The organism is Pseudarthrobacter sp. 1C304, from assembly GCF_052245515.1.
Taxonomy (GTDB): Bacteria; Actinomycetota; Actinomycetes; order Actinomycetales; family Micrococcaceae; genus Arthrobacter.
In genome coordinates this window covers 1-57671 of sequence record NZ_JBQQCH010000012.1, presented here as the reverse complement: position 1 = coordinate 57671, position 57671 = coordinate 1, and the positions used below count along the sequence as shown (strand labels likewise).

36 protein-coding genes and 2 pseudogenes (1 of these 38 running past the window's edge) are annotated in these 57671 nt (G+C 64.1%); 19 read left to right on the top strand and 19 right to left on the bottom strand.

What is annotated here, in order from left to right; translation table 11 throughout:
• The 4 genes from uca to ACTWQD_RS17495 form a co-directional block, all read right to left on the bottom strand.
• Nucleotides 1-1238: the start of an urea carboxylase gene (gene uca, locus ACTWQD_RS17510; protein ID WP_443197399.1), read on the bottom strand. It extends 2527 nt beyond the left edge of the window; the window shows 1238 of its 3765 coding nt (coding positions 1-1238); its start codon is at nucleotides 1236-1238; its stop codon lies beyond the left edge, outside the window.
• A complete protein-coding gene (locus tag ACTWQD_RS17505; RefSeq protein WP_443197398.1) occupies nucleotides 1235-1939 on the bottom strand; it encodes an urea amidolyase associated protein UAAP2 in 705 nt (234 codons plus the stop codon). Before ACTWQD_RS17505 ends, uca begins: the two co-directional genes overlap by 4 nt.
• Nucleotides 1936-2811: an urea amidolyase associated protein UAAP1 gene (locus ACTWQD_RS17500; RefSeq protein ID WP_443197397.1), complete on the bottom strand. Its 876-nt coding sequence runs from the start codon at nucleotides 2809-2811 to the stop codon at nucleotides 1936-1938. Before ACTWQD_RS17500 ends, ACTWQD_RS17505 begins: the two co-directional genes overlap by 4 nt.
• A gap of 85 nt (nucleotides 2812-2896) precedes the next feature.
• A complete protein-coding gene (locus ACTWQD_RS17495) occupies nucleotides 2897-4414 on the bottom strand; it encodes an amino acid permease (protein WP_443197396.1) in 1518 nt (505 codons plus the stop codon).
• A gap of 227 nt (nucleotides 4415-4641) precedes the next feature.
• On the opposite strand from ACTWQD_RS17495, the gene ACTWQD_RS17490 reads away from it, so the two are divergent.
• On the top strand, nucleotides 4642-5307 hold the full coding sequence (locus tag ACTWQD_RS17490; RefSeq protein WP_443197395.1) for a TetR/AcrR family transcriptional regulator: 666 nt from the start codon (nucleotides 4642-4644) through the stop codon (nucleotides 5305-5307).
• A 61-nt stretch (nucleotides 5308-5368) separates the two neighbouring features.
• Nucleotides 5369-5551, top strand: a complete 183-nt coding sequence (locus tag ACTWQD_RS17485) for a PspC domain-containing protein (RefSeq protein ID WP_443197394.1) — start codon at nucleotides 5369-5371, stop codon at nucleotides 5549-5551.
• A 61-nt stretch (nucleotides 5552-5612) separates the two neighbouring features.
• Here ACTWQD_RS17485 and ACTWQD_RS17480 read toward each other — a convergent pair whose 3' ends face one another.
• Together ACTWQD_RS17480 and ACTWQD_RS17475 are read right to left on the bottom strand one after the other, a co-directional pair.
• Complete coding sequence (locus ACTWQD_RS17480) at nucleotides 5613-6368, bottom strand: ZIP family metal transporter (protein WP_443197393.1); 756 nt, start codon at nucleotides 6366-6368, stop codon at nucleotides 5613-5615.
• Between the two features lie 137 nt (nucleotides 6369-6505).
• On the bottom strand, nucleotides 6506-6700 hold the full coding sequence (locus ACTWQD_RS17475) for a hypothetical protein (protein WP_443197392.1): 195 nt from the start codon (nucleotides 6698-6700) through the stop codon (nucleotides 6506-6508).
• Between the two features lie 142 nt (nucleotides 6701-6842).
• On the opposite strand from ACTWQD_RS17475, the gene ACTWQD_RS17470 reads away from it, so the two are divergent.
• Complete coding sequence (locus ACTWQD_RS17470) at nucleotides 6843-8663, top strand: tetratricopeptide repeat protein (RefSeq protein ID WP_443197391.1); 1821 nt, start codon at nucleotides 6843-6845, stop codon at nucleotides 8661-8663.
• Nucleotides 8664-8702: 39 nt separating this feature from the next.
• Nucleotides 8703-9119 (top strand): DUF1905 domain-containing protein, encoded by a 417-nt coding sequence (locus tag ACTWQD_RS17465; RefSeq protein WP_443197390.1) that lies wholly within the window; start codon nucleotides 8703-8705, stop codon nucleotides 9117-9119.
• Here the strand turns inward: ACTWQD_RS17465 and ACTWQD_RS17460 are convergent.
• The gene (locus ACTWQD_RS17460) at nucleotides 9116-9319 is read right to left on the bottom strand and encodes a cold-shock protein (RefSeq protein ID WP_056738746.1); all 204 of its coding nucleotides are present in this window, start codon (nucleotides 9317-9319) and stop codon (nucleotides 9116-9118) included. The two genes, ACTWQD_RS17465 and ACTWQD_RS17460, sit on opposite strands and share 4 nt — an antisense overlap.
• A gap of 247 nt (nucleotides 9320-9566) precedes the next feature.
• Between ACTWQD_RS17460 and ACTWQD_RS17455 the strand changes: the two genes are divergently transcribed.
• The 3 genes from ACTWQD_RS17455 (at nucleotide 9567) to ACTWQD_RS17445 (ending at nucleotide 11594) form a co-directional block, all read left to right on the top strand.
• Complete coding sequence (locus ACTWQD_RS17455) at nucleotides 9567-9989, top strand: helix-turn-helix transcriptional regulator (RefSeq protein ID WP_443197389.1); 423 nt, start codon at nucleotides 9567-9569, stop codon at nucleotides 9987-9989.
• Nucleotides 9990-10027: 38 nt separating this feature from the next.
• Nucleotides 10028-10432, top strand: coding sequence for a VOC family protein (locus tag ACTWQD_RS17450; protein WP_443197388.1), 405 nt, complete (start codon nucleotides 10028-10030; stop codon nucleotides 10430-10432).
• Nucleotides 10433-10601: 169 nt separating this feature from the next.
• A complete protein-coding gene (locus ACTWQD_RS17445) occupies nucleotides 10602-11594 on the top strand; it encodes a M14 family zinc carboxypeptidase (RefSeq protein WP_443197387.1) in 993 nt (330 codons plus the stop codon).
• Between the two features lie 30 nt (nucleotides 11595-11624).
• Here the strand turns inward: ACTWQD_RS17445 and ACTWQD_RS17440 are convergent, their stop codons facing one another.
• Nucleotides 11625-12851 (bottom strand): acyltransferase family protein, encoded by a 1227-nt coding sequence (locus ACTWQD_RS17440; protein WP_443197386.1) that lies wholly within the window; start codon nucleotides 12849-12851, stop codon nucleotides 11625-11627.
• 222 nt (nucleotides 12852-13073) lie between these two features.
• On the opposite strand from ACTWQD_RS17440, the gene ACTWQD_RS17435 reads away from it, so the two are divergent.
• From ACTWQD_RS17435 to ACTWQD_RS17425, 3 genes and pseudogenes are all read left to right on the top strand, one after another.
• Nucleotides 13074-14663 carry an alkaline phosphatase D family protein gene (locus ACTWQD_RS17435; protein ID WP_443197385.1) on the top strand — a complete coding sequence of 530 codons (1590 nt, stop codon included), beginning with the start codon at nucleotides 13074-13076 and terminating at the stop codon, nucleotides 14661-14663.
• An 85-nt stretch (nucleotides 14664-14748) separates the two neighbouring features.
• A pseudogene (locus tag ACTWQD_RS17430) lies at nucleotides 14749-15154 on the top strand (TfoX/Sxy family protein).
• A 2-nt stretch (nucleotides 15155-15156) separates the two neighbouring features.
• A complete protein-coding gene (locus ACTWQD_RS17425; RefSeq protein WP_443197384.1) occupies nucleotides 15157-15300 on the top strand; it encodes a hypothetical protein in 144 nt (47 codons plus the stop codon).
• Here ACTWQD_RS17425 and ACTWQD_RS17420 read toward each other — a convergent pair.
• The gene (locus tag ACTWQD_RS17420) at nucleotides 15279-16127 is read right to left on the bottom strand and encodes an alpha/beta fold hydrolase (protein WP_443197383.1); all 849 of its coding nucleotides are present in this window, start codon (nucleotides 16125-16127) and stop codon (nucleotides 15279-15281) included. The genes ACTWQD_RS17425 and ACTWQD_RS17420 overlap by 22 nt on opposite strands.
• A gap of 453 nt (nucleotides 16128-16580) precedes the next feature.
• Between ACTWQD_RS17420 and ACTWQD_RS17415 the strand changes: the two genes are divergently transcribed.
• Together ACTWQD_RS17415 and ACTWQD_RS17410 are read left to right on the top strand one after the other, a co-directional pair.
• Nucleotides 16581-17714, top strand: coding sequence for a hypothetical protein (locus ACTWQD_RS17415; protein ID WP_443197382.1), 1134 nt, complete (start codon nucleotides 16581-16583; stop codon nucleotides 17712-17714).
• 105 nt (nucleotides 17715-17819) lie between these two features.
• The gene (locus tag ACTWQD_RS17410) at nucleotides 17820-18146 is read left to right on the top strand and encodes a hypothetical protein (RefSeq protein ID WP_443197381.1); all 327 of its coding nucleotides are present in this window, start codon (nucleotides 17820-17822) and stop codon (nucleotides 18144-18146) included.
• Here the strand turns inward: ACTWQD_RS17410 and ACTWQD_RS17405 are convergent.
• Nucleotides 18143-18268: a hypothetical protein gene (locus tag ACTWQD_RS17405; RefSeq protein WP_443197405.1), complete on the bottom strand. Its 126-nt coding sequence runs from the start codon at nucleotides 18266-18268 to the stop codon at nucleotides 18143-18145. The two genes, ACTWQD_RS17410 and ACTWQD_RS17405, sit on opposite strands and share 4 nt — an antisense overlap.
• Between ACTWQD_RS17405 and ACTWQD_RS17400 the strand changes: the two are divergent.
• Nucleotides 18268-19125, top strand: a pseudogene (locus ACTWQD_RS17400) (SLC13 family permease); the annotation flags it as partial. The gene ACTWQD_RS17405 and the pseudogene ACTWQD_RS17400 sit on opposite strands and share 1 nt — an antisense overlap.
• A 305-nt stretch (nucleotides 19126-19430) precedes the next feature.
• Here ACTWQD_RS17400 and ACTWQD_RS17395 read toward each other — a convergent pair.
• Together ACTWQD_RS17395 and ACTWQD_RS17390 are read right to left on the bottom strand one after the other, a co-directional pair.
• The gene (locus tag ACTWQD_RS17395) at nucleotides 19431-20042 is read right to left on the bottom strand and encodes a DUF4230 domain-containing protein (RefSeq protein ID WP_443197380.1); all 612 of its coding nucleotides are present in this window, start codon (nucleotides 20040-20042) and stop codon (nucleotides 19431-19433) included.
• Nucleotides 20043-20468: 426 nt separating this feature from the next.
• Entirely contained in the window at nucleotides 20469-21221 is a 753-nt protein-coding gene (locus ACTWQD_RS17390) for an EcsC family protein (RefSeq protein ID WP_443197379.1), read from the bottom strand.
• Nucleotides 21222-21562: 341 nt separating this feature from the next.
• Between ACTWQD_RS17390 and ACTWQD_RS17385 the strand changes: the two genes are divergently transcribed.
• The 5 genes from ACTWQD_RS17385 to drmB all read left to right on the top strand — a co-directional run bounded on the left by ACTWQD_RS17385 (nucleotide 21563) and on the right by drmB (nucleotide 34790).
• On the top strand, nucleotides 21563-22801 hold the full coding sequence (locus ACTWQD_RS17385) for a DNA cytosine methyltransferase (protein ID WP_443197378.1): 1239 nt from the start codon (nucleotides 21563-21565) through the stop codon (nucleotides 22799-22801).
• Between the two features lie 237 nt (nucleotides 22802-23038).
• Complete coding sequence (locus ACTWQD_RS17380) at nucleotides 23039-27688, top strand: DEAD/DEAH box helicase (protein ID WP_443197377.1); 4650 nt, start codon at nucleotides 23039-23041, stop codon at nucleotides 27686-27688.
• On the top strand, nucleotides 27688-29493 hold the full coding sequence (locus tag ACTWQD_RS17375; protein ID WP_443197376.1) for a UvrD-helicase domain-containing protein: 1806 nt from the start codon (nucleotides 27688-27690) through the stop codon (nucleotides 29491-29493). Before ACTWQD_RS17380 ends, ACTWQD_RS17375 begins: the two co-directional genes overlap by 1 nt.
• A gap of 4 nt (nucleotides 29494-29497) precedes the next feature.
• Nucleotides 29498-32704 carry a helicase-related protein gene (locus ACTWQD_RS17370; RefSeq protein WP_443197375.1) on the top strand — a complete coding sequence of 1069 codons (3207 nt, stop codon included), beginning with the start codon at nucleotides 29498-29500 and terminating at the stop codon, nucleotides 32702-32704.
• Nucleotides 32697-34790 carry a DrmB family protein gene (gene drmB / locus ACTWQD_RS17365; RefSeq protein ID WP_443197374.1) on the top strand — a complete coding sequence of 698 codons (2094 nt, stop codon included), beginning with the start codon at nucleotides 32697-32699 and terminating at the stop codon, nucleotides 34788-34790. Before ACTWQD_RS17370 ends, drmB begins: the two co-directional genes overlap by 8 nt.
• A gap of 46 nt (nucleotides 34791-34836) precedes the next feature.
• Here drmB and ACTWQD_RS17360 read toward each other — a convergent pair whose 3' ends face one another.
• The 6 genes from ACTWQD_RS17360 to ACTWQD_RS17335 all read right to left on the bottom strand — a co-directional run bounded on the left by ACTWQD_RS17360 (nucleotide 34837) and on the right by ACTWQD_RS17335 (nucleotide 54353).
• Nucleotides 34837-35832 (bottom strand): protein NO VEIN domain-containing protein, encoded by a 996-nt coding sequence (locus ACTWQD_RS17360; RefSeq protein ID WP_443197373.1) that lies wholly within the window; start codon nucleotides 35830-35832, stop codon nucleotides 34837-34839.
• 43 nt (nucleotides 35833-35875) lie between these two features.
• The gene (locus tag ACTWQD_RS17355; RefSeq protein ID WP_443197372.1) at nucleotides 35876-38161 is read right to left on the bottom strand and encodes a 3'-5' exonuclease; all 2286 of its coding nucleotides are present in this window, start codon (nucleotides 38159-38161) and stop codon (nucleotides 35876-35878) included.
• A gap of 1 nt (nucleotide 38162) precedes the next feature.
• Complete coding sequence (locus ACTWQD_RS17350; RefSeq protein ID WP_443197371.1) at nucleotides 38163-44561, bottom strand: DEAD/DEAH box helicase; 6399 nt, start codon at nucleotides 44559-44561, stop codon at nucleotides 38163-38165.
• Nucleotides 44561-48928 (bottom strand): Eco57I restriction-modification methylase domain-containing protein, encoded by a 4368-nt coding sequence (locus ACTWQD_RS17345; protein WP_443197370.1) that lies wholly within the window; start codon nucleotides 48926-48928, stop codon nucleotides 44561-44563. Before ACTWQD_RS17345 ends, ACTWQD_RS17350 begins: the two co-directional genes overlap by 1 nt.
• Nucleotides 48929-49170: 242 nt before the next feature.
• Complete coding sequence (locus ACTWQD_RS17340) at nucleotides 49171-52032, bottom strand: helicase-related protein (RefSeq protein ID WP_443197369.1); 2862 nt, start codon at nucleotides 52030-52032, stop codon at nucleotides 49171-49173.
• 173 nt (nucleotides 52033-52205) lie between these two features.
• Nucleotides 52206-54353, bottom strand: coding sequence for a GmrSD restriction endonuclease domain-containing protein (locus tag ACTWQD_RS17335; protein WP_443197368.1), 2148 nt, complete (start codon nucleotides 54351-54353; stop codon nucleotides 52206-52208).
• A 234-nt stretch (nucleotides 54354-54587) separates the two neighbouring features.
• On the opposite strand from ACTWQD_RS17335, the gene ACTWQD_RS17330 reads away from it, so the two are divergent.
• Nucleotides 54588-56480 (top strand): YqaJ viral recombinase family protein, encoded by a 1893-nt coding sequence (locus tag ACTWQD_RS17330; protein ID WP_443197367.1) that lies wholly within the window; start codon nucleotides 54588-54590, stop codon nucleotides 56478-56480.
• 80 nt (nucleotides 56481-56560) lie between these two features.
• On the opposite strand, the gene ACTWQD_RS17325 is transcribed toward ACTWQD_RS17330, so the two are convergent.
• Complete coding sequence (locus ACTWQD_RS17325) at nucleotides 56561-57220, bottom strand: DUF6308 family protein (RefSeq protein WP_443197366.1); 660 nt, start codon at nucleotides 57218-57220, stop codon at nucleotides 56561-56563.
• Nucleotides 57221-57671 lie beyond the last annotated feature (451 nt).

Below are 57671 nucleotides of genomic sequence, written 5' to 3'. Positions count from 1 at the left end.
CGGTCCGCGCCGGTGGTGATGATCTTGGCCAGGAGCGGATCGTAGTTGGTGGACACCTCGCTGCCGGTCTCCACCCAGGCGTCCACGCGCACACCCTCCGCCCCGGGGAAACCAGCGCCAGGATAGGCGGCGTTGGTCACGGTCCCGGAGCTGGGCTGGAAGTTGCGGGCCGGGTCTTCGGCATAGAGCCGGGCCTCGACGGCGGACCCGGAGACCGGAAGCCCGTCCGGCAGCCCGGCCAGCACGCCGGCCGCCTCGGTGCCGCCCTGGGCCAGCCGGAGCATCCACTCCACCAGGTCGACGCCGGTGACTGCTTCGGTGACGGGGTGCTCCACCTGCAGGCGGGCGTTGACCTCCAGGAAGGAGGCTTCCTGCCGGACCGGGTCGTAGACGAACTCCACGGTCCCGGCGGACCGGTAGTCCAGCGACGCGCACAGCGCCCGGGAGCTGCGGTGCAGCTCCTCCCGGAGTGCCGCGGGCAGGTCCGGGGCGGGGGCTTCCTCCAGTACTTTCTGGTGGCGGCGCTGCAGCGAGCAGTCGCGGTCCCCCAGGCTCACCACCCGGCCGGCGCCGTCGCCGAAGATCTGCACCTCCACGTGCCGGGCGTGCTCCACGTAGCGCTCGGCGAAGACGCCGGCGGTGCTGAAGCTCGCGCCGGCCAGGCGGGCCACCCGGGGGTAGCTCTCCGTGAGCTCGTCCTCGGTGCGGCACACGGTCATCCCGATGCCGCCGCCGCCGCCCGTGGCTTTGAGCATGATCGGGAAGCCGATGTCCCGGGCGGCGAGTACGGCGGCGTCGATGTCCGGGAGCAGGCCCGACCCGGCGATCATGGGCACGCCGGCGGCGCGGGCGGCGTCGCGGGCGGTGTGCTTGGTGCCGAAGATCCGGAGCTGTTCCGGCGTCGGGCCCACAAAGACCAGGCCCGCGGCCTCCACGGCTTCCGCGAAGCCGGCGTCCTCCGAGAGGAACCCGTAACCGGGGTGGATGGCGCCGGCGCCCGTGGCGGCGGCGGCGGCGAGCAGGGCCTCCACCTTGAGGTAGGAGTCCTTGGCCGGGGCCGGGCCCAGGAGCACGGCCTCGTCGGCCAGCCGGACGTGGCGGGCGCCGCGGTCCGCCTCGGAGAACACTGCCACGGTGCGCAGCCCGAGGGCGCGGGCGGAGTCGATGATGCGGCAGGCGATCTCGCCGCGGTTGGCGACGAGCAGGGTGTCGAACAGTGGGGTGTCGAAGCGGTTCACAGGGCGGCCTCCGGGCGGGTGACGATCATGCGGACAGGCGTGGGGTTGAAGCCGTTGCACGGGTTGTTGACCTGCGGGCAGTTGGAGACCAGCACCAGGGTGTCGGTCTCCGCCCGCAGGGCCACCCGTTTGCCGGGCGCGGAGAGGCCGTCGACGATGCCGAGGGCCCCGTCCGGGTCCACCGGGACATTCATGAACCAGTTGATGTTGGAGACCAGGTCGCGTTTGCCCAGCCCCCAGCGGGATCCCTCGATCAGGAAGTTCTCCACGCAGGCGTGCTGGTCGCGGGTGTGCTGCCCGTAGCGCAGCGTGTTGGATTCCTGCGAGCAGGCCCCGCCGATGGTGTCGTGCACTCCCACCTCGTCGGCCACCACTGTCATCAGCGGCACGCCGGCGTCGGAGCGGAGCACGGAGCCGGTGGTCAGCACAATGGAGCGCTGTGCGGCGAGGGTGACGGCCGCGGAGTAGCGGATCTCCGTGTCGTTCGCGGCGTAAAGCAGGCAGTCCACGGCCTGGTTGCCGTCCAGGTCCACGATGGTCAGGACATCCCCGGCGGCCACCACGGCGGACCAAGGCCCGCGGGCTTCCACGTACTCGTCGAGGACGACGGCGCCGTCCGCGAGCGCTGTCTGGCGGGCTCCGGGACGGGTGCCGGTCGCGGGGGTCAGGGATTCGGTCACGGGGTGGGTCACGGTGTTCATCGGGCGGTCCTTGCGGTGAGGTCGTGGTCGGTGTTGTGGAGCGCCTGGCGGTGTTCGGCAGCCAGCGGTCCGGTCAGGAGGCCGTCCTCCAGCAGCCTGAGGTCTTCCGGGGCGTGCCAGGCGACGACGTCGACGGCGGTCCCGGTGAACTCCGGGCGGGGGTCCAGGGGGTGGGCGGTGTTGGCGAGGAGCACCACGGTGTCCATCTGCAGGAGGATCTCGACGGCGGCTCCGGCGCCGGCTGCCCCGGTGAAGCGGATGCTGCCGTCCGGGTCCACCCGGATGCCTTTGAACAGGGAGAGCGACGGCGCCACGTCCCGGGCGGCCAGCCCCTGTTTCAGCGCGGCGAGGGTCAGCAGTTCCCGCCCGGCGGGCGAGGGGCTGTGGGCTGTTCCGGCGCCGTACCGGGCCGCGTTCCCGGCCAGCGTGGTGGTTCCGGTGAGGGCGTCGTGGCGGGCAGACGTGTCGGCCACGATCGTGCCCATGAGCCGGCCGGCGTCGGACAGCAGCGGGTGACCGGCTGTGGGGTACGCCTGCCACGGGACCTTGACCGTGTCCGCCACGTTGAGCCGTTCGTGCAGTGCCCCGGCCCGGTAGAGCAGGACGTGGACGCAGGCGTCCCCGTCCGTGTCGGTGAGCCGGAGCCGGGTGCCGCGGGCCAGCGGCAGCGCGGTGTAGCGGCCGAAGGCCACGGATTCGGCCCAGGACAGGCGGGCGACGGCGGCCTCGGTCAACCCTGCGGTGAGCCGGGCCGGGGCGGTTCCTGCCGGGACGTGCCGCATGGTGTCCGTGGTGCGCCCGTGCTGTTCCCGAGCGTGGGCGCGGGCCCCTGCTGTGGTGGATGTGCTGGGTGTTTCGATGGTCTGTGTCATGTCAGTCCTGGGGTCTGGTTCCGCGGTGGCGGCGGGTGCCGGGGCGGGCGGATCTGGGGTTTGAGGGGGTGAAGGGTGGCGGAAGTCAGGCTGCAACGCGGGAGCTGGCGCGGGAGCTGGAGCGGCGGATCCAGACGCCGAGCAGGAGCACAATGCCCACCATCAGCGGCGCCGAATAGAGCAGGATGCCGTTTTCGCCGGAGGGGTCGTAGACCTCGGGCCGGGGCCAGGCGAGGTTGGCCACCATCACGGCGCCGTAGAGCACGGCGAGGATGTTGACGGGCAGTCCCCACCGTCCCAGCGAAAACAGCCCGGCCGGCATGGTCTGGCCCACCCGGTCCCAGTCGCCGCGGAGGCGGTTGAGGAGCTGCGGCACGGTGACCAGGAGGTATGCGATGTACACCATGACGATGCAGACGCTGCAGAGCGTGGTGAAGAGGGCGGCATTGCCGACGTTGATGGCGAGGACACCCACGGCCAGGGCGCCGATGGCGATGGACGGCCACATCGGGGTGCCGCGGGTGGGGTGGACGGAGGCGAGCAGGGCCGAGGCCGGCAGTTTGCCGTCGCGGGCCATGGAGAAGACCAGGCGCGAGCCTGCGGTCTGGATGGCCAGGGTGCAGACGAAGATGGCGACGGCCACGTCCACCAGGAGCACCTTGCCCCAGAAGGTGCCCAGTACGGCGGTCAGCACGTAGGGCAGGCCCTCGGCGGCGAGCCGGCCGTCGTCGAGGCTGGGGGCGGCCATCAGCGCCGTCACGATCATCAGCGCCCCGCCGATCCCGGAGATGACCAGGGCGGACAGGATGGTCCGGGGTGCGGTGCGCCGCGGGGACTTGGTCTCCTCGGAGAGCTCGCCGGCGGAGTTGAAGCCCACCATCACGTAGGCGGCCATCAGGCCCGAGACCATAAACGCGCCCACCGCGCCGAGGTCGGAGCCGGCCAGGACGGTGGTGTCCATCACGACGTCGGGTCCGCGCTGGGCGGCGGTGATCAGCGCCAGGATCACGGCGATGACGCCCACAATCTCGCACGTTACGCCCACCGAGTTCACGTGGGCCATCAGCTTCACACCCAAGGAGTTGATCACGGTGGTGACCACCAGCAGGATGGCGCCGAGGACGACGGCGTTCGCGGCGCCGGTGGTGGTGTTGAGGGCGGGGTCGCCGCCCACCAGCTGGAATCCGTCCCAGAGCTGGGGCAGCACCACCTGCATGGCGATGGCGGCCGCGGCGGCGGTGACCACCTGCGCCAGGGCCATGAACCAGCCGGCGAACCAGCCCACCGTTTCACCGCCCACGCGCCGGGCCCACTGGTACACCGCGCCGGAGAGCGGGTAGCGGGCCGCGAGCTCCGCGAAGTTCAGGGCCACCAGCAGCTGGCCGATCAGCACCACCGGCCAGGTCCAGAAGAAGGCCGGGCCGGCAAAGGAATAGCCGAACGCGAAGAGCTGGAAGATGGTGGTCAGGATGGAAACAAAGGAGAAGCCTGCCGCGAAGGAGGCGTAGCGGCCCAGTTTGCGGTGCAGGGACGGCTCGTAGCCAAGCGACGTGAGGTCTGCATCATCCGTCTGCGCGGATGAGGGAAGAACTGTGGTGGTCATCGGAATCTCCGGGGCTGGACGGCGTGGGGATTGAGGTGTTCCGGCAACTGCAGCGCTGGGCCCAACCCTGCGGAATACCGGTCAATTGATAGTTTTCCAGCCGGACATCCCGAACTCGTTTCCCCCGTGTAAAAGGTGGATAGACAGAATATTTCCGCCGTGTTTCCGCGGCCTCACCGTCCTGCAGGGGGCACCGGAAGGTCCCGTTGGGGTGCAAGAATGATGCCGTGACCAGTACCGGCCCGGGGCGCCCCCGCAAGCAGCAACCCTCCCGACCGGGGGCCACCGCCCGCGAGGAAATCCTCGACGCCGCCGCCGAGCTCTTCACCACCCAGGGGTACGCCACCACCTCCACCCGGTCCATCGCGGACGCCGTCGGGATCCGCCAGTCATCGCTCTACCACCACTTCGGCACCAAGGACGACATCCTTGAGGTCCTGCTGGCCGGCACCGTGGCCGGCGGCCTCGCCTTCGCCCGGGCGGTGTGCGCCGGCAGCGGTGATGGCAGCAGCCCGGCGGCGCGGCTGCACGCCGTCGCCCTCTATGACGGCACCCAGCTGTGCAACGCCCGCTGGAACCTTGGGGTGCTTTACAACCTGCCGGAGGCGCGCAGCGCCCGGTTCGGCAGCTTCATGGCCGACCGCCGGGAACTGCGTGGCCTGTACCGGCAGCTGGGGGCTGACCTTCCGGGCAACGGCTGGGCCGGCCCGGAACAGAACGGGGATCTGGCCTTCCGGCTGGTGGAGTCCTTGGTGAGCCTTCGCGCCGACGGGCTGGCCACCCCGGAATCCCCGCTGCAGGCGGCGGACGCGGGCATCGTGCTCAGCGGGCTGGCGGACAGTCTGCCCGCGGTCCGGACGGAAAGCGCGGCGCTCATCCGTCAGGCCGGCTGAGCGGCCGAATCAGGGACCCGGCGCTGTTCTCACGGGCCGGCCGCACTGCTACGTTGGCTGGATGGAACGATCACTGGTTAGGCCCCCGAGGGGCAGGGTCATCGCCGGCGTGTGCGCAGGCCTCGCCGACCGCTTCGGCATCTCCCGCACGCTGGTCCGCGTCGGGTTCGTGTTCTTCGGCCTGTTCGGCGTGGGCGAGCTCGCCTACATCGTGCTGTGGATCCTCATCCCCAAGGCCAAGTAGAACGCACGCCCGACGGCGGCGCTCGGCCGCCGCACGAAGACCGGCCGCGCGAATCCGCCCGCTACCCGCCCACGTGGTGGATGGTGAACGCGCTGAGGAACCCGACGGCGGCCACCAGGCCGGTGAGGTTGTGGTGTTCCTCGAACGCCTCGGGAATCATGGTGTCGGCCAGCATGGCCAGGATCCCGCCGGCGGCCACGGCGGTGATAAACGCGACCGCTTCCTCAGGAGCGCTCTCCAGCGCGGTGTAGCCCAGGAGCGACGCAGCGCCGCAGAGCAGGGCGATCCCGCCCCAGACGCCAAAAACGTACCCGGCGCTGCGGCCGGCTTTTTTCATGCCGGCCGTGCTGGAGAGCCCTTCGGGGACGTTGGAGATGAAGACGGCCGCGAGCATGGCGGGGCTGACGGCCCCGGCCGTGATCAGCCCCAGTCCCAAAACCACCGATTCCGGGATGCCGTCCAAAAGGGCGCCGACGGCGATGGCCGTGCCGCTGCCGGGGCTGTCCTTTTCGGAGGGCTGCTTTCCCCCGGACCGCTTCCGGTGTTTGGCCCCGGAGCGCGCCAGCAGGGCGTTCGCGCTGACGTAGACCACGGCGCCGGCCAGGAACCCTGCCACGGTGGGCCACAGCCCGCCGCCCTGGACTGCCTCGTCCACCAGTTCGAAGGCGAGGGCGGAGATGAGCACACCGGCGCCGAAGGCCATGATCGAGGAGACCAGCTTCGCGGGGATGGCCCACTTCCAGGCCAGCGCGGCGCCGAGGACCAGAGCCCCGCCCGCCAGCGTTCCCCAGAACATGGCCTGCGCCCACATCGGCATGCGTTGTACCTTCCGCGGCCGCGAAGCCTGCTAGCTGAAATGTGAGAAGGCGCCCGGCGCTGAGCCGCCGGCCACCCTCAAGAAGTCTTGCAGATCCGGGCGCTGAAGTGACGAAGCACCGCGGCGGCGGACCCGCCCTACTGCACGCGCGAGCCCGGCAGGTACCAGGCCAGCGACGACGTGAAAGGCTCGCTGGGCAGGCTGCCGGCGGACCACGACTCCGTGGACCGCACCACCGGCGTGTGGCCGTGGCCGTCCCGGAGCACCGCGCGGACCGTGGCGGTGCCGGCGGCAACAATCAGTCCGAACAGCAGGACTACAAACAGTTCCATTTTCATTTCCTAGCGGGGGTAGTGCGGATGGGATGTCTCCAGTGTCGGCAGGGGCCGTGTGAGCAACCGTGTGAGTTCCCCAACCCCAGGACGGGCACCGAAACAGGCGCCCGCACAGCCCTCCGGGCGTAAAATTAACCCCATGGCCGAGACATGGATCCGGCTCCTCGGTCCGCCCAGGATCGAGTCCCCAGGCGCCGCTCCCCCACAGCCCAAAGGCCGCAAAGCCTGGGCTGTGCTGGCCTACCTCGCCCTCCAACCGGACGGCGCCAGCCGCGGCCGCACCGCCACCCTGCTGTTCCCGGACGCCGCGGACCCGCTGGGCGCCCTGCGCTGGAACCTGTCCGAGCTGCGCCGCACCCTCCCAGGCATCTCCCTCACCGGCGACCCGCTGCGGCTGGCCGTCCTGCCGCCCTGGCACTGCGACGCGCTGGAGCTGGTGGGCGCCACCCCCGGCGGCGGTGCGGATCCGCGGCGGTTCGAGGGCCAGCTGATGGAGGGCCTCTCCTTCGCGGACAGCCCCGTCTTTGATTCCTGGCTGGCGGACCAGCGGTACCGGCTGGAGAACTGCGTCCAGTCGCTGCTGTACGAGGGGTCGCTGGCCGCCCTCGCCGCGGGTGCCCCGGCCGACGCCGTCGAGCTCGCTTCCCGGGCCCTGCGCCGGGATCCGTTCCACGCCGACTGCACCGCCGTCCTGGTGAAGGCGCTGGTGGCCCTCGGCGAGCACCGGCGGGCGCGGGAGGAGGTCACTAAATGCGCGGACCTGTACCACCGCGAGCTGGGCCTGCCGCTGCCGGCGGAGGTCCGGCGCGCCCTGTCCGATTCCGAGCCGGTGGCGGACCCCGAGCTGCACGCCACCGCGGCCACCGTCCGGTCCTACCTTGACGCCGGCAGCGCCTCCCTGTCCGCGGGCGCCGTCGACCGGGGGCTGGACCAGCTGCGGCTCGCCGTCGTCCTGGCCCAGCGCGCCGGGCAGCCCGCCCCGGACCGGCACCTGGTGGCCGAGTCGCTGGTGACGCTGGCCGGGGCACTGATCCACCAGGCGGGCGGCCGCGGCGCCGAGGTGGCCGACTTCCTGCACCGGGCGCTGTCCGCGGAAGCGCCCGACGGCGTCTCCCGGACGGCCGCCGCGGCCCTCCGGGAGCTGGGGTACCTGTCGGTCCAGCGCGGGGTGCCGGACCGGGCGGCCGGCTGGCTGGAGCGGGCCATGCAGGCGGCGCAGGGCATCCCGGAGGAGCAGGCCCGGATCCTGGCGATCCAGGGCATGCTGGCCTCGGACACCGCACACTACGGGGATGCGGTGGGCGCGTTCGCCGAGTCGGGCCGTTTGGCGCGGGAGGTGGGGAACCGCAGGCAGCAGGCGTTCAGCGACGCCCTGCTGGGGCGGGTCCACCTGCTGCGCGGGGACCTGGAGCTGGCGGCGGCCGCCCTGGACCGGGCGCTGGCCGGGGTCGCGGCGGAACACTGGACGGCGTTCGAACCGTTCGTCGCCGGGGTGCGGGGCGAGGTCCATCTCGCGGCGGGCCGGCTGGAGGAAGCGGCCGCCCTGATCGACCGGGCCTGGGTGATGGCCGAGCTGGCCGGGGACCACTGCTACCTGGCCCTGGCCGCGGGTGCCGAGGCCCGGCTGTTCCTGGCGCACGGCGACCTAGCGGCCGCGGAGCACTGGATCGACCGGGGGCTGGAACCCAAGCCGTGGTACCTCTGGTACACAGCCCGGCTGCTGGACGCCGCGGCGGAGGTCTTCCTCGCCATGGGGTCCCCGCGGGCTCCGGGGTTCGTGGACCGGCTGGCGGCGCTGGCCAGCCGGAGCGGAATGCGGGAGTTCGCGGTGCGGGCGCTGTCACACCGGGCGGCGCTCGGGGACGAGGCCGCGGCGCAGGCGGTGCCGTGGCTGGCAAAGGAGATCGACAACCCGGCGCTGGACGCGTACCTGGCCACGCGGCACGGTGCCGCGTTGTAAGAGGCTGCCGCGGCAGCCGCCGCCTGCGATACTCAAGCCATGACGACGTCGTACGCGTTCCGCGCCGAGCTGTGGCTCTACCCCGGGGAAGCTGGGTGGCACTTCATCACGCTGCCGCGGGAGGTGGCGGAGGAACTGCGGGAGGACGCGGCCCCGTTCGCCAAGGCGTTCGGCTCGATCAAGGTGACCGCGTGCATCGCCGGGCAGCGGTGGTCCACGTCGGTGTTCCCGGACGCCGCGAGCGGCTCGTACCTGCTGCCGGTGAAGAAGGCGGTCAGGACGGCGGCGGGCCTGGCCGCGGGGGACACGGCCGACGTCGAACTGGTCCTGGAAGACGGCGGTGAAACGCCGGGCCTGTCACACCCGGCGAAGCACGCCCGGGTTAACAAAAAGCAGGGCCCGTCCGAAGACGGGCCCTGCTCGAAACCTAACGGTCCCGGATCTCTAGGAAATTAGAGAGCCTGGATGTTGGTAGCCTGGGGACCCTTGGGGCCCTGCTCGGTTTCGAAGGAGACCTTCTGGTTCTCTTCGAGGGAGCGGAAGCCGGAGGAGTTGATCGCGGAGTAGTGCGCGAAAACGTCCTGCGAGGAGTCATCGGGGGAAATGAAGCCGAAGCCCTTTTCAGCGTTAAACCATTTGACGGTACCAGTAGCCATTATTTTTGTCCTTCGTGAAGGTGGAGGAAAAGTCCCGACTTTCGGGTCCTCCGGTGTGGGGTGCTCAAAACCGCTGCTTCAGAAGAACACGGGCTTTCGACCGTGCGTACTGCCTGAACTACGAACTGCATAAACACAACAACAGGTTCCACACTACAGCAGATTTGCGGGGCGCATTACCAAGCGGCCTCGGGGACGCCGCCCGCAGTCCGCTGACCGGCGGCGCGGGCGGACCTACAATGGCCGCATGACACCGCAGGAGCTGGCCAACCTGGCGCACCTTCGCCGGGCCCGCGACCTGATCGACCGCGACTACGCCCTGCCGCTGGACGTGCCCACCATGGCCGCCGGCGCCCTCATGTCTCCGGCGCATTTCTCCCGCCAGTTCAAGGCGGCCTACGGCGAGACCCCGTACAACTACCTCATGACCCGGCGGATCGAACGCGCCATGGCGCTGCTCCGGGCCGGGGCCAGCGTGACGGAGGCGTGCATGGAGGTGGGGTGTACGTCGCTGGGCTCGTTCAGTTCCCGGTTCACCGAGATCGTCGGCATGCCGCCCAGTGAGTACCGGTCCCTGGAGCACCATGCCGCGCAGGCCATGCCGCCGTGCATCGCCCGGCTGCGCACCCGGCCGCCCCGGACGCAGCGCGTCCAATCCGAGCAGGATTGAAGAAGCGCCCCTCACGCCGCGGTAATAGCGTGAAGGGCATGAACATTTCACTGCAGTACGCACAAATCACCGTCAACAACCTCGACGAGTCGCTCGCGTTCTATCGGGATGTGCTGGGCCTGGAGGTGAGGAACGACGTCGGCTCCGACGGCCAGCGCTGGGTCACCCTGGGCAGCGACGCCCAGCCGGACCTGGAGCTGGTGCTCTCCGAGCCGCACGCCGGCCGCTCCAAGGACGACGGCGACGCCCTCCAGCAGCTGCTGGTCAAGGGCGCGCTCCCCGTCCTGGTGTTCCGCACCGACAATCTGGACGCCACGTTCGAGTCGGTCCGGGCCTCAGGCGCGGAGGTGCTCCAGGAGCCCATCGTCCAGCCGTGGGGCCCGCGGGACTGCGCGTTCCGCGACCCGTCCGGCAACATGGTCCGCTTCAACGAGGCCGCGTAGCCCGGGGGCGCGGAGCCGGCTTCTCCTTTGGCGTGCTCGCGGACGTCGGTGTCAACTGCTTGACACAACCAAGCGGTGGGGTTTGACTCAGCTTGTCATATCCACTGTTTGGAGGAACATCTTGAACGCACCCAGGAAATTCGCTGCACTCTCGCTGGCGGTCGTGCTTATGTCTGGCGCAACCGCTGCCGCTCCGGCCTTTGCGGTGGGCGAGGGCCCCAACTACGGGGGCAATGAGACAGTCAACACCTCGATCCTGCGCTCCTATGACGAGGTAGTTGCAGAACTGCAGAAGCAGGACGCGCGGCAGTCCGCGCTGGAGCTCGAAGTGATCGGCCAGTCGGTCAAGGGCCGCGACCTGTACCTGGCGAAGTACATCACCGACCCTGACAACCCGACCATCCTCTACCTGACGCAGCAGCACGGCAACGAACAGCTGACCACGGAGGGGGCCCTGGAGTTCATCAAGCATCTGGGGACGGCCAAGGCCCAGGGAGTTCTCGACGGCGTGAACATCCTGGTGGTACCCATGCTCAATCCCGACGGCGCCATGGGGGATGTCGACTTCCCGCTGGACGGTTACATCGCTGACGGCGGCAGGACCCTGACGCGGACCAATGCGAACAACGTGGACCTGAACCGTGACCATGTGGACAAGCTCGAGCCGGAGACGAAGGCGCTGCACGACAACGTGATGCGTGCCTACGACGTCGACTACATGATTGATCTCCATCACCAGGGGACGCAGAGCGAACGGGACGGGGAGCTGGTGTCGGGGTCGATCCTCTACCCCACCACACCCAACGTCGACCCTGCCGTGCTGGAAGGCTCCAAGCGTCTGGGGGCCGTGGTGTTCGACGCCGTCGACTCCACCGGGTGGGGCCACCTTGGCAGGTACGTCGGCGGGGATGCCGAAACCATCAGCCGTAACGGCATCGCGGTGGAATACGGCATTTCGACCATCCTGTTCGAAATGCGCGGCATGTCGGACAACACCAGGGAATCCGCGGTGCTCGGCCAGAAGAGCAACGGCTATCTCATCAAGCAGACCGTTGTCACCCTGGACGCCACGGCCCGGGCCATCGCCGACGGCTCCATCGCCACAGCCGATACCTCGTTCTGGGACACCCTCGCGGAGCAGACCACCCGCACCGCGGAGTAGGTTCCGGCTGGCTGCTGCCGGGGCGGTCCGTCAGCTGCTGCGGCCGGACCCCGCCTCGGCCATCACCCGGGCGGGCGGGCTGTCCCGCCTGTCCGGGGCAGCGCCGGCGTCGGGAATGCCCGGGGCGTCGCGGCGGTCGTTGCGCCCGGTTCGGCGCTCCATCGCTCGCCCCGCGGCGATCGAGACACGGTGCGCGGGCTGTTCCACAAAGCGGTAGAACAGCTCGGCGGCACCGAACGAGGCCACGGCGGCGACGGCGAGCGCCAGCGGCAGCGAGACCGACCGCAGCAGGGTAACGCAGGCCAGGATGACCGGCAGGTGCACCAGGTAGAGGCTGAAGGAGATCTTGCCCAGCCACTGGGCCACGGCCGTGTCCCCCAGCTTCTTCGCCGGGGAGGTCAGCAGGAACACCAGGACAATCAGGGTCGAGCCCACGGTGATGAGCGCCTCGACCCCCGGGACGGGCTCGCCGCGGCTGATCCACTCGGCGTTGGCCAGGAGAAGCCCGGCGGCCGTGACCGGCAGCCAGATGAGCCGGGGCCAGCGCCGCGTCAGGTCGTGGATCCGGTCCCGCTCAACGCCGAGGATGGCGCCGATGGCGAAGATGGGGAGGTAGATCAACCAGTCGGCATTCAGCGCCGCACCCGCGGCGGCCAGCGCCAGGACAATCCCGAGCTTCAGGTGCCAGAAGCGCCGCCAGCGGAGCGCCACAAAAACGTACACGGGGAGCAGCAGGGAGAACGCGACCTCCCAGCGCAGCGTCCACAGCGGGGTGTTGACGGTGCTGGCGCCCAGCAGCAGCAGGCTGTCCTTCGCGACGCGGCCAAGCGTGGGGTCCACCACGAACATGTCCGCCCAGTAGCTTTGCAGCGGCGACTCCGTGCGGGGAATCAGCACGATCAGCGCCACCGCCACGGCCAGGGACGCCCAGGCCGGGAGGTACAGGCGGAGCAGGCGTTTGGCGTAGTACGGCGCCCAGCTCCTGCCGGACGCAGCCTTGGTAAACGGCAGGATCAGCACAAAGCCGGAGAGCACAAAGAAGACGTGGACGGCCGGGGTGCCGTTCCAGAGGATGTGCAGCGGCGAGAACACGGCCCAGTCCCCCGCGGCGCTGAGCGGCGCGGTCCGGTCGTCGGAGACGACTTTCCCGATTCCGGGCAGGACGGAGAGCAGGTGGCAGGCGACCACCACCAGCGCGGCGATCCCGCGCAGGCCGTCCAATTGCGTGACCCGTGTTTTTCCAGACTGATTCGGCATCTGCCCTATGTTACCAGTTCGTTACATTAGGCTCCCGGCCGGACGGCCTTCACCGCGCCGGTTTACGGCGGCCGGACGGCACCGCATCCGTCAGCCCGCGGCCTGCCCTTGAAGGGTCCAAGGCGCCCGCCGGTCCTCAATCAACAGTTTTTGTCACGCAGTTAACCGGTCATTCACATCGTCCTCAGGCGGTGTCCAACCGGCGTCCGTAGGTTCGACGGCATGGACAACATTTCACGCAGATCCCTCCTCTCCGCCGGCCTCGGGGCCGGGCTCGTCGCCGCCTGGCCGGGTGCCGCCGTCGCCGTTTCCACCGCCGACGACGCCGGTCTCCGCACCGATCCGTTCCTGCTGGGCATCGCCTCCGGCGAGCCGTGGCCGGACGGCTTCGTGATCTGGACCCGGCTGGCTGTGGACCCGGTGGCCGGGGACGGCCTGGGCGGGATGCCGTCTCGCAACGTCGCGGTGGCGTGGGAAGTGGCCGAGGACGCGGGCATGCGCACCGTAGTGGCGCGCGGCGTCGAACACGCCCGGATCGAAACCGCGCACTCGGTGCACGTGGAGGTGCGGGGCCTGCGGCCGGGGCGCGAATACTTCTACCGGTTCCGCACCGGCCGGCACCTCAGCGCTGTGGGCCGCACGCTCACCAGCCCGGCGCTGCACGAGACGCCCGCGGCGCTGGCCATGGCGTTCGCCAGCTGCGCGCAGTACGAGCACGGCTACTTCACCGCCTACGCCCGGCTGGCGCAGGACCACCCGGACCTGGTGCTGCACCTGGGCGACTACCTGTACGAGTACAAGAAGGACAGCTATGTGATCGGCGGCGGCAACCCGCGCGACCACGAGGGTCCGGAGACCACCAGCCTGGCCGGCTACCGGCAGCGGCACGCCCAGTACAAGGCCGACGCCGACCTGCAGGCCGCGCACGCGGTGGCGCCGTGGCTGGTGGTGTGGGACGACCACGAGGTGGACAACAACTGGGCGGACGAGATCCCGGAGAACCGGGATGCCGGGCAGCTGAACGACACCACCGAGCGGTTCCGGCAGCGCCGCGCGGCCGCGTTCCAGGCGTACTACGAGAACATGCCGCTGCGGGCCTCGTCCGTGCCGGCCGAGTTCGACATGAAGATCTACCGCACCATCCAGTGGGGCCAGCTGGCCAACTTCCACATGATGGACACCCGGCAGTACCGGGACGACCAGCTCGCCGGCGACGGCTGGAAGAAGAATGTGGCCGAGCGACTGGCCGAGGACCGCACCATCACCGGTGCGGAGCAGGAGCGGTGGCTGCTGGACGGCTTCCGGAATTCCACGCAGCGCTGGGACATCCTGGGCCAGCAGGTGTTCTTCGCCGAGAAGGACCGGAACCGGGCGCCGGAGATCGACGACGTCTCCATGGACGGGTGGGACGGCTACGCCGCGTCCCGCCGCCGCATCACGCAGGGCTGGGTGGACGCCAACGTGCGCAACGCCGTCGTCTTGACCGGCGACGTGCACCGGAACTGGGCCAACGACGTCAAGGTGGACTACCGAGACCCGGCGTCTCCCGTGGTCGGCTCGGAACTGGTCTGTACGTCCATCACGTCCACCGGCAACGGCTCAGGCTCCACCACGGACCCGGTGATGGCGTGGAACCCGCACCTGAAGTTCTACAACGACAACCGCGGCTACGTGAACACGCGGATCACTAAGGACGCGATGACCGCAGACTTCCGGACGCTGGACTTCGTCACGACGCCGGGCGCTCCCGTCCGCACGAAGGCGTCGTTTGAGATCCGGGACGGGGTGCCGGGGCTGGTGGCGCGGGGGTAACACCGGGGCGGCTGTACCGTGCCCGGCCGCGGGTTTATCCTGCAGGAAGACCCGTCCGATGCAGCTCATTTACCCGAGGAACCCCATGGACATGCCCCAAGCGTCAAACGCCGACAAGGAGCACTTCCGCGCGGTGGTGCCGGACCATCCCGGGGTGGTGGTCAAGCCGATGTTCGGCAACCTGGGCGCGTTCGTGAACGGCAACATGTTCGCCGGCCTGTTCGGCCCCACCATCGGCGTGAAGCTGGGCGCGGCGGACAAGGAACTGCTCGAACGCACCGAGCGGACCGTGCCGTTCGGCCCGGCCGAGCGGCCCATGGGCGGCTACACCGGGCTGCCCGAGGTCTGGAACGCCGAGGGCGACGGCGACGACGCCCGGGCGAAGGCCTGGGGTGGAGAAGGCGTTCGAGCATGTGGCCGCGCTGCCGCCCAAGGCGCCCAAACCGGCGTCGAACGCCCAGGCCGCGGGCGCGAAGGCCGCGAAGAAGTAGCCATGCACTCCCCCGGCGCGGAACCGGACCACGTGGTGGACACCCTGGTGATCGGTGCGGGGCAGGCCGGCCTCGCCACCAGCGCCGCGAGGATATGCGGCGATGTTGCCCGCGCTGGTGGCGGCTACAGGCAGGCGGGCTGGTAGGCCGGATCGGCCGGGCCGGCGGCCTGTCCCAGGGCGTGGGCCACGAACTGGTGCACCACGGGGTCGTTCGGGGTCTGGTCGTGCTCGAAGACGTCGGCCGGGCACTTGTCCTGGATGGTGATGTTGGTGACCTGCCGGGCCGGGCCGCTGAGGAACTGGCTGTTATAGGGGATCACCACTTCGTCGTAGACCGTGGAGAGGACGGTGTAGGAGGGTCCGGCCACGGTGTCGCCGATGGAGTTGAGCTGCTGCATAAAGGCCGATCCGGCCTGCTGGTCGGCGCAGGACGCACAGTTCAACGCGGTGTAGTCCGGAGGCGGGAGGAATCCCGGCGGCGGGACGATCACGCCTTTGGTGCCGTGGTTGGAGGGGGCGATGCCCACCAGGTGATGGACATTCTTGGCGCCGCCCAGGAAGCCCATGTAGTAGCGCGGCATCATGCCGCCCTGGCTGTGGCCCACCAGATCCACCTTCTTGGCGCCGGTGGCAGCCATGACCGCGTCCACAAACGGGGCAAGCTCCTTCGCGGAATCAGCCACCGGCGCGGTGGCGTACACGCCGTTCGTCTCGCCGTAGTTGAGCGCGAACACGCAGTACCCCTTGCTCTTCAGGTACGGGGACAGGGTGGACCAGTTCTTCGCCATGCTCTCGAAGGTGCCCGGCACCAGGATGACAGGATACGGGTGCTCGGCCGAGGGCTTGCAGGTCCAGTCGTTGGCGCCGGGCTGGGCAATATCCAGGGTGCCCGCCTGGGCGGGAGCCGCCGTCAGGGATCCGGCCAGGACAGCGGCGGCGGCAATGGAAAGGGCTCTGGTAAGCAGCGACATGGAAACCTCTTTGTTCGTGTGTCGGCGGGTGGTGCCAGATGGTGGTCGTTCGCAGCCGGGTCTGGGCTGCGGTCCTCAAATGCTAGGCAGACGTGAGCCCGCTGCGGCCATGGATTTGCACGGATGTGCACAAAAACTCGGCTCCCGGCGCGGGCCCTGCCCGCCCGTGAATACCGCTCCACTCCGACGCAAAGCTACTGGTCAGTAGCTTTGTGGCACTGCCGGGACCTGCCGGCGCGTAGCCGCGGACGTCTGCACAAACGTTCATCTGCCCGGGCGCAGAGACTTCCGGGCTGCGGGACCCAGAGCGATGCGGCCCCTGCCGGCAAAGCCGCCCGCGCGCCGCCCTTGCCCTTGGGCCTGCTGGCCGGTGATGATGGCGTAGCGCACGACGCGCGACCGGCTCGGGGCGTGGGGTTCCCTCAGCTGGCACAGCGCCCCAGAAGGCTTCCGTTGCTGCACTTTCCTTCCGCCAATTCGGCCGCTCACAGACCGTCCCCCCGCGATGTTGCCCGGCTGGAGGAACTGCTGGACGACGACGTGTGGGCGTTCAGCAACTGCCGGGTGGACGCACCCGGCAGGCCTGTCGCCGAAGTCGACTGGTTCTTCTATAACGTCCGGCACGGCACCCTCATGGTCAGCGAGTGGAAGGGCTTCCCCCAACGCGTCGCGCTCGCAACCGACACGGGCAAGCCCTGGCTGCTGGACGGCGGCCTGGCCGTCCCGAATCCGATCGAGCAGGTGTCGCGGCAGCTCGACGCCGTCCGGGCGGCCCTGCGCGGCGCCATCTTCCCCCAGCACTTCCCCGCCTTCGATGCGCTGCAGTTGCGGCTCATGCAGAGCGTCTATTCCCCGCAGGTGGACCAGAACACCATCATTGAGCGGATCCGCTGGGGCAAGGTGTACGGCGACCTGCCGGAACTGGCTGCGGTGATTGCCAACTCGACCAGCCGGTCACCGCTGTTCCTGCCCGACGCCGGCGCCCGGCGTGCGCTGGCGACAGCGCTTTGTGCGCTGTTCCGCACCACCTTCCCTCCCGAGGCAGAGACCAAGCTTCGCGTTTCACCGAAGGGCGGGAACACCGACGTCGTCCTCCGGATCAGCGAAATCCACCGGCAGATCGCGGCGTTGCACGCGGAACTCGCCGACCTTGTGGTCACCGCCGCCGGCGCGGAAACCCCGGCCGGCCAGCCGACGGCCGTCGGCACGGCCCCGAAGGCGGCGGTGAAGGACCTGCCGGCCACGGTGAAGACTCCTCCCAAGGCGCCGGCCCTGACCGAGCACCAGCGGATGCACGCGCATCTGGCGCGAAGCTTCCAGGGAGTCAACGGCAGTGCAGTTGCCTCTACCAAGGCACTGGAAAAGGCGTGGAGGTCGGTGCTCGGCGACACCCTGCTGCACGGAGAAACGGGAATCAGCGTGTCCCTCTTCGGCAGCGTGGGAACCCCGCTGGTGAAGCAGCACCACGGGTCCCTTCCAAAGGTTCTTGGCATGCCGTTGCGCAGGTGGTGCGTGCTGCAGGCCAAAGCCGCCGGCCTGCAGCCGATGGACGTCCCCGGAAAGCCCTCGAACCTGCGGGTGCGCTGAGTCGGTGAACGGCCGCCGCTGCCCTCTGAACCATCCGTTTGACCTCGCCGTGGGCCCGGCCTAGCGGCCCTAGTCCGTTGATACCGTCGATCGATACGATGAGCCATGACCAGCCAGGACCAAATGGAATTCCTACGCGCGACCAACCAGCGCCGCACCGAGCAGCAGCTCGAACTTGCCGCCGGGGTGCTGGATAGCTACGAGGCAATGCATGACGCTGAACGGGTGCTGTACGAAGCCAGACGACGCTATATCGAATCCTTCAAGAAGGCCACCGGAGCGCAGTGGAAGGCGCAGGAGCTACGTGATGCGGGATTTCCTGCGCCGAAGGTTTCTGTCCTCAAGAGGAGAATGGACTTTCGTTCCCTCATGGCGCCACCATCCGGCGAGGACGCCGGCAGCCACGAAAGTTCCCCGGGCCTGACCGGCTAGGCCAGGCGGACCGCCGTCGCTATAAGTAGTCCCCGGCCCTGGCGCTGGGCCAGAAGCACCCGCCGCAGCGGCGCCGCGGAGCCGAGGCTGATCACCCGGACGTCCGGGGGCTGCAGGGCCACACCCGGTCCTGATGGGCGCCTTCGTCATCAACGGGGCCCACGCCGGCGGCTTCTCCCCGCTGTCCGTGGCCGGCGTGCTGGTGCACGAAATCGCGCTGAAGAACGGCTTCCCCATCTCGCAGGGCTCGCTTTTCCTGGCCAGCTTCGCGCTGAACTTTATCCTTTCCGTCCTGACCATCGTGGTGTTCGGACTGCTGGGCAAGCTGCGTGACAAGCACAGCAACGAGTACGCCGGCCTGGAGACGCCGCGCACTGGCCGCCCCACCGGCCAGCAGATCTTCACCCTGTTCCTGATCGGCGCGATCCTGGTGTGCACCCTGGGCTTCGACATGCCGATCGGCTTCGTGGCTCTCTCCGCCGGCCTGCTGCTGGCGTTCGTCAACATCAAGGAACACAAGACGTTCATCGGGGGTGTGTCCTGGTCCACCGTCCTGCTGGTGGCCGGAATGATCACCTACGTCTCGCTGCTCCAGCACGTGGGCGTCATCGACACGCTCGCCGAGATGGCCCTGGCCCTCGGGGCGCCGCTGCTGATCGCCCTGGTGCTCTGCTACGTGATCAGGGTCGGCTCCGCGTTCGCATCGTCGACGGCGCTGCTCACCGCGTTCATCCCGATGGCGGGCCCGCTGCTGGCCACCAGCTCGCTGAGCGCTTCCGGCACGGTGGCGGCCCTGGCGATCGCGGCCACCGTGGTGGACGTCTCCCCCTTCTCCACCGACGGCGCCCTGGTGGTGGCCAACGCCCGCGACAACGACCGCCAGCGCGTCTACCGCCAGCTGATGATGTACGCCGGCGGGGTTGTCCTGGTGGCGCCGGCCCTGGCCTGGGTGCTGCTGGTGCCGACGGGGGTTATGTAAGCGGCTCTAAGCGTCAGAGGCAGGCCGGCTTTCAGAGCCGGCCTGCCTTTTGGTTTGTCGCGGACTTTGCGACTTTGTCAGTTTCCCAGGCAGGGAGGCTGCCCCACCGCGGGCCTCGGCCGCCGCGGCGTCCGGCTGCCTGAAAGGTTCAGGGAACGGACGACGGCGACCACGTCCCCAGCGATGAATTTCGGGAGGACTTGCCCTTGTGGCGGTGGGTCCAGTGCGGTGCGGCCCTGCCTTATGGCCGAAGCATGAGTGACGACCGCAACCGACCTGATCGACGCTAACTAGCCGGACGCATCTTAGAGGAACGTGACTTGAACTCCGAGCGAGCCGAACATGCCCGTCAGCATGGCTTTGGTGTTCTCGGCAGCCTGCTTTCGAAGCTCCGACTCCTCGGCGGCGGCGGCCAGCTTCGTCTCGGCGAGCGCAAAGAGCTCCGCCTGCTGCGGCGTCTCGATCGCGTCAACGATCCGGTCGACAATTCCGCGGTTCTGATCGTAGATATACGATCTGTCAAAATTGAGGTTCGGCTTATCGAGTTGTGGCTCGGGCAGTCGGACTGTCGCCGACTTGCCGTCCGTGGATATTGTCAGGTCCGTATCAGCGAGACCGGACAGATCAACGTGGGCATTGACGGTGCCCGCCGCGACATACAGCGTCCGCCGTCCTGCGATGATGCCCGGCACCCACGCGACGTCGTTCTCGACGTCGAGCACCGCCTCAAAATTTCCCACCGCGGCGTGGTACTGACTGATGTCCTGGATCGACTTCAGCAGCACGGGCTGGCTCCGGTCGACCTGGCTCGCCTGGAATGGGTTGAGCCCAGACATGTTGGCTGCAAGCAGCCCGCCCAGCGCCACGAGCGCTCCAACCACAACCAATACGATGCCCTTGAAAAGCCTGGCGATCATCGGCTCCCTTATTGCCTTGAAACGCCCTGGGGCCGTCCCTATCGATATGCCCGCCCGGCGGCGCCGGGGGCTGATTCAGCCTCAGTGTAGTGCTCTGGGCTCGTCTCGGCTGGCAAGGTCATGCCGAACTCGCCGTGCTGTCAGTGTCGGCTGACATCTGACGCCAATCAGAACGCCCGAATCAGCATACGAGCGGGGCGGATCCGTGGTCCGGGTCCCGGTTTTCGGATACTTCGAACAGCGCCGTCACGAACGTGCATTCAAAGGAACAGCGGCGGCGCCGTTAGGTTGGATCCGCTGCCGCACAGCTTGAAGGCCGATCGGCCGAGGTCTTCAAACCGGCGAGCGTGGGTCCCTCCATCCTGGAACACGTCGATGCTTACCCGACGGGTGCTGAAACCGGGTGACTGCCAGAAAGCGAGGCGATCAGTCGACAGGGAACATCGTCCTCGCCGTGCGGCCGATGGCACCGGTCATGGTCGCGTCCACTGCGCCGCCGATCACACCACCGACCAGCGGCACGCCCTTAGCCAAGGTCACGACCGCACGCTTTGTGCCGTACTTGGCCAGGAGCATGAAACCGACCTTCTTATTGATCTCGCGAATGACCGCGATCGGGAGCTGCTTAATTGCCTGAATCAGCACCTTCTCGCCGACCTTGATGCCGAATGTCTTCACGATCTGCTGCGCATTTGAGCCGACTGCGACGAGCGTGGCCACCGTGCGGACGTGCGGGTCTTTGGGATCGTACCCACGCAGATAAGCGATTGCGCCGGCCAGACGTGCGTTGATTACGAGAGCACCCGCCATGTTCGCGGGAACGGTGACTGGCATCGCGATGAACCCACCGAGCCCAGTAACGAAACCGTTCACACCTGCCGCTTCGACCGACTCGACGATCAGCCTCTTGATCGCCTTCTCGATATCGTCGACCTCGTATGGCCGCACCTTTCTTGTCGGGTCGGTGTTGGGCTCGTACCGAGGTCCTTGGACGCGGGCAAGCCGATCCTCCGCCCACGCGACTGACCCTGTCAGCGGACCCACACCCGAATCGATCACTTTGCCAGCCAACTTCAGCAGCTGGCCGGACGCCTTCTCGGCGGTCGTCGTTGACGACTCCTCGCGCTGCTCGCTCGGGGAGCCGGACTCGGGCGGCCGGCTGTAATCAGGATCGGACATTTGTGACCTTTCGACTGTGCTGACATGGCGCAGGGGAATCCCGCACATACCGCACACGCCGGCGAACGTCCCCCGGGCATGAACTTACCGCCAAACGCGGAGAGTGCTAGGAACGAGCGTGGCGCGCCCTGCAATGTTTCCGGGAAGTCATATGGGCGGCGGTGTGGTCTCGGACGCCAGCCTCCTCGAGTCAGATATCGCAAGACCACACCAAACAAGCGATCCTTACCACCATTACCGTGGGGGGAGCACCATCGATCCAGCGAGAACTGCTCATGATCGTTGGGAAGACCGGCGATGCTGGTCCGTCGATGGCCTGTCGACCGATAAGATCGTGTCCCATGACCTTCGTGCAATCGGACTCACCTCCTTCTGACGCTCAAATGGTGGATCTCTTTGCCGGTCCTGGTGGATTAGATGTCGCTGCACACTGGCTGGGATTGACCGTGGCCGGCATCGAGTGGGACAAGAATGCCTGTGAAACCAGACGTGCCGCTGGCCTGGAAACCGTGCAAGGTGACGTTCGGGAGCACAGTCCATCCGAGTTCCCCCGCGCGACTGTCCTCACAGGAGGACCTCCGTGTCAGACGTATACCGTGGCCGGGGCAGGCGCGGGCCGCAAGGCCCTGAATCGGGTTCTGTCCTTTATTGCGCGCATGGTCGACGAGGACGACATCACCGCTGAGCTGGCCGCTTTAGAAGATGAACGAACCGGGCTGGTGCTAGAGCCGCTGCGGTGGGCGCTGGAGGCCCATCGGGCCGGGAACCCCTACGAGGTGATCGTCTTAGAGCAGGTCCCAGCGGTCCTGCCGGTATGGGAGGCCATGGCGACGGTCCTGGAGACACTCGGTTACAAGACCGTGACCGGGGTACTGCGCGCGGAGGAGTACGGAGTCCCGCAAACCCGCCGCCGCGCGATCCTTATCGCGAACCAACTCTTCACACCTGCCCTTCCCGTCCCGACGCACCGGCGTTTCAGGAGAACGCAAGTCCAAGCATCCACCGAGCAGTCTGCCCTGCTACCGTGCCAGAGCATCGGCCAGACCCTTGACCGACTCGAGCCGTTCGAGCTGGTCTCCAATTATGGAACCGGCGGTGATCCGAAAGCCCGTGGTCGGCGCACCTCGAAGGAACCAGCTTTCACCGTTACTGGGAAGGTCTCTCGGAATCGCTTGTTCTCAAACGCGGGTGAACTTGATCGACTCAAGGTCTCCGAAAGTGGCCTTCTCCAGACGTTCCCCGCTAACTACCCCTGGTCGGGAAAGGATGTGTCTCAGCAGATCGGCAACGCCATTCCACCGCGTCTCGCCGCACACGTCCTGGCAGCAGCCCTCGGCCGGGACCTCGACGCGGGTTTCTTCGACACGGTCACCAGAAAACAATGGACCGCCATCGACAGCAAGCCCAGTAACGCAGCCTCCCCCAAGACAGTCCACGGCGTCCCGGCGATTGTTGAAGAAAGGGACTTTGATCCGGCCCTGGGTGGGAGTCCCGCCGCAAGGGACAGGCGGGGACCCGATAGGGGACGCCACGAACATCTCCCGGCGCCCCTTGCCTCCGCATCTTCCGTTGTCCTTTGACCCAAGGGTGGACGGACACTCGCTAGACATCGCGAGTAATGCATTTCTGGGCCGAAAACGACTGCTGTTCCTTTGGCTCCCGGTCGCGCCATAGCATCCCGTCTAGTGCAACATTTGTAAGACGATTGACTTGTTCTCCGCCGTGGTCGGTAACGCTATCGCTCCGCGATGATAAGAATGATCGAGAAAACACCGGTGTGAGCCGACGGCACTCTTGTCAAGTGGGGGATGGAACCAATGATGGTTCGGGAATCATGGGCTGGGACGGCTTCGTCGCTCAGCAAATTTGTCGCAGCGGAGACGGAAAGCGCGCTCAACGCATACCGGGCGCGACCGGATCTCGTTCGCGAGCACAGCAATATTGAGGCGGCCATCTCCCAGAGCGGTTACGGCCGGAAACAGCTCAACGAGCTCGTCCAAAATGCAGCGGATGCAATCAAGGAACCGGGCGGCCGCATCCGAGTGGTTCTGACAACAGACGCACTCTATTGCGCAAACGAGGGCCAGCCCTTCACGGAAGCCGGATTCCGCACACTCATGCTGTCGCACTCCTCCGAAAAACGTGACGACGAGATCGGTCGTTTCGGCCTTGGGTTCAAATCGGTAATTCAAATAACCACAGAGCCCAAAATCTTCAGTCGAAGTGGCTCTGTTGCGTGGAGCCAGGATCAAAGCCGGATGCGTCTGGGAAGCCTCTATCCGGGCCTGGCCGCCTATCCAATTCTGCGGTTGGCCACTCCGGTGGACCCCGACGTGGAAGCCGCCCAGGACCCGGTCCTCTCGGATCTTTTTGAATGGTCAACCACGGTGGTCAAGCTTCCCTTAAGTGGCAGCGTCACCTGGCTCTCGGAAGAGATGAAGAAGTTTCCCGAAGAGTTCCTCCTCTTCTCCGACAAAATCGGTTCCCTCGAGTTTGAGGACAGGATCCAGAGCTCTTCCTGGACGTGGACCGCAGCTCGGGACGGCAATCGCGTCACTCTCTCCGACGGCACCGACAGCAACGAATGGCTCATTTTCCGAAATAGTCACGAAGTAAGCACCCAAGCCGCGATTGAGGCGGGAAGCATCGTTGCGCGTCAAAGTGTTGACGTGTCCTGGGCCGTTCCGTTGACGGGCAACCAGCGGCGCAAAATGGGTCGATTCTGGAACTACTTCCCCACTCAGCACGAGACATCGCTTCGCGGCATCATAAATGCGGCCTTCAAGATGAATGAAGACCGCCACAGCATGCTGGAGTCGCAGTACAACCGAGAAATTCTGACCCGAACGCTTCCTCGGATGGTTGCAAGCGCCCTCCCAGACCTTCGAACACCGGAGGATCCGGCGCTGTTTCTGGACATACTCCCGTCGCGCGACAAGGAGTCAAGCTCGTGGGCTGACTCTGTTATTAACAAGCCCATTTTTGAGATTCTGCCGTTCGCACCGTGTCTGCCGGACAAATCAGGCGTCCTCAGACTCCCCAGCGAAATCAAAGTCCAGCCAGCATTGGAAGAAGCCACTCGACTGATCGCTCTCTGGGACTCCTGGGTGACTTCGGACCGGCGCTGGCTCCACTCGTCAGCCTTGCGACGAGAAAGCCAGGTAATGCGGATTTTGAAGGAAGCGAATCTAAAGCGGGCCTCCATCGAAGAGTGGCTGGAAGAAGTTGTCACAACTGGAGAGCTCGCGGATTACGAGAATGCCCTCCAGCTCGCGGCGCTCATCGACAAGTCCTACGCCGACTACAGGCCCGCAATGCGGCGGAGCAAAATTGTGCTCATGTCAGATGGCAGCGTCCAAGCACCGATCACATCAAGAGTTTTTCTGCCTATGAAGGCCGACGACGAGTCATCCAACATCGTTTCCTACGAACTAATGCATCACGGGCAGGCGAACACTTACCTGCGTGCACTCGATCTTCAGGCTCAAGACGGCCGCGGCATCGTCAACCGGGTAGCTAGCGATGTAGCCCAGGATTACCTTGATCCGGAGCTGGCCGGATCCCTCTGGAAACTGACTCGGTCACTTGCAGTCCCGGAAAGCCTCTCGATACTGAACGAGAGGACGGAACCTGCAAGAATTCTGGTTCGCTGCCGCGACCATAACTGGCGTCACCTGGGTAATGTCTGGCTACCGGGTGGACTGATACCCCAAACCAACATCGGGGACGAACATGTCCTAGTCGACGACCAGTATCACGCAAACGACATCGCCCTGCTGCGCAACCTGGGCGCACGGACGACGCTAGCGGATGCGAAAATGGTCCGGGCCGGGGGCACATACGATCTGTGGAAAGCCCGCGAGGCTGACCGCCTTTCCGATGGGTCCCGCAATGGACCCGCCCGGCTTTCCCCGGCCGGCATCCGATTCAACCAGGCTTTGACGACAGATGGTCTTCATCTCTTGGTCGATGCGTCGGCTTCGACCCGCGCGAAGGTCACGCGAACAATTCTTAGCAGGCCGCAGTACCCGACCAAAGTTGAGTTCAGCAGCGGCTTCCGGGCGGCCGAGACCATCGATGGACCGGATCTCTGGTGGGTTAAAAACCACGGTGCTTTTGATACGCCGTTGGGGCTGGTAGACACAAAACAGTGTGTCGGTCGAGTCGAGGGGCTACCCACGGACTATTTGCCCTTTCCTGGTGAGGAGGAAGCGAAGGCTTTATGTCTGCCGACCGACGTACGAACAATCCAATGGAGCTTTGTCTATTCGCTTGCTGAACAACAGCTACCGATTCTGCAAGTCCACGAACTATATGGAGCATCGGCTGCCCTAGATGTTCGGCCGCCGAAGGAGCTTCTTACGCCTTTGAGCGGAGGCCTGAATACACGTTATTTGACATCGGATGTTGTTCTGGCTGCCGACCTCGAGTCTCGTGACTACCTGGTTGAAAAAACGAACGTGCCAGTCGTATACACGGGCCATCCGGATCTCGATGACGCCCTGGTCGAGAATTGGGGAATCAGGCGGATCACCGTGGAGTTTCACACTTCGGTTCGCGCCACACCGGTAGAGGGAGAAGTGCCCGAAACTATCAAGTCGAGGTTTCCTTATCTCAAACGGGCAGCAAGTGAAGTCGCGGTCCAGTCTCTGTGTGTGCCGTGCGTCTCCGTTGATGAAGTTCAGACGAACAGCTTTGACTCACGTTCCGATGCCAGGCCCAAGGCGTCCTACCTCCAGGATGGCGTTCTTTATTACCGGGCTCCACAAGGTGACCAGGCACTACTGACGACAATTCTCGGCGCTTTTGGCAGCAAACGTGCGTCCGCCCAGGTCATGCAGGCAATGCGGCAGCTCAAGAAGGACGATGAGGCCCAAGCTCGAATCGGACGCGTCAACAAACAGAAGACCGACGCCGGTAAGATCGCCGAACTCGTTGGTCGGGACACCCTACGGAAGCTAATCCCCGACGCTGTCACGAAGATGCTGGATGCCCGCGAGCTCGAGCTCACAGACGAGCGGCTATTCGAGATCGTCAGCAATCTTCACGGCAGCAGTCTCCTTAAGGTGCTCAAGCCGGCCCTGTCCGAAGCAGGTATCGAAACCCCGGGTCAATTCCGTGGCGGCCGGACCGCCCAGGAGTTCGTCAAGGAGCTCGGCTTCTCACCGGCAATGGCTGGCGAATCAATCAAGAAGAAGCCCGAACGCGAGGAGTTCGTTGGACCGGTGGGCCTGAACCCGCTACACCAATACCAGGAAACAACCAGCAAGAAGATCGTCGACCTCCTTGGCGGGCAAACCAAGCACAGCCGCGGCCTGGTGCAGTTGCCCACGGGTGCCGGCAAGACACGCGTAGCCGTCGAATCAGTCATCCGGGATATCAAAGCCTCACCGAAGGAAGATCACCGCCTGGTTACCTGGATTGCCCAATCTGAAGAACTTTGCGAGCAGGCCATCGACACGTGGACCTACGTCTGGCAGGCAGCGGGAGCGCCCGGTGAGCGAATGGCGGTGAGCCGACTGTGGGGCGGAAATAACGCCGTCCGAGAAGAAACGAAATTCCACCTCGTCGTCGCAACCATTCAGACTCTGAGTAGCATCCATCAGACCCGTAGGTCCATGTACGAATGGATGTCTGACCCCGACCTTGTCATCATTGATGAAGCCCACGGGGCGATCGCAACGTCCTACACTCCGGTCCTTTCCTGGTTCGGCCGCTCATTCACCGAAAAGTCCCGGTCCCTGCTTGGACTTTCGGCTACGCCATATCGAGGAACGAACGAGAAGGAGACCGCGCGACTAGTAGCCCGATTCGGAAGCAACCTCATCGAGCCGGATGAGTTCAGCGCGGAAAACGCCCACGAGTATCTTCAGGGCATGGGCGTTCTGGCCAAGGTCAATCATCGCGAGCTGAAGGGTATCCAGCTCAAGCTGAAGGACATGTCCTCGGCCGCAGACGAGGATTCCCAAAGTGCAATGCTTGATCGCCGGATCGACCTTCAGCACGTAGCTGACAGCACGCAGCGCAACGAAGCGATCCTCGACCATATCAAGGCATCTGAGACGAAGGGGCCGACCTTGGTCTTCGCTGCTTCAGTGGAACACGCCGAAGCTCTCGCAGCTGTCCTGACCGTTGAGGGCGTTCCTGCAGCGGCCATCTCGGGAAAAACGGACTTGGGCCATAGACGCTCCATAATCGAGGATTTCCGTAACGGGAAGATCCGCGTGCTGACCAACTTCGATGTACTTACCCAGGGGTTCGACGCACCAAAGGTCGACGCCGTATACGTTTGCCGGCCCACGTTCTCGCCGAACAAATACATCCAGATGATCGGCCGAGGGCTCCGGGGACCGCTCAACGGTGGAAGCCGAGAGGTCCTGATAGTCAACGTCAAGGACAATTTGGACCAGTACGGCGACAAGCTTGCGTTTACCCAGCTCGACTACCTGTGGAAGGACGGTTCGTAGTGCTCGCCGAGATTGAACTGGACGAAAGTCAGCGAGACGTTGCGGGGGCCGAGCCGGATGCGCGAATGTTCGTGACGGCCGCAGCCGGGCAAGGAAAAACGGAGGTCCTTCTGGCACGGGTAAAGACCTTGGTAGAAGATGGTTTGAATCCTGCCGACGAAATCCTCGTGCTCAGCTTTTCCCGGGCGGCTGTCGAAGCTGTCAGAAAACGGGCCCGCATCCACGATCTCGATGGACTTCAAATCCGCACTTTCGACTCCTTTGCGGCGCAGATTCTGATCGACATGGACGAAGAGACTCTGGGCGACAACTTTGACGCCCGGATCAGAAAAGCCACGAAATACATCGCCGGCGACGAGACGCCGGATCGGCTCACTTATCTAAAATACATCCTGGTCGACGAAGCTCAGGATCTCGTGGGAGACCGCGCGGAGCTGGTCTTGGCGCTGTTCTCCGTCCTCGGTGACGACTTAGGGTTCACAGTGCTGGGCGACCCGCTGCAGGGCATTTACGACTTTCAATTGGAAGAATCGGAATCCAGACTCACTTCCTCGGAGCTCATCGAGACTCTCGTCAATAAGTTTGGAGCCGAGCAACAGACGCTGGCAAAGCACTATCGGGCGGTGACCGATCGCACGCGGGAGCTCATCTCCGTTGGCGACGAGATCCGCAGCCTGGGAGCCCTCGACACCCCAGCGTGCGAGGTTGCGCATAGCCTCCTCGACGACTTCCGCAGAAAGGTTTCCAGTAGCTCCTTGCTGAATGAGTCTGGTGCGCTTAGTCCGAATGACGGCGACACGACCGCCTTGTTGTGTTCGACCAATTACGAAGTCCTCGTTGCGAGTGAACTTCTGTGGGAGAACGGCTATCCGCACTTAATCCGGCGGAAGGCACAGGACATGAGTGTGGCGCCATGGGTCCATCAGGTCTTCACGAATTTGGAGGACAGGACGTACGGCGCCGACGAGATTAAGTCCCGTCTACACGAACTTTTTGGAGAGGCAGCGGCCGACCGCTGGCTCGCTTTAAAGACAGCCGAGGGCAACTTCTCCGCGTACGACTCACTCAACGTCCCCCAGCTCAGCCAGCGGTTGCGCAGCAGATCGATCCCCTTGACCCTCACAGTGGCCGACGTCGCTCCTCTGATCGTTTCGACAGTACATCGGGCCAAAGGGCTTGAGTTCACCAATGTCCTTTATCTGCAACCGGAGTTCAGATCTCCCGCCGCAGAAGAGAACGCGGCCACCTTGAAGCAGAAGTACGTCGCCCTGAGCCGGGCCCGAGAGGAGATAATCTCCACCAAACTGCCGAAAAATGTCCTCAAGCGCGCCGACGGGTCGACGGGACGATGGCTGGAGAAGGCTTACGGGAAATTTGGTCAATACACGGCCAGGATGGAGTTCGCGAACTCCGACATTGACGACATTTCGCCATACTACCCGGCAGACGGAGACGCTCAGACGGTGCAGAACAGCCTTGTACTGGATGACCTTCTGGGAGAAGTCGTTTCTGGCCGAATTGACTCCCAACCGGAGCCCGGTGAAGTTCCCCGCTACACGCTAACTACCAGCGACGGCCGCGTGCTGGGCCGGACCAGCCAATCGTTCGCCTACGCACTGAAGAAGAGCTTCGGCCTTCAATACAGCAGCAAGCAGGCGTGGCCATCAGGTTTCACCGGCGCCAGGGTCACATCCATCGAGTGCGCCACCGGCCACCCAGAGGAAACCAAACTCGCGGGGCTCGGTTCCTCCGGTATGTGGCTGGTACCCCGGCTTACCGGACTGATCAGCCGGATCAAGGATTAGGAGAATGACCTTGTCTACCCTAGACAGCAAATACGCCTTCCGCCGCGAAATGGTGGACCGGCTGGTAACGGACCTCTACGGGCCCGGTGCTACCGACGAGCTCCTCACCGAGCGCCCTCTTGAGCGCTACGTCACGGGAGTACTCTGGCCGGCATCGGACGACACCTATGCAGAGGCACCCGACGAACCGGAGTCCGTCGCTGCCTCCTCCGGCGAGGCCTCCGTGGACAGCCCGGTGGCCAACGCCCGGCTCACTTACCCCAGCAGCGTGGGCTTAACCGTTTCCGTTGACACAGCACTTTCAACGGTTCTACTCGTCGCGCCCACTGCCGCCAGGTACACCCCGGTGCCGACCGTCCGGGACAGCGGCAGCAAGCGCCGCGACGCATATGACTGGCAGCGTACGCCAGCGGAACTCCCCGAGATCCCAATCGATCTGTCTTCACCTGGGCCCCAGAGGCATTTGCTGGAGGGCGGAGCCCTGGAGCTGTACACCTTGGTACGTACTCCCGAAGCGGCCGTCGTCACAGTGACCGTGGTGCTGCGAAACACCCACCCCAAACCCGACCCGACATCAGATAAAGACGTGGCGTGCTGGTTCCAGGCTGGACTCTCCGTTCAGACCGAGCTGGCCGCCCTTGTGGATCGTTCCAAGCTGCGCACCAGTCTTCCCACGGACCCTGACCTGGCCTCTTCAGAACTCCTCTACCGAAATCACATGGTCTTCGGCGCCGGGCACGGCTGCGCCGTCGAGGTGGACACGTCCGACGTCGAAGGCCGGCGCTGCCGACGGGTGAGCACGACGTTTGTCCCCCGGCAGGATGTCCACCGGTCCATGGCCGGCGTCAGCAACGCCGACCTGTCGCTGTCCTTCATGGGTTCAGCTACCCGCGATGATGTCGTCACGCAGCTGAACTTACTCGCTCAGGATTACGCCTCGTGGATCGCTGTATCCCGTGACTCGGTGATAGCCGACGATGCGAGCCAGGTTCCGCCGCACTTGCGGGGTGTCGCGGCCGAACACATGAAGCAGGCCGGGACGGCTCATGACCGCATCAGAGCGGGTATTCAGCTGTTGATCGACGACGAAAAGGCCTTCGAGGCGTTCCAGCTGGCGAATCAGGCCATGCACATGCAGCGTTCACGGCAGGATTGGGTGCGAAATGAAGCCAAGGGCGACTTTGAGCTTGGCGCCCAGGCGTGGCGACCCTTCCAGATTGCGTTCATCCTCATTAACTTGCCGTCAGTGACCGACGATCAGCACCCGGAACGCGATATTGCTGATCTCCTGTGGTTCCCCACCGGTGGAGGAAAAACAGAAGCCTACCTGGGGCTTGTCGCCTACCTCCTGATGCTCCGGAGGCTGCGGAATACAAGCGTCCGCGGCGTGGCCGTGATCATGCGCTACACCCTCCGGCTTCTGACGATCCAACAATTTGAGCGTGCTGCCATGCTCATTTGCTCCCTGGAATCTGTTCGACTGGCCAATGAGGACCGGGTCGGTGGTACACCATTCGGCATTGGACTCTGGGTGGGCGGAGGCGCGACACCGAACGACATAGCAACTGCACGGACGAACCTGGGAAAGCTTCGGAACAATCAGGAAGTTGTCGAAGGAAACCCCAAGCAGATCGAAGCCTGCCCCTGGTGCGGCGCTCGGCTCACGGTCGATGACTACCGGATCGTCAAAGTGCCCTCCGACCGGATGCTCGTCAGCTGTTCCAACAAGGCGTGCGAATTTGCCGACGGCCTACCCGTTCACATCATTGACACAGACGTCTACCGTGAGCGCCCGGAACTCGTGATCGGGACCGTCGACAAATTCGCAGGCATGTCCTGGCGGGGTGAAATCGCCACTCTCTTCGGGCGTTTGTCTTCCGCCGACATTGGCCCGGATCTCATCATCCAGGACGAACTGCACCTCATCTCGGGACCGCTCGGTTCAACCGTTGGCCTCTTTGAAACAGCGGTTGACTTGGCGGCCAGCGGCATCGGACGCGAAGGTGGCTCTTCAAACCGGAAGCCTAAGATTATTGCCTCAACGGCCACGATACGGCGAGCCAAAGACCAGATCCGGTCCGTCTTCAACCGCGAGTCCAGTCTGTTTCCGCCGCCGGGGCTGGACCCGGATGACTCTTTCTTCGCCAACAAGGCGCCCTCCGACCAATTCGGAACGCGGCAATATGTCGGCGTTCTCGCATCCGGTACGAGCCACGCCACGCTAATGGTCCGCACCTACGCGTCCTTGCTGCACTCATCCAACGTCATCGAGGGGGCCGCAACCGAGGACCGCGATCCATACTGGACGCTGGTCGGCTACTTCAACAGCCTGCGAGTGCTTGGCTCCGCATACCTACAGGTTTACGACGACGTCCGTGCCCGCTTGAACCTGCTGGCCAAGCGCGACGGCAGGTTGGAGGGGCGTGGGATCCAACTGAGCGAGCTCACCAGCCGTGTTGAAAACCACAAAATTCCGGAGGCACTAAAGTCCCTGGAGAAGAGCCTGATGAGCGGGCTCACGCCCGAAGACGTAGTGCTGGCCACCAACATGATCTCTGTGGGGCTGGACGTTGACCGCCTGGGCTTGATGGCCGTCATGGGTCAGCCGCAGTCCAGTGCCGAATACATTCAGGCGACCAGCAGGGTCGGGCGCCAGCACCCGGGTCTGGTCGTCACGATCTTCAATGCAGCCCGGACGCGGGACCGGTCGCACTATGAATCGTTCAACGACTTCCACGGCGCTCTGTACCGTGCTGTGGAAGCCACGAGTGCCACGCCGTTCGCGGCTCGGTCCCGAGACAGGGGGCTGCACGCCACGCTTGTCTCGGCGCTGCGCATGCTCGTCCCAGAATTGCGGGGCACCGCTGGCCACGTTAGGGACGAGTCCCCGGCAGTGGACGAAGTAATGTCGTGGATCGGCAACCGAGTAGCGGCCGTCGATCCGGAAGAAGCGCCGGCAACACACGAGGAGCTGGAGCGGCTACTGAACCTCTGGCGAAAGGCTGCCCTGGCGGACGCCGACCTGCCGTACGAAGGAAAAAAGAACTCGCCTCGTTCCCTTCTGATCGATTCCAGCAAGGCCCTTGAAGACCCCGACTTTGTGTACAGCACGAGCAGCATTCCCTGGCCGACACCACGAAGCATGCGCGACGTTGATGCAGAGACCGCCCTTCGGCCGGCCCCCATGAGGAAGGACGCCTCCCTTGGCTAGAAAGACCTATGCTGCCCGACGCAGCCAGTTGATCTCCACATTCGGGGTAGGGAGCCTCTTCCCCGCCGAAAACAACAGTTTCATGATCACCAGCATCGATCAGTGGGACACGAAACAACTGAAGCCGGTCAGTGAGCCACGCCTGGCCCGTAGCTTGCGGGTAGCCCAGCTTCTACTGCCGCCAGCCGGGGCGCGCGGAAAGATCCCGGTCGTCCGCTTCCCCCAGATGCTGGTATGCCCCATCTGTAGTCGGCTAGGCACCGCCAAGCAACTCCAGGCGCCATACGAAGACCCTAAATGCGGAATGTGCAAATCCGTCGCTCCGCTTACGCCGTCGCGCTTTGTGGTGGCGTGCGAAGACGGACATATCGATGATTTCCCGTATTCCTACTGGGTGCACGGCTTCACACCGACCGACAGCGCCGAACATCTCTTGAGCCTCGCTTCCGAAGGTCGAACCTCATCGCTGGCTGACATGGTAGTTCGGTGCTCGTGTGGCCAGTCTCGGACCATGGCGGACGCATTCAACTCCGTCGCGCTTAAAGAAATGAAGTGCCAAGGCAATCGCCCGTGGCTCGGCTGGGGATACCGTGAGCGCGAATGCGGCAAGGCTCCGAAGACGGTTCAGCGTGGCGCATCAAATGTCTGGTTCCCGGTGGTGAGGTCTGCAATTTCCATCCCGCCTTATTCGGAATTTCTCGCTAAGGTGGTGACGTCGAAGGCCGCACAACTAAGTCAGCCGCAGGCTTTGGAGCCCAGTTCAACCTGGGTTCTCGAGGGCGTGGCGCAGGAATTTGACGGCCGCTTCTCTGTCGACGAACTTCGCGCCGAAATAAAGCGCCAATTCCATGGCAGTGAGGAAACCGAGCTCTCCGAGGACCAGCTACGGGAACAGGAGTTCCTCGCGCTGATGAACGGCCGCCGGGACAGCCCTGACACCGATTTTGTAGCTGAGAAAGTCGCGGTGCCTGAGCCCCATCAACACTGGATCAAGGCAGCACGAAAAGTCACCCGGCTCAGGGAGGTCCGCGCTCTTTACGGCTTTAGCCGTCTGCACCCCAGGAGTGAAGACAAACCCGACGCCAAGTTGTCGCCGCTGTCACCGGACGACAACCGTCAGAATTGGCTGCCCGCAATTGAGACGCTGGGTGAGGGACTTTTTGTGGCTCTGGACCGAGCGCAGGTTGAGGCTTGGGCTGAAACGGATTTCGCGGCCGGCAGGCAGAAAACTCTCCGCTTGAACGCGAAGCGGGCAGCTGAACAGCGTGGCCAGGACCCGATACCCGTCAGCATTGTTGAGACTCTGATCCACACGCTTTCGCACATCATCATCGACCAGCTTTCGTTGGACGCCGGCTACCCTGCGTCATCGATTCGCGAACGGCTCTATGTGGGTCAGGACCAAGTCGGAGTTCTCTTGTATACGGCATCGTCGGACTCTGCAGGCAGCCTGGGCGGGATCGCTGCGCAGGCGAGCCCGGCCCGCCTCGGCGCGGCCCTGGACGAAGGGCTATTCCGCACGTCTTGGTGCTCTGCAGATCCCGTCTGCATTGAGTCCCGCGGTTCCGGTACGGACGCCCGGAACCTCGCTGCATGTCACTGCTGCGTCCTGGTACCGGAAACGAGCTGCGAGCTGTTCAATTCCAATCTCGACCGAGGGACTTTATTCGGCGTTCATGGTCAGATCGGGCTTGGCTTCAAGGATTGGGCGGCGCTGAACCCGATTGCCGCGGCTGGCGTGGAGAATCCGGGTGCCGCCTCGGGCCTGTCCCCCAACGACAACGTCCCTCTCAGCGTGCGTCAAAGCCCGTGGCTGACGGTCTACTCTGAATCCGGTCCCGAGCTCCAGGAACTCATTCCCGAGCTCGTAGAAGTCGAGGTAGAACTCGGGGATTGGGGTGCCGACATCGGCCCCGACAACCAGTGGCAAGTTGATCTGTCCTGGGCGGCTTCGCGCGTGGCCGTGCTTGTCGAGCGGGATGACGAACGTGATGACTGGCTCGCAGAGCAGGGGTGGACTACCTACCACACGAACGATTTTGCATCGGCCGACCTCGCAGACAAGCTTGCCGACAGGGTGTACTAACTTCTTGAAGGGGTCGGACCTCCGACCCCCCATACAAGACCCGGACTCAGTCCAGGAAGTACTCGTAGCTCAGAGGCTTCAGGTTCTCCGGAGAGGGCCGCCAATCGGGGTAGACGCTGATGACGCCGTCTTCGGTGTCGATAGCACCATCGAGGTGGCGCTCCCACTGGATGTCCGCCACCACAACCAGGTCCGTTGGGCCATAGTCATTCGCGTGGGTCACCTCGTTGCGCGTCAGTATGACTTTCTGGACGTATCCCTGAGAACCTTTTACTTCGACGTGCCGCTCTTCGTCACCGCACTTGGCGAGCAAATCGTAAGGCCGGTAGGCGCCGACGTCCTCGACCCTGTACCCGACTGCCTCGTAGTGAGCAATCGCCTGCCGGACGGCCTGCATCTCGATGGCCTTCTTCAGTAGCGGGTCAGCACAGAAACCCGCGTAGCGCTGCTTGACGCCGTTTCGTCCCCCGACGGGCGGCGCAACGAGCGGAATGTCGAATCCGCCCCAGTCGCTGTCAGGAAGCAGCTGGGGCACTGCGTCGATAACCTGGCGGGGCATCTTGAACAAGTAGCCCTCGTTAGGCTTGAGTCCAACGGTGGGATGCCTGTTGAACGGGAAGTACACATTCTGCTTCGGCCTGCGTCCTACATCCTCAGTAAGGCGCCCGAGAACGCCAAGAATGTCTTCTTGGTGGTTTGCCCGGAGCTCAGGAAGCAAATAGGGCTCCCGCAGAGCCTTGTATTTTGTCAGCGGGATTCTGTTCGCGGGCTTTCCGTCCCAGGTAGCCGCGTTCGGCTGCAGTTCGCCAGCAACCACAGACGCCCCATAGACGCCCGGCTTGAGGCGTTTGGGGTTCTTCTTACTGACCCAGTGCAGAACGATATCCCCCACGCGTACGTCGTGCATGCGGTCGTGACGGCTCTCCTCGGGTGCGACGAGTTCTTGCCCGTAGTTTTCAACGTGCACCACCTCCATCCAGTAACGCTGCGAGGCGTCGCCGTCCCACCAGCGCGCCTTTTTCCCGACCGTGCTAACCGCCATTTCTCCCCCAAATGCTTGTGACTGAGATTGCTGACTACTGAAACTACTTTGTACCAAGCAGCTCCGACGGTTTTCCGCTCCACGACACGACAAGTCCGTCCCGGGCTCGGGTTGCGGCGACATACAGCAGTGATCGCTCACGGAGAATGGCGTCGGCCTGCTCAGACGGTGCCAGGTCCTTCACCTGATAGGACGCCGGCAGGGTTTGGTCCGAAATTCCGAAAAGAACAACCCTAGTGAATTCCATGCCCTTGGACCGGTGCATTGTCATCACGGACGGCACACCAGGCATCGTCGCTGCACCGGCCGTCCTGGCTTCGAGATCGCGTTCGTTCAGCCCGTTAATGACTTTGCCGACCTGGAAATTGGAGCGGACCAGGATTCCGACGGTCTCCAGTGGCACGCCTTCTTCTTTCCACCTCCGCAGATACGCAGCAAGGTTGTCCAGTTCCTCAGCGATTGAGGTGGAAGCTATTTCCTCCGGCCGCGGCCCTACCCGCGAAGAGGTATAGCCGTTAATGGACTCCTGATCGCCTTCAATGTCCGTCACCGGAGCTCCGCTAAGGAGTCCGACGGCGTAGGCCAGGTTTTGCTGCGTGGTGCGGTAATTAAGCGTCAACCGGCGTGATCGGCCGACGATGCCAATTCCGAAACGGGACAAAGGGACTTTCTGACCGTAAATGCGCTGGTGTGAATCCTCGGCGATGAAAAGGTCATCCGGACCCTGCTGGACCAGCTCCCGGAGAAACAACCAGTGCCCGGCGTGCAAGTCCTGCGCTTCATCGATCAGAACATGGTCAGCAACACGCGCTCCGCTGGTCTCTGCACGTTGGCGAAGCACCAGAGCAGCGAGGTGCGCCAGCTCCACGAAGGAGGCATGCATTTCGATGCGGTTGTAGTACCGATAGGCCTCCATGACCTTCCAGACAGCAAGCCGCTTCGCCCGGTTCAAGGCAGTGCCGCGGCCGACGCGCGGCACCCTTAGGTATTCGTCCTTGGCACTGATGGAGTTAGGCAGGATCACCGTCTCGTATTCCTGCTGGAGGAATGTCGGATTGGCGAGTTCGAGTTCTAGCTGATGATCGACGTCGGCCATGGCGGACTCCCACTGCTGGCGGGCACCATCTGTGTCCAAGATCTTCCCCGGGGCAGAGACCTCCAGTCCGAATAGGTCCTTCATGGCACGGCGCTGCTCGATTTCCTGGGCGCCGCGAAAGACTTTGTTGACGAGTGAATCCACACCGGAAATATAGACGCCGGGCGCTCCTGGCTTTGCCGCGCGGGGAAGGCTGGCATCCAACTTCGACAGCCCGCTTTCCAGCGAATCAGCAAGTGTCGTCGTGAAGGTAGTCAGAACAATCCGCGACGCCGGTTCAGCCGCGGCCAGCATCCGGGCGCGGTGGAGAAGGACCACGGTCTTGCCCGTTCCGGCACCACCGGAGAGCCGGAAGGAGCCGTTGTAACGGCGTTCCGAATAGTCACGCTGTTCCGGATGAAGAAACGTGCGCCAGGAATCGAAGTCCCCGCCTTCGATGACCTTTTTGAGCTCGTCGGAGTTGTCCCCCACGAACGTGAATTGCATCTTCGTGGCGGGATGTTCCAGGGACTTCCGGATCTTCTCCTCTTCTGTAGCCTTCGGGTCGTCCACGTAGCGGCTCAGCGCGAGCTTGTCCTGGACTTCCTGTACGGAGGTGCCGGCAGCCAATTCGAGGAGAGCAGTTGCCTGCCACTCCGGCGCCTCGTCCAAGACGTCAAGGAGTTCTTCGTCAGAGGACGCGGCGAATGCCCGGCCCACAAGGTCCGCGGCGAGGCCAAGTTCTGAAACTAATTCAGCTGGATCCATCCCGCACCCAAGAAGCGGGTTCGTCCAGGGTTCGGCGGTCTCGCCGCCGGGCGGCTCCTGAACCTCGGACTCCACGTCGGCCTCCGTCGTCGGAGCATCAGGCACAACCGGCACGACAGGAGGAACGGGCGGGATAGCAGGCGTGTCGCCGTCGGGTGTGGACGCCCGGATAACCTCCAGGACACCGTTGACGGAGTTCACCTGGAGCACGCTTGAGCGGGCGATGTCGATCGCCTCGTCGTGTGGCCAGGCGCCGTAGTAGAAGTAATGCGGGATGGTGTCGAAGGCGACTTTGAAGAGTACGGCTCGGTAGTTGAGGTCGATCCGGCCGGTGCGCACGCGGGGGTCCGCGGGCGTGTGCATCGGTTCGATGTGGAGCCCGGGTGCGGTGTCGTCCTTCTGGAGCTTCTCGAAGAAGGCGTACACCTTGTTTTTCATGGTGCCGTCGATCTTGTCCTTCTGCTTGATCCATGTCACCAGCGCCATATCAAGCTCCCTTCGTCTTCAGCAGTTCTCGAATATCGTCAACGTCAGTTCCCACGGTGGCCCACCCGGCGGCCTCAAGTTCAGCGCGCTCGTCGTCGCCGTCAAGCACGACGGCGATCCGGTAGTCCGGCCAGGCGATCGGGACCGGCAGGCCGTCCACCTCGAAGCCGAGTTCCGGCAGGACATTTATGTCTGCATTGGCCAGAGCCAGCAGAAGCGTCTTTTCGAAGACTGTGGCCTGCTCCAGGAGCTCGTTCCAGGCGGGACTAAGCCCTCCGGACATCTCGAGCCGCACGGCTTCTTCCTCTATCGATCCACCCGCACTCACAGCAGACATCACTGACCCGATGGTCAGACCGATCGGCTTAAACGCCAGGAGGTTGGAGAGCCGCAACCACTCGCGCCAAGAGGCTTCGTGCACCGGCGAACCAACCGATTGCGTCCTGTCGTCCAGGCACAGCCCGACGGCGATTGTGGACAGGCTCTTGGGCGAGCCGGCCGCAGCGAACCCAAGGCTCCCCGAGCTGTACGTCCAGGCCGTGACTGTGCCAGGAGGCAAAGATGGCCTCGTGCCCTTGGAGAGCGCCGCCGCGTGCGCATACATGGCGTCCGCGTCGGCGGGCTCGGGCCGCTGCGCCATCAGCATGAGCGGCACCAGCTCCGAGAAGTTCGCCCAGGCCTCGGGATCGGGCCGGTTGACCCATTCCCAGAGCATCGTCATTGCGTCCCTGCCCAGCAGGTCCATGATCGCGGCATTCACCGGATAGTTGGCCATAAGCTGCGCGTTGAGCTTGGCGCTGGCCCACGTAGGCAGCACCACCGGCGCCGAAGGACCGGCTTCGAATGCTTCCACGTCCTGCCACGTCACGGCCCACGGCACTGCGGCCCCGGACAGCTCAGAGCTGTGCCGGAGCTTGTCGCGTTTGGTGGCGTCGTCCGCGATTCTGTTGTGTTCCGGGGACGCATGGAAGGTGAAACCGTCAGTGTAGATCGCCAGCACGGGGAAGTTAGGGTCCGGCGGTCCCTTCAGCAGGAAGTCTGGGCGCGTTCCGGCGACATCCACCTGCGGGATGAGCTGCCATTGGAATTGCTGCCCGGGGATCCGGAAGGTGATGGTGTCCGCCAGCGCACCGGGGGTCACCTTGGTGTGTGCGCCGACAGCCTTGAGCCGGTCCATCCAGGCCTTACGGAACCGCTTTTCCAGCAGCGATTCGATTGAGGTCTCGGCGTCCGGGGCTTCTTCGGTAACAGTCCAGTCGGAAAACGACGGCGGGACGGCGCTGTCGCTGGCGGCCTCACCGGAGCGCAGCAGCAGGCCGAGCAGGCGTTCGGCGCTGGCCCGCGCCACCTTGTCCACCGTCCACGGATCGGCGAAGGGAAGCAGGCAGTGGTGGCACGCCAGCCGCTCCTCGAAGCGGCAGCCGCAGTCGCGCACGGTTTGCCACGCGGCGCGCAGCAGCTCCCAGACCCGTTCGGGGTTGGCGAACTCTGCGAGGTAGCCGGTGCCGCCGGGGACCTTGTCGTGCAGCATCAGGGCAATTCGATTGCCGCCGTGCGCCGGATCGTTGATCCGCAGCACTCCAAGGTGGTCCGGGGCCCCGCCCACGACTTTCTGAAGACCCAGCAGCATGGCTGCCTGGAGGCTGGGGACCGAGAAGTCGTCGCCGTAGGTCACGTCGAGGGGCAAGTGCAGCACGACGCCTTGGGTGTTGAGTTCCCGGGCCAGCACCACTTCTTTGACGCTTTCCTGGGCTGCCTTGCGGTACTTGCACCAGAACCGGTGCTCGGTGGGCAAATTATCCTTGGCGGACTGGTCCAGCTGTCCGCAGTAGGAGCACAGCCTGAACATGGGCGTACGGACGTCGTCGCCGGCGATGGTCCGCACTCCGCCGTTGGAGGCCGTGCGTCCGGTGTTTAGCCAGCGGATGTCGATCCGGTTAAAGTATTCGGCACCGAAGTCGTAGCCTTCCACAAACCAGCGCTTCTGCAGGTGTTGCGGGTCGATGTCCGCCGCGGCGACGATCGTGAAGCGTTCCTGCACGCGGTTGTCGCGGCGGTCGTTGATCGCGGCCTCGTCCCGGCGGACCTCGGCGGAGACCTTCTTCATGACCACGACGTCGAGGACCTGGCCCATGTCAGCGATGGCCGAGGTGCCGCAGCGCAGACAGTTCTGCACGGCCGCGTCGGCACCGAGGTCAGTCTTGATCCAGCCACATTGGGGGCAGACCTGCCATTTTTGGATATGGCTTTGCTGGGGGCCCAGGTCCACGGCGTCGATCAGGATTTCCATGCCCTGCGCATAGAACGTGGCACCGGGAGCGAATTCGCTCAGGGCCACGGAGGCGCCGCGGTTGTAGGTCACCGTGTCAGTGACGAATTCCTGCGTGTCCGCATCCTTCCAGGACAGCCCTACATCCAGGCTGACCGAATCGTCCAGGAGTGTGTAGTTCGGCAGCACGCCGTAGGCTTCCAGGACCGAAATCCAGTACTGACCGCGGAGCTGCTTGAGCTGGTCCCGGATCATCTTGAGCGTGGCTTTGGCCGTCCGAAGGGCCTGGTGCGCGTCGGAGGTTTTGTCATCCAACCGTTCCGCCTGGGCGGCCGCTGCCTCCAGCTCGGGCAGAGCGTTGCCGATCTCCTTGCGGCGGATGTCCAGTTCGTCGACGTCGGCCTTCCACTCCCCTGCCGCCCGGATCAGGTGACGGGCGAGGCCGCTGGGCTCGCCGTCGTCGTGCCGCGACGCCCACGTTGCCAGGCGGGCGGCACTATCCGGGGAAATCCGTTCGCCGAACTGGTCCAGGAACTCGGTGAGATACGGGATAGCGTTCGCCGTCGCGTCCTCGATCAGGTCCCCGATGAACGATCCAGGCGCGACGCTCCCGAGAGCCTGGATGGCGTCGACCGGGTGCGGCCAGCCCGCCGCCCGGGCGAAGCGGTCCGCGACGTGGGCCACGTACTGGCGCCCCAGGATTTCTTCCGCATCCAAGTACGTGGCGGGCGGCCGGACCTCGCCGTTGATGACGGAGAGCGGTTCGTGGAGTTTGGGCAGGTGCTCGCCGCGACCCCGCACGAAGGCAAGGACGAGCGAGTTGCCGGTGAGGCGGCCGGCGCGGCCGACGCGTTGCAGATAGGAGGCCACGGACGTCGGCAGCGAGGCCAGCATCACGCAGGACAGGTCCCCAATGTCGATGCCCATTTCCAGCGTGGGGGTGGCGACCAGGACGTTGGGAGCCTGCGGGTTGTCGGCGCCGGCCTTGAACTGCGTTTCGTAGAGGATCCTTGTGGCGTCATCGAGCAGCGAAGTGTGTTCCCGAGCTACAACGCGCTTGCTTTCGCGTGAGGCGTAGAGGTCCCGGTAGAAGTTGCGGGCGTCGGCGGCGTGCCGCTGCAGGGTCCCGCTGCAGCGGACCAGGGTGCACGGGCCTCCAACCAGCTGGTCGATGACCGTCAGGCTGCCGGGGGTGATGGCCTGGCAGACCTTGCACTGGACGGTGTGGCGTCCTGCGGCCAGATCCTCGGAGTCCGGGACGGAGAGCACGATCTTCTCCGGGTCGAGCCAGTAGACATCGGCGCCGGAGTTCGTTTTCGAGCTGCCGAGCGTTCCGTCGTCGGCGAGTGCGGTGATGAGTGCCTTGGCAAGGTAGCCGCTGTCGGCGGGGGCGACGCCGAGGCAGCGGGCTGTCCATCGTGCGTACCAGGAGGCCGAGGACGTGACGCCGTCGAGGTTGTCAGTGGCCGCGGCGGCGCTGCCGATCCGGGGGAAGGCCGGGGCCGGCCGGCCGGAGGGGAACGCGGGCATGCCTTCACCCTTGGGCCGCCCGCCCCAGATTTGCCAGCGTTTACCGTCGGTCGCGATGTAGCCTTTGAGCCATTCGTGGTGGACGCCGCCCTGGAGGCGGACTCTTTCTACGGTGCCGCGGATCCACTGCAGCAGCTGCTGCTGCGTGGGCGCGGTCTCCCCGACCATGGTCTGGTGGAGGGCCGAATCGTAGGCTTTGCTGGCCACGGAGAGCATGCGGGTGGGGTTGCCGGCGTCGGTTTCGACGGCCACGGACCCGGTGAGTTCCAGGGTCCGGCCGGTCCGAGACTGGAGGCCGAGCTCCAGAAGGGCGTCGAACTGCAGCCGCCGTTTGGCGAAGCGCCGGGCCCGGACGCGTTCCGCCGGGGAGGCCTTCGGGTCCCAGAAGGGCCGGAAGCTTTGCCGGTCCACGAACTCTGGTGCGATCAGCTGGTACCGCGCCCCCGGTGAGTCCGCGCGCGCAATCGCGGCGTCCACGAGTTCCGAGAGCGTGGCCGGCTGCTCGCCGAGCGCGCGACGCAGGGCGGTGCGGAGCGTCATGGTGTGGGAGCGGGACTGGACGTATCCGGCCCGGTGCGCGGCGTCCTGGACGCTGTCGGTGAAGACGAGGGCTTTCTTTTCCTCGTCGTCCAGGCCCTCGGCGCCGAACAGGTTGGAAATACTCACGGAGAGCATTGTGGCGATGGCGCTGCCCATGAAGGCGATGCCGTCCTTGGCGAGGCAGGACGGGCAGACGTCCTTCTTGGACTGGTCGTCCGCGTCCTGGCCGGTGAGCATCAGGACGGGAATGATCCGCCCTTCAGCGAGGTCGGCGCTGTCGGCTTTCGGTGGCGTGGTGGAGAGGCCACGGTTGACGGTGTGGAGCCAGTGCAGGCCCTGCACCTGCTCCGAACCGTCCTGATGGAATTCGATGATGTCCGCCTCGGCAGCGGCCGAGATGAGGGTCCGGAAGCGCGGGTTGTTGGTGACGCGTGCTTCACGGATCTTGGAGTCGTCCAGCTCCAGGTCCAGCCCGGTGGGGGCCAGGACGGCGCCCCAGCCCGAGCGCCCGCAGTGCCGGCAATAGAGTGCCGGGAGGAACATGTCGTGGGACTGGTCCACGCCGTCGTCGGACCAGCGGAAGCGCGGTGTCGTGTCGACGGCGGCGTCCACCCGGGACATCTCGCGGATCCAGAGGTGTGTTTCGACAGTCAGCTCAGAACGGCCCGCAGTCGCGCGAACATGACTTAGTAAGGCGATAAAGAGTGAAAGGTACTCTTCAGCATCGTCCAGGTTTGCTCCCCACAGCATGGTTCGGCGGGAAAAGATGCGGTAAGAAAGGTCTCGAAGGGATACCCCCGCAGTAGCATGCTTGAGGACCTCCAGTGTCAGCGGATGACGCCGAAGGCTCAGTACCAGATTTGCCGGCGGAGTTCGAAAAAGCGTGTCGGCGATAGCGTCGGCCAGCGTCGTCTCCACCTCAACATCAATGCCGCTTTCTGGCTCAGTCCACCAACGATCGGTACCGGGCGCCTGGTAGATATGTTCTAGAGAAGGGGACAAGTCCTCTGCGATCGCATCGAGGGAATGAAAATCAGCGTCATGTCCGCCTTGACTCCAAACTGAACCGGACATACGCGCTTCCGTGATTACGGACTCGGGCGGGAAGACTTCGCCGAAGACGGTCTCTGCGAAGCTGAGCATAGCTTCCGGGTCACCTTTGCTGCCCAGGGTTGCGGACGTGGCAACGGGTGTGGCCCGGCCGAGCGGCCGTTCCCGGTCTTCCCTGCTCAGCCCGTGGGGATGCTCGGTCAGGTCGTCCGGCCAGTAGCTCTTGAGCGTCAGGCCGAGCCGGCGCAACAGCATGGCGACGTCGGTTCCCTGGGCGCCGTCGTAGGTGTGGAATTCGTCCAGGACCACGTACTGCAGGCTGGTCGCGGACTTCTGCCAGAGGGGCGCGTCCGTGTTGCGGAGCAGGAGCATGTCCAGCATTTTATAGTTGGTCAGCAGGATGTCCGGCGGGTCTTGGTGGAACACGTCGCGGTCGTTGATCAGGCCATCCCGGGCCACCTTGGTACGGTTGGTGTCCTTTTGTCCGGTGTAGATGCCGGCGGTGATCCCGGACAGCTCGGCGTGGGTGGTCAGCAGCTCGGCCAGGCGTTTGGCTTGGTCGTTGGCGAGGGCGTTCATCGGGTAGAGGATGAGCGCCTTGATGCCGGTGATGCCGTCCCGTTTCGCGCGCAGCACATGGTCCAGGATCGGGTACAGGAACGCCTCGGTCTTCCCGGAACCGGTACCCGTGGTGACCAGCGTGGGCTCTGGGCGACGGGATGCCCCACCGGCGCCCTTGCTGCTGAGCCGTTGGAAGGCCTTGGCCTGGTGGCCGTAGGGCTCGAAGCCCTGGTACCAGTCCAGACAGTCCCTCCAGCCAGGTTCCGCCTTTTCGAAGGGCAGCCGCAGCCGGACATAGGCGCCCTTGAAAAGCCCATGGTCAGGATCCGCCAGGAAGTCCTTGATGGCGGACTGTGCGTTCCCGTCCGTCAGCGCGAACGTCGTGGCGAGATAGTCGGAGAGCCCACGGCGCAGGTCCCCGGCTTGGGTGGTGGGCAGAAGCTCGGACATTAGGACTTCTTCTCCAGCATGCTTGAGAAGTGCGCGTACGCCTTCCGCATGTCTTCTTCTCGGTCAAAGCTTTGGAACGGGAAGTCAAAGACGTACTCAACGCCACTTTGTGGGTGCGTCCAGGTTCGATCTTGCAGAGTCAGGTTCTCGCCAGCCTTCCGGTAGAGGCGGTTCATGTCGCCGGGGACCTTACGGCCGTTGGCATCGTAGAGGTCGCTTCTTTCGTATCCGACGAGCACCGGGAACTGCGTGCGGTAGACGGTGCACAGTTCCTCAATTCCCATACCCATGGCGACTGCAACCAAGGCGTCCAAATCGACCAGCGCCTGGCGCCGTTGCAAAGATTTCAGCTCGGGTAAGAATTCCGAGTCTGATTGTTCCCGCCAAGCAGACAGCAGAGGGTCAGCCGTGCAATTCAGCGCCGCTGCCCGTGTCACGATTTCCCCGGACAAAGCGTGCCCGGGTAGAACTGTCGGAAGCTGAGACAGAAAATCGAAGTTGATCTCTCCTGAGCCTGAGACCTTTATCCAAAAATCCGCGGGGATGCTACTGAATATCCCCGCCAGCAGAAGAAGGTTCGGCAACGATGCCTCCGGGCCGCCGACCGAATAGACGCCGTGAATGTGAGCTGTACCGGGCGGAAACAATGCTGCATGCAGAGTACGCATTCCTGTAGTCGCAGCCATACGGCGCCACATAAGCCGATAGTGGTCCCTGACAGGCACAGAGTTTCCGTTGGCAGCTACCCAGGCCCCGTAGTCAGCGTCGTACCTACTGGAAGGACCTTCACGCTGGTAGCTAGTTCGGGGAATGTAATTCACAGCGAGAGCTTCCAGGTCGACTTCCGTCCAGTCCTTGTTGCTCTTCATTGTCGGATTGGGCTGTTTGGCAAACGGGTTAGCGACGGTGAAGTGTGGCCCTTGCAGAATTACGTCCTTCCAGGAATCCGGGACAGCGGATCCTACCTCGAAATATCCGTTCTTTCGGTCTGTAGTCTCATTCCAACCTGATGAATATTGCAAGCCAATTTCACGTATTCTTGGTGCCTTGCTGAGTTTCTCGACTACCAGAGAGCTTGCACGGTTCACGGGGTAGACCATCCGCGCCTGCACCGCCGGAGTCCCCGGTTCGTCGAGGATGTCCGCCCACACGGCCAAGGCAGCTTCGTCCACCTGGATGATGCGTTCGAGGTGGGGCCGGGTGTCCCAGTTACCTTCGCCGTCCTTGAGGCCGGGAACTTCGCCGGATCCATCGTGGACCTCGGAGCGTGCGATGGTGTCCGGGTGGTACAGGGATGCCGCCATCTTGAATTGTGGGGATTCGCGACGCGCCCCGTAAACATGGACGCCATATGTCACAAGGTTATGGATTTCGAACAGTCTCAACTCGTTGATGAACTGCCAATGCCGCCGGAGGCGGCGATAGGTCTCGGCTCTAAGGTGGGCGGCTCGTTTCTCCGTGAAGTGCGATTCCGGGTGAAGCAGAGCGACAACTCCGGTCCGGGAAACAGACCCCCAAGTTCGCTCCATGAAGGAGCGGTAAAGGTCCGGACGAAGGCCAGCCACGATCGGGTAGGACGCTGGCGACGTCAGGAACTCCCGAATTCCCATGATCCCGGCCGCTTGCGAGCACATGAACTCAACCTGAGTCGCGTCCGCAAGGGCTAAGCGCTGCTTTTCGGCCTTTTGCGATTGCGTTTGCTTATCGTTCAGCTGCCACCACGGATCAAACTCCGCATAGACGGCATTTTCGTCCCAGTCCGGTCGCACCCACGGTGGGTTACCGACCTGTAGATCGAACCCGCCCCGGCCAAACACGGAGGCGAAGTCGAGTTCCCAGTGGAAGAAGCCTTGATCCGCAGCGATGTTCTCGCACACTTCCAGCCAAAGATGTTGCTTCTTAGCGATCTCAATGTCGGACACCAGAGCAAACTCAAGGTCGGCCTGTTCGGCGTCGTTCAGTTCTTCCCAGGTCGATGCAGCACCAAAGGTCTGCTGCCCTGCCATCTTCGATTCCTTGCCCTGAAGGCCAAGAATCGCTTCGAGCGCACCAAGCCATTCGTCCAGTGTCGGAGGTGTTGCCCCACCGGTCGCGCGTTCGGTCAGGGGCCAGAACCACAGCGCGTTCCAGGCATCCATGACTCGGCGGAGACGCTGGTAGGCGCCATTCTGGTCGTTAAGATTTTCCTCGATCTGCTCACGAGTGACGGCCTGGGTCCGAGTGCCGGCATCGCCGGGCACACCAATTGGATGCTTGCCGAAGTAGTCGATGTCCCGGCGGGCCTCCGATTCGGCGACCTGCAGCCGGCGCAGCGTGAGCTTCCACAGGGATTCGACGCGGCGTCCGAGGTTCACAAACCGGTCCAACTGATTCTTGCTGGGTTTGGACTTGATCCTGGTGCGCCAGGCTTTGAGCTCCTGCTGGGCTTCCCCTGCCAAGTCCTTGACTTCCTTGGCGTCGGCCGCAGCTCCCCAGCCGTCGGCAGGGAGCAGGAAATGGTGGATCCGCCCGACCACGTTGGGATCATCGGTCTCAGTAATCATGGTCTCGACGAGCCCGGTCAGGGGTGCATCCTGCGGGGCGCTCTTCAGCCATGACTTGTCGCTGACTGCCTGCCGCGAGTACGTGGCCCGGCGGGCGCCGATCAGCGAGTTTCCGCGGCGCAGACGCAGCCCGAACCACGGCGCCTGCAGGTCCTTCACCATGGTGTCGAGCCAGAGCGAGACTTCGGCGAGTTCCACCGCCGTCGAGTTCAAGTCGACGCCGTGGACCTGGTGCAGGGCGATCTGGGCTTTGACCTTTTGGAGTTCCTGCGGGTATTCGTCTGCGGGGATCCGGACGTCCAGCTCGTCCTGCTTGCGCTTCAGGTACTCGTCCGCGAGCTGGCGGACAGCTTCCAGGGCGAACGCGCCGGACCCCAGTGCCGGCTCGCAGACCGTCAGGTTCAGGATGTCGTCTGCCGCGGTTGTCTGGTCGTCCTGGTCCAGCAGCTCTTCGAGCGCCTGGGAAACAACGAACTTGGTGAGCACCTCGGGGGTGTAATAGGAGGCGGACTGCTGGCGTTCGCGGCCGGCGAGCCGGAAAACGAACGAGCCTGCGGCGTGAAGTACTGGGCGCCGCTCCCCCGTGCGTTCGTCCTCTTCCACCACGAAGTGCTTGGCGTCAATGGACTCGGAACGGTCCACCGGGACCACCCAGGAACCCTTTTCAGGGTTTCCGTCCTTAGCCACCTCGTGCAGGGGCTCAGGGGCGATGAACCCCGTGTAGGACATCAGGCCTTCATAGACGGCTCCGAGCTGGTTGATGCCCAGTTCCGCGTAGGAGATGAAGCCACGGTCCTTGCCCTTGGCCTCTTTGCTGAGCAGCAGGTGCTGGAGGACGCGTTGCAGTTCTGCGTTGCTTAGCTTGGTGCCGTTGATGAGCGACGTTGCGGCATCGTGGAAGAGGTCTGCTCTGAGCGGCTGGAAGACCAGGCCTTCGTTCTCGCCCGAGGCATCATCGGAGGGATTGTTCCCTTCCGGGGCGTGGCCGTTGTCCACTAGGTGGAACAGCTGGGCGAGGGATTCGTAGATGTGGGTGCCGCGACGGGATTCCGGGGATTGGATGTTGACCAGGGTCAGTTCCCGGAGCCGGTCCAGGCCGTATCCCTCGTTATATTCGCCGGCTCCGACGGGAAGGACGCCCATTTCCGGGGAGGCCTCCGCGTAGAGCAGGAAGAGGATCCGGTAGAGGAACCGCAAGGACTGGCGGGCCAGTACCTTACCGTGCACGTCCTCGACGCCCAGACCGGCTTCGCGGCGGCGGTCGAGGACATCGTTGGCGATGATTTCGATGGAACGCCGGATGCCTTCGCGAAGGTCCTGGGAGACGCCCACGGTGTGTTTGACGGAGGCTTCGAGGACGCCGTCCCACCAGAGAGAACCATCCGGTGTCGGCATGAGAGAGTCGCGGCCGAAGATCGCCAGGAACCGGTCCGTCTCGGCGTTCTTCTTGGTGTCATTGCGGTCCGCGACCAGGAGTGCGTCCGCGGCCAGGTAGCGGCCCTCGGCCCAGCGTTCCTGTTCGGTCAGCACCAGCCACCGGCCTGCCATAATGACCACAAACTTCGGGGCTTTGTCCGAAAGGTAGGCCTCGGACACCGCCTTCGCCACCGTCAGCGCCGGAGACGGTTCTTTGCCGTCCACCAGAATCCGCCCGAGCGGAAGCACCGTGGACAGCACGTCTTCCAGCGCGTCCGCCGGGGCGGCCTCGACGAACAGGACCTCGGACTTCTCCGTGGCCCACACGCCGGGGACGAGCGTTTCGGTGCCGCTGCGCTCGAAGGTGACGGCCGCCGTCGTGCCCTGGAAGCCGAGGGCGCCGCGCAAGAGGGCGTAGGCCTCGGACGCACCGGCCGGGTCTTCCGAGAGTCCGGCGAGCAGGATCTGGAGGCGTCCACGGACCTCAGCGAAGCGGGTCGGGGTGGTGGGGTGGCCTTCCTTGGCTGCCTCGTCCCAGTTCTTGCGGAGTTTTACGACCTCGGCCTGGAAGGATTCCTTGGCGGAGTCCGTGGTGAAGAAGTGTTCGCTAATCCAGTCTTCGCCTACAACGATTGAATCAAAGGACGGCATTACTGGTCAGCACCTTCCGGGACGGCGACAGGGGTTGCGCGGGGAACGACGATCAGGAGGGGGCGGACCAGGCGTTGAGCCGGGGCGAGTGACTCCGCGATGCGCTGCTCCTCGCTGACACGCTCGCGTTGCTTTTTCACTTCCGCCCGCTGAGCGAAGTCGAAGGACAGCCTGGTCCAACCCGTGGCCCGGTCCTTCCAGGCCTGCAGCCGCTGGTTGGCAGAGTTGGCAGCTGCTTCAAAGGTCAGCTGCATGGTCTGCCTGGCGCTCTCCACCGCCTGCGGGAGCAGGGACTGCAGCCCTGTCACCGTGACCGGTCCGGGGTTGGTCGCCTTGGCATCGACGCCGATGCTGCTCAGATGCTCACCCAGATCCTCGAGTGGTTCGGAGAGACAGAAGGTCGGGTTGGCGGGGTCCGGGAAGTCCACCGCGATGAAGGCTTTGGAGACCACCTGCCCGCGGCGGTTCATCAGCGTTCCCATAAGCAGGACCTGGGCGGCGTCCACGTCGCCGCGGACCACGAGGACTTCGCTGCGGGACATCGAGGACAGGGCCCGGTCGCTGGCCCAGTCCAGGACGGGGTGGAGCGGGCCGAGGTAGTGGGCCTCGGGCCAGCTCATGTCATCGGATTCGCGGGCGCGGTTCAGTTCCCGGGTGCCGGCGTCGACGGTCGTGGCGAGCTTGAGGCGCTCGGTGACTCGCCGCTCGGACAGGTAATCCTGCGGAAGGTAGCCCAGGCGGTGTTGGAGGTCAACGGGCGGGTTGAGCTCGGCGAGGCCGTGGCCAGTGTGGACGGTCCAGCCGAGGACCTTGTGCGGATCGCCGAAGGCCTCCTTGAGGGCTTCGTCCAGGAAGTCCAAGTCCGTGGAGTAGAGGCCGAGCGGTTTCTCGACCGGGATGGTCTCGGTGTCTCCGTCGTCCTGCAGGGCCTCGAAGTCGAGGAAGTCCCAGAGGTCGCCCGAGTCCGGATCGGCGTCGGGCTCGCCAACAACGTCCTCGAAGTCCTTCTTGCCCAGCAGGACGTCGCGGATGGCGTCTTCCTCCTGCTTGACGCTGTACTGACCCATGAGGGAGGCGACGTCATTGAGGACCGTGTGTGCTTCATACTCGCGTTCCATCAGGCGCGTCAGGACCTTGATGTCGCCGGAGAACCGGGTGTTGTGCGGGTTCAGGAGCAGGGTGGTGATCTGCGGCTTCTGGCGCTGGCCGAACCGGTCGATGCGGCCGTTTCGCTGTTCGATCCGGATCAGACTCCAGGGGATGTCGAAGTGGATCAGGTGGTGGCATTCGGCATGCAGGTTAACGCCTTCGGAGGCGACGTCGCCGGTGACCAGGACCCGCAGTGGGCTGTTGCCGCGCTTAAACTGGTCCACGATGCTTTGCTGTTCAACGTCGCTGAGGCCACCGTGCAGAAGGCCGACGTTTTCCGGCTTGAGGCCGAGGGCCTTGGGCAGCGTCTCCTGCAGCCATTTGAGCGTGGCGACGCGCTCGGCGAAGATTACTGCCCGCATCGGGGAGCCCTTGCCGACGCCGATCTTTTTCAGGTAGCTGACGAGCTCGGTGTACTTGGCCGAGTCGCCGGTGTTTGCCGCCGCGGCGAGCTGGCCGAGGCGCGTGAGGGCTTCGGTTTCCTTGGCCTCGGAGGGCGAATCGGCGTCGAGCTTCCTGAGACGCTCCGTGACCGTTTCGAGCAGCGCGGCAGGGCTGGAGAGGAACGCCTTGGCAAGGATCCAGGAGAACAGCGCGCCGTTCTGGCCCGAATAGGGTGCCGGCTTGCCGTCGGGGTAGAGCCAGACGTCGGAAAGCTCCTCGGCAATGGCGTTCTCCGCGGCGGAGGCGGAGACGAGTCTGTTGTCCGGTTCTTCGCGCTCGGCCCAGTCCGCGCCGACTTCCTGGGCGACCTCGGGGCTGTGCCGGTGCCGGCGGATGATGAGGTTCTCCACGTGCTTAGGGTCGAACGTGCCGTCCGGGCGGACGGCGGTGGGGTCCAGCAGACGCAGGATTTCCGCGAACGACTCGTTGCGTCCGTTGTGCGGCGTGGCGGAGGCCAGGATGAGCGCTTCGGTGTTCGGCGCGAGCACGCGGGCGAGCTCGTTGTTCATGGCCTGGGTATTGGTGACGTTGTGGGCCTCGTCAATGACCACCGCGTCCCAGTGCAGCTTGCCGAGCTGGGCCCGGTAACGGGGGCTTTTGAGCGTATCCATCGAGATGATGGCGCGCTTGTAATACGTGAAGGGGTTACGCGTGGCCGGGAGCTTCTGGCGGATCTTCTGGATGCCCGCCGAGTCGAGGCGGACGAACGGCAGGGCGAAGCGGCACCAGAGCTCGTGCTGCATCTGCTCCAGCACGTGGCGGGGGGTGACGATGAGGATGCGCTCGCCGCGGCCGCGCTTGACCAGTTCGCTGAGAATCATGCCGATCTCGAGGGTCTTGCCGAGACCCACGGCGTCGGCGATGAGGATGCGCGGCCGGATGTTCTTGGTGTCCAGGGCCTTCGCGACGGCGATCTGCTGATACTTGAGGTTCCGCGACAGCATGCGCGTGGAGACGGTCAGGTACTCCGCCGACTGGGGTGTCGGCGTCTTCCGGAGGGTGGTTTCCAGGAAAAGCCGCGCGCGGCGGTAGTTGGGGGTGTCATCGGCGACGACCTTGGACTTGGACGGATCCACGACTTCGATGGTGTCCAGCGCGGAGTAGAAGACAGCCGTGGTATCCCTGACAAGCTCGCTGAGGCCTTGGACCCTGACGAGGGTGCCGTCGACCGATTTCTCGACGCTGGTGACGAGCCAGTCCTCATCGCGGACACGGACCACCGAACCGGGTGCGACGTTGAGTTCCCGGTGTGTGGCTGTAACTGTCAAGACCTTGCTCCTGTGTTTGCTGCTTCCCCAGTTGGAGGTCGTATGCACTTCGCGGCACCGAGCTCCAAAGCCATTATCGCTTCCGACGGAATGCTCGGCTGACAGCTCGAGGGCACATCCCGGCTACGAACAGCTAATGCCGTGCCACAACGTCGTGAAATCGGAACCTCGAGCTAAGGGACGTCCACGAGTTCACCTCCAACCGCCAGGGACTCGACAAACTCCTGCCGTAGATCACTCATGGACTTGTCGCCCTCGGCATCGATGAGCCAGAACCACCAGCCAGCCTCTGACTGGGCTCCCGTGATACCTCTGGCCGCTGCGCTCAGCGTGTCGTAGCGGCGGTCGCCCACGTAGAGCGACCCATCCTCGCTGACCTGGCAGGGTTTTCCCCTGTGCGCCTGCACACGGGCAAAAAGCGATTGACCCGGCCGAAGCAAACCTGCGCTCACCAAGTCCGCGACATCCACTCGCGGAGTGGCGCGCTCTACTGACGCGGCCACCTTGCCGCTGTGACCCGCAGGTACGGGCCAGATTTCAAGGATGTCATCGATCATGCGTTCAGTCCGCTCGGCGATAAAGTCCTCGGTCCAGCCGTGCGCACCCAGTTCTACGACTTCGCGAGTCAAGAGAAGCGAGGTATTTTTGCGAAGCTCTTCGTACTTTCCCTTGTCGCCCTGCCATGGTCCATTCGAGATTCTGCTGTTCAATGACTGGGTCAAGAGCGTCAGGTTGCCGAGCGTCTGAACCAAGGCGTCCCGTCGGTTGGAGTGGTCCTCCCCGCCCTCCGCGGGCCAGTTTAGAGACCACTCCTGGGGCATTACATGCTCGATGGTTGTTGTGCCTCGAATTACGGGTTGCTCATGCATCGACCGCCCGGAAGTCCAGCCTCGGCGGTGGTCTTCTATCGATTCAAGCAACATCCGTAAGCGCCCCCGCCTAAAGCGCTTGTATATCGGCATGTCCGTTAGCTCACGACGGACTTCGGCGTCACCGGGCCAGTAGTCATTGGGACCGTCCTGCGTGATGAAATACTTCTCGGTGAATTCTCCGACGCTTTCACGAGGTTGCTGGCTCAAGTAGTTTAGGAGGTCCACCAAGATTCGGTTATAGGCTTTCGTACTTGCACGAACGCATGTCCTGCGGATCAGCCAACTCTCGACCGTTGCAAGGCATCGGTCTCGCTGTTCCGGTGGTATCGGCGAACGGTCGGGGTCCTCGAGCCATAGGACCAGGGGCTTCACTACTTCGGAGTCAAGCATCGACGTCCGATAGATGAACAACTCGAGTCGACTAAGAATATTCGTCGGGCTCCACGCCCGCTCCGTAAACGAGCGGTAAATGTCGGCACTTCTTCGGATCCTGGGCAGCAGGGCATCAATCGGCTCGTTGCTGTCCGTGACGTGACGCTTGAACTGCGAAAATACTTCCTTAGCAGTAACGTCCTTTAGCGATTGCGCAATGAGCCATTGGTTAAGAAACAGCGAACTGCGGCTATAAGTCACACGGCCAGAAGCTACTTCTGTTTCCCAGAAGGGAGTTTCAAAGGTCTCCCAATGCTCGTGGTATGCCTTTTCGGCCTGGGCAGGCACGGCATCAAGCCGCTGGAACACGAAGTTCTTTATCAGGTCAGCTGCTGTGAGCGGAGTGCCTCGGGCGTTGAGGGTCTCAAAGATTTCCTGCGCATCTTCATCAGCCTGGAGTTCAATCACGACAATTTGGAGTTGGTTACTAACCGTCTCAACGAGGGCGTGGGCGCGCCGCTCAGTATCGCTACCACCGAGCCACTCGCCTGCTGACTTCGAAAAAAACGCGTGCGCAGCCACCATCCGTGAGCCGGAATTTTCCAGTTTGCCGTGATGGAAGGGGGCTATCGCCGCCATCACCTCGTTGAAGGCCTGCCGGTCACGGTTCGTCGGCCAGACCTTGAACTTATCTTCCGGGTGAGCCGTAAAGTGCTCGGGGTTCTCCACCAAGTCTTGAACCTGTCGCGCAATGCTCTCAAAGCCCGCTAGGCGCACTTGCTCATAAACCGCGCTCAGCATGAGCTGTAGCGTCGTGAGCCGCTGTTGTCCGTCGATAATGGTGCGGACCGGGAGCGTGCCAATTTCTCCCATCTGCTGTTGAACCACCACGGCACCCAAGAAGTGAGGTGCGTGGACCTCAAAGTTCACGCGGCGCGCGGCTAGCCGCTGGACGTCTTCCCACAACGGCGCCCATTGACCCTCTTCGCCCCAGACGTACGGTCGCTGAAAAAGCGGAACCATTAACCGTTGTGGTTGGTAGAAAACTTCACGGGGCGTCTTTACTTGGGTGATCACGCCTAGGCCTTTCAGTGACTTCGAGTCGTCGTTGCGCTGTCCGAAGTCGAGTCTAGAGTCCGGTTTACCTATGCAGCGTTACCACAGGGACGTTGGATCCAGTGTCGGCATACTTAATGAGAAGTAGCGCATGATCGCGGGGCGAAGCATCACGGACTATTTTTCCCGGGTCTCATCTAGCATTTGTCACGTATCTCATCGCGAGAATTCTGGCATGCTGGAGGAGAAAACCGAGTGGACGTGCTGGTTTGGCTGTTGATCGGCCTCTTCGTCTACTTCTTACTTCGGAATCCGACCCGCAAACGTCATATAGAGGAGACGCGCTCTCCCACGACGCCGCCGATGCCGAAACATCCCGGCGGTGACGCGACCACCTCGAACCGCGCTGGTTCGCTCCCTCCGGCCAAGACCATCGTCATCCACCAGGAGCAGGAGAGGCTGCGCCTCTCGCCGGGTCAGCCACCAGCGGATACGCCCCCCGCACCCGCAGGGACTGGCATCTTCCACGTTACGTATCTGACCGATGGCGCGGGGCGCCCCGTCGGGTCCGAAGACAGGGATGCGTGGCTTCATGCACGCCGCCACGGGGTGACCGCCACCGATTTAAAGAAGATAGTCAAGCTGAACGGTGATCCAAGCAAGCAGCGACCTGCACTTATGCAGCAGAAGCTCACCGGCGAAGAAGGGCCGCGCTTTGCCGCATTCCAGCACGGTATCGAACGCGAGCCCGTCATCGCCGCATGGGTGGCCGAGGAGTTTGGCGTTCTTCCAAACTCCTTTATTTGTGTGGGATCGAATGCGCGCCACCTTGCAACTCCAGACGGCATTGGTCCCGATGCCGTGGCCGAAATCAAGACCTCTGTGAAGCCATTAGGTGCCACGCTGAGCCTGTACCGAGACCAGCTCCAGTGGCAGCTGCACGTGACACGGTCCGAACGGGCGCTCTTCGTTGTGGAAAATCGGTACTCCTTCGAGCGCGAACACCGCTGGATATATCGAGACGAGGCCCGAATTGGCGTTCTGCGAAATCATGCCGACCGCTTCATCGAGGAGCTCGACCGCGTTAGGGACTCTTTCCGAGCGACAGGAGCGCCGGTCAACACCTCAGCGTTTCCTGTGGCCGAGCTCGCGGAACCATCTTTCGCGACTGTCGTGCCCCGGCAGGCCGAGGAGCACCTGGGGCTGCCCGCCACGTCCGTGTTGTCGGAGGCTGTTGATTCTGAGGACCCGAAGGCTGTCGGAGACGAGGACGAGCACCGCCATTGGACATCCAGCGAAAAGTCACGGCTCGCGTTTCTCTATCGGGAAGGCGTCCCTCTGTATGACTTGGGGAACATCGTTGGCGCCACAGACCGGGCGGTTGTCTTCGAACTGACCCGCCTATTGCTCAATTCAGAGGCACCGCTCGTAGACCCGTCGGCTGAACACTTTGGCACTGCATGGTCCTCGGAAGACATCTCGAATCTAGCGGACGCCTACTACGACGGCGTCTGGCTTCCCTCCGTCGCTCTCGAACTCGGCAGGGATCAGCTGGGCGTCGCATTTAGATTGTTCGAGTGCAGGCTTCCGACCGTCGGCCACTTCGCGGAGGACCTCGCTTGGCTCGACGTACCCAGCGAGATCACACGGAAGCTACCGACGCGCGTCGTTGACTCGCACCAATCCCCCGCCTTTGCAGTGACCAACCAGGCGCAAGCGGCATTACTCAAGCGATCAAAGACGACGAGTTCCGTGCGATCTACCGGCGCGAGGCACCCTCAACCGGTCCGCGACGAGGACGAGGGCCGCTGGTGGACTGCTAGCGAGACTTCACGACTTCTCGTCCTCTACGACGAGGGGGCCACACTGGATGACCTGGCCAGCGATTTTGCAGCCACGCCCCTGGCCGTGGTATTCGAGCTGGCCCGCCGACTGCTCAATACCGAGGGGCCTCTCAAAGATTCGACGATGAAAAAGTCGGGCCGTTCTTGGACCGAGGATGACGTTCGGAAATTGGAGTCCGCCTACTATGACGGCGTCTGGTTACCGTCGGTGGCACGCCAGTTCCGAAGGGATCAGCTCGAAGTCGCCGCCAAGTTGATCGAATGCAGACTTCCGTCGGTTCAAAGTCCGTGGCGCGACCGCTAATGGCTCGAAATGCAGGCGCCAACTAGACAGGTCCCGCCTCTCCCCGTCCGCGTCGGCCTGACACCAGAAAGAGACTCGCTCTAGCGGTTTTTTCGTCTTTTGGGCCTACCCAGCCACCAACCGACCATGTCCAAAGCGCGCAACGAAGTGATCGGGGGCTTGGTGGCGAGCCCTGCGATTCGTTCCCAAGTGTCGGCTTGATCTCGCAGGTCTTTCTGCACCGCGGGCAGCCAAAGGAGTGAAAACTGCTCCCAGCTCCTTGCTTTATCACGGGGCAGGGGCGACTCCGGGCCGGAGCCAACGTAGCAACGCCAGATATGAGGGTCGTACAGCGGAATAAGGTCGGGACGCTTGCGATGCAGAACCTTCGACAATTTAGTGAGTTTCACGCCCGGGGTGCTTACTTCGTCCAATATCCCGAACAAGCTGGCAATGGCCCCGATGGTTTCGTCACTCGCGTCGGTCAATGTTCCCGTCATAGCTGGATGGCTAAGCTTCTCGTTGATCTCATCCAGGAGTCCTTCCAACGTGTAATACGACCGAACCGGATTGTGGCCCGCATTCAGCAATGCCGGCGCGAGCAGATCCTGCGGACCGACCGTGTCCGAGCATGCGCCAGGGTATGCATCGTATGCCGGGTAGGAATATGTCTGATCCTGGTTTGTGATGTAGCGGCTGGCCCATGCAAATGCTTCATCGAACCCGGCTGAAGCGCCACCCACTCTGATAATTTCGCTCATGCGAGCGATACTAGGGCACCGAACGATAATTCCCAGTTATGTGGTGTCGACTGGGGCGGTCCGAAGACCGCCGCCGGCGTTTGTGCTCGATGGACGACGCCGGGGCGCCGCCGCTGATCGCGGAAAATTGGCTGGACTTCCTCGCCAGCAAGACTTCTTCTAGGCGCACGTCCCAGGATTCATGAGCCTGGAGCGATCGGCCGTGATGCTGTGCCTCCACCGTCCAACTCTCGGTCCTCCGCGATTGCCGGAGGACCGAGAGGAGTCAGATCCATGGTTCTGCGCCAAGGTGACGAATGCGCCACATCTTGGCGCTGCAGTGCAGGCAAAGTCATATGGTCGTTGCAACGCTCTGATGGATGGAGCGTTTCATGGTCAAGTTGTTTCCTTCGAATGCCCGCACTGAGTTCGTTGACTCGGTGTGTGGCGGGATGTCGATTCTCGCTGCTTC

Coding starts and splice junctions, on each gene's coding strand:
- ACTWQD_RS17505 (WP_443197398.1), bottom strand. CDS start 1,939: ATGAACACCGTGACCCACCCCGTGACCGAATCCCTGACCCCCGCGACC.
- ACTWQD_RS17500 (WP_443197397.1), bottom strand. CDS start 2,811: ATGACACAGACCATCGAAACACCCAGCACATCCACCACAGCAGGGGCC.
- ACTWQD_RS17495 (WP_443197396.1), bottom strand. CDS start 4,414: ATGACCACCACAGTTCTTCCCTCATCCGCGCAGACGGATGATGCAGAC.
- ACTWQD_RS17485 (WP_443197394.1), top strand. CDS start 5,369: ATGGAACGATCACTGGTTAGGCCCCCGAGGGGCAGGGTCATCGCCGGC.
- ACTWQD_RS17480 (WP_443197393.1), bottom strand. CDS start 6,368: ATGCCGATGTGGGCGCAGGCCATGTTCTGGGGAACGCTGGCGGGCGGG.
- ACTWQD_RS17475 (WP_443197392.1), bottom strand. CDS start 6,700: ATGGAACTGTTTGTAGTCCTGCTGTTCGGACTGATTGTTGCCGCCGGC.
- ACTWQD_RS17470 (WP_443197391.1), top strand. CDS start 6,843: ATGGCCGAGACATGGATCCGGCTCCTCGGTCCGCCCAGGATCGAGTCC.
- ACTWQD_RS17465 (WP_443197390.1), top strand. CDS start 8,703: ATGACGACGTCGTACGCGTTCCGCGCCGAGCTGTGGCTCTACCCCGGG.
- ACTWQD_RS17460 (WP_056738746.1), bottom strand. CDS start 9,319: ATGGCTACTGGTACCGTCAAATGGTTTAACGCTGAAAAGGGCTTCGGC.
- ACTWQD_RS17455 (WP_443197389.1), top strand. CDS start 9,567: ATGACACCGCAGGAGCTGGCCAACCTGGCGCACCTTCGCCGGGCCCGC.
- ACTWQD_RS17450 (WP_443197388.1), top strand. CDS start 10,028: ATGAACATTTCACTGCAGTACGCACAAATCACCGTCAACAACCTCGAC.
- ACTWQD_RS17445 (WP_443197387.1), top strand. CDS start 10,602: ATGTCTGGCGCAACCGCTGCCGCTCCGGCCTTTGCGGTGGGCGAGGGC.
- ACTWQD_RS17440 (WP_443197386.1), bottom strand. CDS start 12,851: ATGCCGAATCAGTCTGGAAAAACACGGGTCACGCAATTGGACGGCCTG.
- ACTWQD_RS17435 (WP_443197385.1), top strand. CDS start 13,074: ATGGACAACATTTCACGCAGATCCCTCCTCTCCGCCGGCCTCGGGGCC.
- ACTWQD_RS17425 (WP_443197384.1), top strand. CDS start 15,157: ATGCACTCCCCCGGCGCGGAACCGGACCACGTGGTGGACACCCTGGTG.
- ACTWQD_RS17420 (WP_443197383.1), bottom strand. CDS start 16,127: ATGTCGCTGCTTACCAGAGCCCTTTCCATTGCCGCCGCCGCTGTCCTG.
- ACTWQD_RS17410 (WP_443197381.1), top strand. CDS start 17,820: ATGACCAGCCAGGACCAAATGGAATTCCTACGCGCGACCAACCAGCGC.
- ACTWQD_RS17395 (WP_443197380.1), bottom strand. CDS start 20,042: ATGATCGCCAGGCTTTTCAAGGGCATCGTATTGGTTGTGGTTGGAGCG.
- ACTWQD_RS17390 (WP_443197379.1), bottom strand. CDS start 21,221: ATGTCCGATCCTGATTACAGCCGGCCGCCCGAGTCCGGCTCCCCGAGC.
- ACTWQD_RS17385 (WP_443197378.1), top strand. CDS start 21,563: ATGACCTTCGTGCAATCGGACTCACCTCCTTCTGACGCTCAAATGGTG.
- ACTWQD_RS17380 (WP_443197377.1), top strand. CDS start 23,039: ATGATGGTTCGGGAATCATGGGCTGGGACGGCTTCGTCGCTCAGCAAA.
- ACTWQD_RS17370 (WP_443197375.1), top strand. CDS start 29,498: ATGACCTTGTCTACCCTAGACAGCAAATACGCCTTCCGCCGCGAAATG.
- ACTWQD_RS17360 (WP_443197373.1), bottom strand. CDS start 35,832: ATGGCGGTTAGCACGGTCGGGAAAAAGGCGCGCTGGTGGGACGGCGAC.
- ACTWQD_RS17355 (WP_443197372.1), bottom strand. CDS start 38,161: ATGGCGCTGGTGACATGGATCAAGCAGAAGGACAAGATCGACGGCACC.
- ACTWQD_RS17350 (WP_443197371.1), bottom strand. CDS start 44,561: ATGTCCGAGCTTCTGCCCACCACCCAAGCCGGGGACCTGCGCCGTGGG.
- ACTWQD_RS17325 (WP_443197366.1), bottom strand. CDS start 57,220: ATGAGCGAAATTATCAGAGTGGGTGGCGCTTCAGCCGGGTTCGATGAA.